The sequence below is a fragment of the Pseudomonas sp. REST10 genome (assembly GCF_029542605.1).
Classification (GTDB): domain Bacteria; phylum Pseudomonadota; class Gammaproteobacteria; order Pseudomonadales; family Pseudomonadaceae; genus Aquipseudomonas; species Aquipseudomonas khazarica.
This window is the reverse complement of record NZ_CP035677.1, coordinates 2,630,545-2,686,756: the sequence shown is the minus strand read 5'-3', so window position 1 is coordinate 2,686,756 and position 56,212 is coordinate 2,630,545. Positions and strand designations below refer to the sequence as shown.

General features: G+C 62.8%; 54 protein-coding genes and 4 tRNA genes (1 of these 58 cut by a window edge). 26 read left to right on the top strand and 32 right to left on the bottom strand.

Annotated features, from left to right (window positions below; translation table 11 throughout):
• The 7 genes from tssG to EWH21_RS12660 form a co-directional block, all read left to right on the top strand.
• Window positions 1–699 carry the 3' portion of a type VI secretion system baseplate subunit TssG gene (gene tssG, locus EWH21_RS12690; RefSeq protein WP_277698470.1) on the top strand. The gene continues 321 nt to the left of window position 1, outside the view, so 699 of the gene's 1,020 nt are visible here — the last part of the coding sequence; its start codon lies beyond the left edge, outside the window; its stop codon occupies window positions 697–699.
• Complete coding sequence (gene tssH / locus EWH21_RS12685; protein ID WP_277698469.1) at window positions 699–3,245, top strand: type VI secretion system ATPase TssH; 2,547 nt, start codon at window positions 699–701, stop codon at window positions 3,243–3,245. Before tssG ends, tssH begins: the two co-directional genes overlap by 1 nt.
• Window positions 3,246–3,308: 63 nt before the next feature.
• A complete protein-coding gene (locus EWH21_RS12680) occupies window positions 3,309–4,259 on the top strand; it encodes a hypothetical protein (protein ID WP_206596673.1) in 951 nt (316 codons plus the stop codon).
• 149 nt (window positions 4,260–4,408) lie between these two features.
• A complete protein-coding gene (locus EWH21_RS12675) occupies window positions 4,409–5,014 on the top strand; it encodes a hypothetical protein (RefSeq protein WP_277698468.1) in 606 nt (201 codons plus the stop codon).
• Window positions 5,015–5,331: 317 nt separating this feature from the next.
• On the top strand, window positions 5,332–5,856 hold the full coding sequence (locus tag EWH21_RS12670) for a hypothetical protein (protein ID WP_277698467.1): 525 nt from the start codon (window positions 5,332–5,334) through the stop codon (window positions 5,854–5,856).
• 11 nt (window positions 5,857–5,867) lie between these two features.
• Window positions 5,868–7,874, top strand: coding sequence for a type VI secretion system tip protein VgrG (gene tssI / locus EWH21_RS12665; RefSeq protein WP_277698466.1), 2,007 nt, complete (start codon window positions 5,868–5,870; stop codon window positions 7,872–7,874).
• A gap of 7 nt (window positions 7,875–7,881) precedes the next feature.
• Window positions 7,882–8,427 (top strand): toxin-antitoxin system YwqK family antitoxin, encoded by a 546-nt coding sequence (locus EWH21_RS12660; protein WP_277698465.1) that lies wholly within the window; start codon window positions 7,882–7,884, stop codon window positions 8,425–8,427.
• A 150-nt stretch (window positions 8,428–8,577) separates the two neighbouring features.
• Here the strand turns inward: EWH21_RS12660 and EWH21_RS12655 are convergent, their stop codons facing one another.
• The 3 genes from EWH21_RS12655 to EWH21_RS12645 form a co-directional block, all read right to left on the bottom strand.
• On the bottom strand, window positions 8,578–8,970 hold the full coding sequence (locus EWH21_RS12655; protein ID WP_081876531.1) for a DUF4280 domain-containing protein: 393 nt from the start codon (window positions 8,968–8,970) through the stop codon (window positions 8,578–8,580).
• Between the two features lie 78 nt (window positions 8,971–9,048).
• On the bottom strand, window positions 9,049–10,371 hold the full coding sequence (locus EWH21_RS12650; RefSeq protein WP_206596592.1) for an ATP-binding protein: 1,323 nt from the start codon (window positions 10,369–10,371) through the stop codon (window positions 9,049–9,051).
• A complete protein-coding gene (locus EWH21_RS12645) occupies window positions 10,368–11,039 on the bottom strand; it encodes a response regulator (protein WP_152488704.1) in 672 nt (223 codons plus the stop codon). The genes EWH21_RS12650 and EWH21_RS12645 overlap by 4 nt, the downstream gene beginning before the upstream one ends.
• 160 nt (window positions 11,040–11,199) lie before the next feature.
• On the opposite strand from EWH21_RS12645, the gene EWH21_RS12640 reads away from it, so the two are divergent.
• Complete coding sequence (locus tag EWH21_RS12640) at window positions 11,200–11,574, top strand: hypothetical protein (protein WP_277698464.1); 375 nt, start codon at window positions 11,200–11,202, stop codon at window positions 11,572–11,574.
• A 117-nt stretch (window positions 11,575–11,691) separates the two neighbouring features.
• On the opposite strand, the gene dmpG is transcribed toward EWH21_RS12640, so the two are convergent.
• From dmpG to EWH21_RS12620, 4 genes are read right to left on the bottom strand one after another with little or no spacing between them, the layout of a single operon-like run.
• Complete coding sequence (dmpG, locus tag EWH21_RS12635; RefSeq protein ID WP_277698463.1) at window positions 11,692–12,726, bottom strand: 4-hydroxy-2-oxovalerate aldolase; 1,035 nt, start codon at window positions 12,724–12,726, stop codon at window positions 11,692–11,694.
• 13 nt (window positions 12,727–12,739) lie between these two features.
• Window positions 12,740–13,648, bottom strand: a complete 909-nt coding sequence (locus EWH21_RS12630; RefSeq protein WP_277698462.1) for an acetaldehyde dehydrogenase (acetylating) — start codon at window positions 13,646–13,648, stop codon at window positions 12,740–12,742.
• 8 nt (window positions 13,649–13,656) lie between these two features.
• Window positions 13,657–14,448 carry a fumarylacetoacetate hydrolase family protein gene (locus EWH21_RS12625; RefSeq protein WP_152488701.1) on the bottom strand — a complete coding sequence of 264 codons (792 nt, stop codon included), beginning with the start codon at window positions 14,446–14,448 and terminating at the stop codon, window positions 13,657–13,659.
• Complete coding sequence (locus EWH21_RS12620; RefSeq protein WP_277698461.1) at window positions 14,445–15,269, bottom strand: alpha/beta fold hydrolase; 825 nt, start codon at window positions 15,267–15,269, stop codon at window positions 14,445–14,447. The genes EWH21_RS12625 and EWH21_RS12620 overlap by 4 nt, the downstream gene beginning before the upstream one ends.
• 319 nt (window positions 15,270–15,588) lie before the next feature.
• On the opposite strand from EWH21_RS12620, the gene EWH21_RS12615 reads away from it, so the two are divergent.
• Complete coding sequence (locus EWH21_RS12615; protein ID WP_277698460.1) at window positions 15,589–16,062, top strand: SRPBCC family protein; 474 nt, start codon at window positions 15,589–15,591, stop codon at window positions 16,060–16,062.
• A gap of 65 nt (window positions 16,063–16,127) precedes the next feature.
• Here EWH21_RS12615 and EWH21_RS12610 read toward each other — a convergent pair whose 3' ends face one another.
• Window positions 16,128–16,508 (bottom strand): steroid Delta-isomerase, encoded by a 381-nt coding sequence (locus EWH21_RS12610; protein ID WP_152488698.1) that lies wholly within the window; start codon window positions 16,506–16,508, stop codon window positions 16,128–16,130.
• A gap of 146 nt (window positions 16,509–16,654) precedes the next feature.
• Entirely contained in the window at window positions 16,655–17,791 is a 1,137-nt protein-coding gene (locus EWH21_RS12605; protein ID WP_277698459.1) for an LLM class flavin-dependent oxidoreductase, read from the bottom strand.
• Between the two features lie 297 nt (window positions 17,792–18,088).
• Between EWH21_RS12605 and EWH21_RS12600 the strand changes: the two genes are divergently transcribed.
• The 5 genes from EWH21_RS12600 to EWH21_RS12580 all read left to right on the top strand — a co-directional run bounded on the left by EWH21_RS12600 (window position 18,089) and on the right by EWH21_RS12580 (window position 24,443).
• A complete protein-coding gene (locus EWH21_RS12600; RefSeq protein ID WP_206596352.1) occupies window positions 18,089–18,598 on the top strand; it encodes a flavin reductase family protein in 510 nt (169 codons plus the stop codon).
• 8 nt (window positions 18,599–18,606) lie between these two features.
• A complete protein-coding gene (locus tag EWH21_RS12595) occupies window positions 18,607–20,280 on the top strand; it encodes an FAD-binding protein (protein WP_277698458.1) in 1,674 nt (557 codons plus the stop codon).
• A complete protein-coding gene (locus tag EWH21_RS12590; RefSeq protein WP_152488694.1) occupies window positions 20,277–21,032 on the top strand; it encodes a glucose 1-dehydrogenase in 756 nt (251 codons plus the stop codon). The genes EWH21_RS12595 and EWH21_RS12590 overlap by 4 nt, the downstream gene beginning before the upstream one ends.
• A 460-nt stretch (window positions 21,033–21,492) precedes the next feature.
• The gene (locus tag EWH21_RS12585; protein ID WP_277698457.1) at window positions 21,493–23,046 is read left to right on the top strand and encodes a DUF1302 domain-containing protein; all 1,554 of its coding nucleotides are present in this window, start codon (window positions 21,493–21,495) and stop codon (window positions 23,044–23,046) included.
• Between the two features lie 20 nt (window positions 23,047–23,066).
• Window positions 23,067–24,443 carry a DUF1329 domain-containing protein gene (locus EWH21_RS12580; RefSeq protein WP_277698456.1) on the top strand — a complete coding sequence of 459 codons (1,377 nt, stop codon included), beginning with the start codon at window positions 23,067–23,069 and terminating at the stop codon, window positions 24,441–24,443.
• 688 nt (window positions 24,444–25,131) lie between these two features.
• On the opposite strand, the gene EWH21_RS12575 is transcribed toward EWH21_RS12580, so the two are convergent.
• Genes EWH21_RS12575 through EWH21_RS12565 form a run of 3 tightly spaced genes read right to left on the bottom strand, consistent with a single transcriptional unit; the run spans window position 25,132 to window position 27,978 of the window.
• A complete protein-coding gene (locus EWH21_RS12575) occupies window positions 25,132–26,232 on the bottom strand; it encodes a 3,4-dihydroxy-2-butanone-4-phosphate synthase (RefSeq protein ID WP_277698455.1) in 1,101 nt (366 codons plus the stop codon).
• An 11-nt stretch (window positions 26,233–26,243) separates the two neighbouring features.
• Window positions 26,244–27,158, bottom strand: a complete 915-nt coding sequence (locus EWH21_RS12570; RefSeq protein ID WP_277698454.1) for an alpha/beta hydrolase — start codon at window positions 27,156–27,158, stop codon at window positions 26,244–26,246.
• A gap of 4 nt (window positions 27,159–27,162) precedes the next feature.
• Window positions 27,163–27,978 (bottom strand): SDR family NAD(P)-dependent oxidoreductase, encoded by an 816-nt coding sequence (locus tag EWH21_RS12565; RefSeq protein ID WP_152488689.1) that lies wholly within the window; start codon window positions 27,976–27,978, stop codon window positions 27,163–27,165.
• Between the two features lie 163 nt (window positions 27,979–28,141).
• Here EWH21_RS12565 and EWH21_RS12560 point away from each other — a divergent pair, with 163 nt between their 5' ends.
• A complete protein-coding gene (locus EWH21_RS12560) occupies window positions 28,142–29,173 on the top strand; it encodes a Rieske 2Fe-2S domain-containing protein (RefSeq protein WP_277698453.1) in 1,032 nt (343 codons plus the stop codon).
• 515 nt (window positions 29,174–29,688) lie between these two features.
• Here the strand turns inward: EWH21_RS12560 and galU (EWH21_RS12555) are convergent.
• The 4 genes from galU (EWH21_RS12555) to gorA form a co-directional block, all read right to left on the bottom strand.
• A complete protein-coding gene (gene galU, locus EWH21_RS12555; RefSeq protein ID WP_047592928.1) occupies window positions 29,689–30,561 on the bottom strand; it encodes a UTP--glucose-1-phosphate uridylyltransferase GalU in 873 nt (290 codons plus the stop codon).
• A 101-nt stretch (window positions 30,562–30,662) separates the two neighbouring features.
• Window positions 30,663–31,049, bottom strand: coding sequence for a VOC family protein (locus EWH21_RS12550; protein ID WP_037056652.1), 387 nt, complete (start codon window positions 31,047–31,049; stop codon window positions 30,663–30,665).
• Window positions 31,050–31,051: 2 nt separating this feature from the next.
• Complete coding sequence (locus tag EWH21_RS12545; RefSeq protein ID WP_037056654.1) at window positions 31,052–31,675, bottom strand: trimeric intracellular cation channel family protein; 624 nt, start codon at window positions 31,673–31,675, stop codon at window positions 31,052–31,054.
• Between the two features lie 7 nt (window positions 31,676–31,682).
• Window positions 31,683–33,041 (bottom strand): glutathione-disulfide reductase, encoded by a 1,359-nt coding sequence (gorA, locus tag EWH21_RS12540; protein WP_277698452.1) that lies wholly within the window; start codon window positions 33,039–33,041, stop codon window positions 31,683–31,685.
• A gap of 72 nt (window positions 33,042–33,113) precedes the next feature.
• Here gorA and EWH21_RS12535 point away from each other — a divergent pair, with 72 nt between their 5' ends.
• Entirely contained in the window at window positions 33,114–33,536 is a 423-nt protein-coding gene (locus tag EWH21_RS12535) for a VOC family protein (protein ID WP_037056658.1), read from the top strand.
• Window positions 33,537–33,583: 47 nt separating this feature from the next.
• Here the strand turns inward: EWH21_RS12535 and galU (EWH21_RS12530) are convergent, their stop codons facing one another.
• The 10 genes from galU (EWH21_RS12530) to EWH21_RS12485 form a co-directional block, all read right to left on the bottom strand.
• On the bottom strand, window positions 33,584–34,423 hold the full coding sequence (galU, locus tag EWH21_RS12530) for a UTP--glucose-1-phosphate uridylyltransferase GalU (RefSeq protein ID WP_037056659.1): 840 nt from the start codon (window positions 34,421–34,423) through the stop codon (window positions 33,584–33,586).
• Window positions 34,424–34,462: 39 nt separating this feature from the next.
• On the bottom strand, window positions 34,463–35,824 hold the full coding sequence (locus EWH21_RS12525; protein ID WP_277698451.1) for a UDP-glucose/GDP-mannose dehydrogenase family protein: 1,362 nt from the start codon (window positions 35,822–35,824) through the stop codon (window positions 34,463–34,465).
• A gap of 144 nt (window positions 35,825–35,968) precedes the next feature.
• On the bottom strand, window positions 35,969–37,123 hold the full coding sequence (locus EWH21_RS12520) for a Fic family protein (protein WP_277700612.1): 1,155 nt from the start codon (window positions 37,121–37,123) through the stop codon (window positions 35,969–35,971).
• A gap of 445 nt (window positions 37,124–37,568) precedes the next feature.
• A tRNA-Leu gene (locus tag EWH21_RS12515) sits at window positions 37,569–37,655 on the bottom strand.
• Between the two features lie 120 nt (window positions 37,656–37,775).
• Window positions 37,776–37,849, bottom strand: a tRNA-Cys gene (locus EWH21_RS12510).
• 38 nt (window positions 37,850–37,887) lie between these two features.
• A tRNA-Gly gene (locus EWH21_RS12505) sits at window positions 37,888–37,963 on the bottom strand.
• Window positions 37,964–38,030: 67 nt separating this feature from the next.
• Window positions 38,031–38,591 carry a CDP-diacylglycerol--glycerol-3-phosphate 3-phosphatidyltransferase gene (pgsA, locus tag EWH21_RS12500; protein ID WP_037056661.1) on the bottom strand — a complete coding sequence of 187 codons (561 nt, stop codon included), beginning with the start codon at window positions 38,589–38,591 and terminating at the stop codon, window positions 38,031–38,033.
• A 33-nt stretch (window positions 38,592–38,624) separates the two neighbouring features.
• A complete protein-coding gene (gene uvrC, locus EWH21_RS12495; protein ID WP_037056667.1) occupies window positions 38,625–40,448 on the bottom strand; it encodes an excinuclease ABC subunit UvrC in 1,824 nt (607 codons plus the stop codon).
• A gap of 3 nt (window positions 40,449–40,451) precedes the next feature.
• Window positions 40,452–41,096, bottom strand: coding sequence for a UvrY/SirA/GacA family response regulator transcription factor (gene uvrY / locus EWH21_RS12490; RefSeq protein ID WP_037056669.1), 645 nt, complete (start codon window positions 41,094–41,096; stop codon window positions 40,452–40,454).
• A gap of 163 nt (window positions 41,097–41,259) precedes the next feature.
• A tRNA-Ser gene (locus tag EWH21_RS12485) sits at window positions 41,260–41,347 on the bottom strand.
• Between the two features lie 173 nt (window positions 41,348–41,520).
• Here EWH21_RS12485 and EWH21_RS12480 point away from each other — a divergent pair.
• From EWH21_RS12480 to EWH21_RS12450, 7 genes are all read left to right on the top strand, one after another.
• A complete protein-coding gene (locus EWH21_RS12480; protein WP_037056676.1) occupies window positions 41,521–42,189 on the top strand; it encodes a Bax inhibitor-1/YccA family protein in 669 nt (222 codons plus the stop codon).
• Window positions 42,190–42,310: 121 nt separating this feature from the next.
• The gene (gene tusD / locus EWH21_RS12475; RefSeq protein WP_047589210.1) at window positions 42,311–42,703 is read left to right on the top strand and encodes a sulfurtransferase complex subunit TusD; all 393 of its coding nucleotides are present in this window, start codon (window positions 42,311–42,313) and stop codon (window positions 42,701–42,703) included.
• Window positions 42,704–43,063, top strand: coding sequence for a sulfurtransferase complex subunit TusC (gene tusC / locus EWH21_RS12470; RefSeq protein ID WP_277698450.1), 360 nt, complete (start codon window positions 42,704–42,706; stop codon window positions 43,061–43,063).
• Entirely contained in the window at window positions 43,063–43,362 is a 300-nt protein-coding gene (gene tusB / locus EWH21_RS12465) for a sulfurtransferase complex subunit TusB (protein ID WP_277698449.1), read from the top strand. Before tusC ends, tusB begins: the two co-directional genes overlap by 1 nt.
• Entirely contained in the window at window positions 43,359–43,694 is a 336-nt protein-coding gene (locus tag EWH21_RS12460; protein WP_277698448.1) for a TusE/DsrC/DsvC family sulfur relay protein, read from the top strand. The genes tusB and EWH21_RS12460 overlap by 4 nt, the downstream gene beginning before the upstream one ends.
• Window positions 43,691–44,686 (top strand): glycosyl transferase family protein, encoded by a 996-nt coding sequence (locus EWH21_RS12455; RefSeq protein WP_277698447.1) that lies wholly within the window; start codon window positions 43,691–43,693, stop codon window positions 44,684–44,686. Before EWH21_RS12460 ends, EWH21_RS12455 begins: the two co-directional genes overlap by 4 nt.
• A 73-nt stretch (window positions 44,687–44,759) precedes the next feature.
• Window positions 44,760–45,767, top strand: coding sequence for a glutathione S-transferase family protein (locus tag EWH21_RS12450; RefSeq protein WP_277698446.1), 1,008 nt, complete (start codon window positions 44,760–44,762; stop codon window positions 45,765–45,767).
• Between the two features lie 78 nt (window positions 45,768–45,845).
• On the opposite strand, the gene cysG is transcribed toward EWH21_RS12450, so the two are convergent.
• The 6 genes from cysG to ftsK form a co-directional block, all read right to left on the bottom strand.
• Window positions 45,846–47,234: a siroheme synthase CysG gene (cysG, locus tag EWH21_RS12445; protein ID WP_037055933.1), complete on the bottom strand. Its 1,389-nt coding sequence runs from the start codon at window positions 47,232–47,234 to the stop codon at window positions 45,846–45,848.
• Window positions 47,235–47,342: 108 nt separating this feature from the next.
• Window positions 47,343–48,623, bottom strand: coding sequence for a serine--tRNA ligase (gene serS / locus EWH21_RS12440; protein WP_047589197.1), 1,281 nt, complete (start codon window positions 48,621–48,623; stop codon window positions 47,343–47,345).
• Window positions 48,624–48,702: 79 nt separating this feature from the next.
• Window positions 48,703–49,083, bottom strand: coding sequence for a fluoride efflux transporter CrcB (gene crcB, locus EWH21_RS12435; RefSeq protein WP_037055922.1), 381 nt, complete (start codon window positions 49,081–49,083; stop codon window positions 48,703–48,705).
• Complete coding sequence (locus tag EWH21_RS12430; RefSeq protein ID WP_277698445.1) at window positions 49,080–50,405, bottom strand: replication-associated recombination protein A; 1,326 nt, start codon at window positions 50,403–50,405, stop codon at window positions 49,080–49,082. Before EWH21_RS12430 ends, crcB begins: the two co-directional genes overlap by 4 nt.
• Window positions 50,406–50,408: 3 nt before the next feature.
• Window positions 50,409–51,035 (bottom strand): outer membrane lipoprotein chaperone LolA, encoded by a 627-nt coding sequence (gene lolA, locus EWH21_RS12425; RefSeq protein ID WP_037055916.1) that lies wholly within the window; start codon window positions 51,033–51,035, stop codon window positions 50,409–50,411.
• Window positions 51,036–51,159: 124 nt separating this feature from the next.
• Window positions 51,160–53,592, bottom strand: coding sequence for a DNA translocase FtsK (ftsK, locus tag EWH21_RS12420; RefSeq protein WP_081876519.1), 2,433 nt, complete (start codon window positions 53,590–53,592; stop codon window positions 51,160–51,162).
• A 170-nt stretch (window positions 53,593–53,762) separates the two neighbouring features.
• On the opposite strand from ftsK, the gene trxB reads away from it, so the two are divergent.
• The 3 genes from trxB to EWH21_RS12405 are packed head-to-tail and all read left to right on the top strand — an operon-like array spanning window position 53,763 to window position 56,210.
• A complete protein-coding gene (gene trxB / locus EWH21_RS12415; RefSeq protein WP_037055914.1) occupies window positions 53,763–54,713 on the top strand; it encodes a thioredoxin-disulfide reductase in 951 nt (316 codons plus the stop codon).
• Window positions 54,714–54,767: 54 nt separating this feature from the next.
• Window positions 54,768–55,448, top strand: a complete 681-nt coding sequence (gene aat / locus EWH21_RS12410) for a leucyl/phenylalanyl-tRNA--protein transferase (RefSeq protein ID WP_277698444.1) — start codon at window positions 54,768–54,770, stop codon at window positions 55,446–55,448.
• A gap of 54 nt (window positions 55,449–55,502) precedes the next feature.
• Window positions 55,503–56,210 (top strand): arginyltransferase, encoded by a 708-nt coding sequence (locus EWH21_RS12405; RefSeq protein WP_152488674.1) that lies wholly within the window; start codon window positions 55,503–55,505, stop codon window positions 56,208–56,210.
• The last annotated feature ends 2 nt before the right edge of the window (window positions 56,211–56,212 follow it).

Genomic DNA, 56,212 nt, shown 5'->3' with positions numbered 1-56,212 from the left:
CGCCTCAAGGATCATGCTCCCGCGGACTTTCTCGACCTGTTCCACAATCGCCTGCTCGCCCAGCTCTACCGGGTGCTCGGCCGCCACCGTCTGGCGCTGGGCTTTCAGCACCCGCAACAGGCACCTGCACAACGACTGCTACTGGCTCTCAGCGGCCTGTTGCCACGCAGCCTGCAAAATCGCATGGCACTGCCGGATGCCGCCATAACCGCCCGCGCCGCGTCATTCAACGGCCCGCGCCGTTCTCTGGCTGGCTTCGCCGTATTGGTGCGTCAGCAGTTCGGCGTCGCCGTGGACTACGACGCGTACCAGGGGGCCTGGCGCAAGATTCCCCCGGCCAGCCGCAGCCGCCTGCAACGCGGAGGGCGCAACCTCGGCCTGGGGCGCGATGCAATCGCCGGAACCTGGGTGTGGGACGAGCACGCCGGCATTCGCCTCACCCTAGGGCCGCTCACAGCCGAGCAGGCACCGGCCTATCTGCCTGGCGGGGAACACCACATCCGCCTCGCGGATATGGCCAGCCTCTATCTCGGCCCGGATACCGAATGCCACCTGCGCCTGCTGGTACGCCCTGGCAATCCCTTGCGCCTGGACCGGCAGCAACCGCCGCGCCTGCGCTGGAGTAGCAACCTGCAGTGCGCCGGGGCGACCACCCTGCAGCGTATCGACACCCGCCTGCGGCACAAGGAGACGGCCTGATGGAACTCGCCGCGCTGATCGGTCGCCTCAACGCAGACAGCCGCCGTGCCCTGGAACGCGCCGCTCAGCGTTGCCTGCAGCGCACGCATCATTACGTGGAAATCGAGCACCTGCTGCTGGAACTACTGGACATAGAAGGCGGCGATCTCGCCTGGTTGCTGCCGCGCTTCGGTCTGGAGCGCGACAGCGTGGCCACCGAGATCAATCGCGCCCTGGAGCTGTTCAAGGCCGGCAGTACACGTACACCCGCTCTCTCCGGCCAGACCATCGGCCTGCTCGAAGACGCGGTGGTTCAGGCCAGCGTGACGGGGCAGCAGAGCATCCGCTCGGGTCTGCTGCTGCTTGCGCTGCTCGATCGCGACGAGCGCCGCAGCCTGCTGCTCAACAGCGCCGCCTCGCTGCTGCGCATCCCGCGTGAAGCCCTGCGCGCCAATCTGTTGGAGTGGACGCAGGCGTCCCGCGAGCACAGCGGCGGCGGCCCTGCAGGCAAAGCCCGTCCCGCCCCGGAAAGCGCTCAGGACAGCGTGCTCGACCAGTACACCCAGGACCTCACCGCCGACGCCCGCGCCGGGCGCATCGACCCCATCGTCGGGCGTGATGGCGAGATCCGCCAGAGCATCGACATCCTCCTGCGCCGCCGACAGAACAACCCGATCCTGGTCGGCGCCCCCGGTATCGGCAAGACCGCCGTGGTCGAAGGCCTGGCCCTGCGCATCGCTGCCGGCGACGTGCCGCCGCCCTTGCAGAACGTCATCCTGCGCGTGCTCGATCTCGGCCTGCTGCAGGCCGGTGCCGGGGTAAAGGGCGAGTTCGAGCAGCGCCTCAAGGGCGTGATCGACGCCGTGCGCGGCAGCGAACAGCCGATCATCCTGTTCATCGACGAGGCGCACACCCTGATCGGCGCCGGCGGCAGCGAGGGTGGCAGCGATGCCGCCAACCTGCTCAAGCCGGCCCTCGCGCGAGGTGAGCTGCGCACCCTGGCCGCCACCACCTGGCTGGAATACAAGAAGTACTTCGAGAAGGACCCGGCCCTGGCCCGCCGCTTCCAGCTGGTGCAGGTGGAGGAACCCGACGAGGCCACCGCCGTGGAGATGCTGCGCGGCGTCGCTGCCAAACTGGAGCAACATCACGGTGTCCAGGTGCTCGACAGCGCCATCCAGGACGCGGTCAAGCTCTCCCACCGCTACATCTCCGGTCGCCAGCTGCCGGACAAGGCCATCAGCGTGCTCGACACCGCCTGCGCCCGGGTCTCCCTCGGCCAGCACGACGTGCCGCCACCGCTGGAAAGCCTGCGCCATCGTGAGGTGGCGGTGAGCGAAGAACTGCAACGCCTGCGCCGCGAGCAGGCCACCGGCCTCGATCACCGCGAACGCATCACCACCCTGGAACAGGAGTCCGCCAGCAACCAGGCTGCCATCCGCGAGCTGGACACCCGCTGGGGCGAAGAGCGCGAAGCCGTGCGCGAACTGCTGGACGCCCGCCGCGAACTGCTGGCCCTGAGCGAAAGTGTCGATGCCAGCCAACCCGATGAAACCCTGGACGAGCGCATCGACCATCTCGCCGCCGAACTCACCCGCCTGGAGGCCGGCCTCGACGCCATCCGCCAGGACGACCCGCTGGTGCCCGAACAGGTGGATTCGCGCACCGTGGCCGCCGTGATCGCCGGCTGGACCGGCATCCCCATCGGCAAGATGCTCGCCGACGAAGCCTATGCCGTGCGAACCCTCGGCCAACGCCTGGGCCAGCGGGTCATGGGCCAGGACAGCGCCCTGGGCACCATCGCCCAGCGCATCCAGGCCTACCGCGCCGGCCTCACCGACCCGGCCAAGCCGGTGGGTGTGTTCCTGCTGGTCGGCCCCACCGGCGTCGGCAAGACCGAGACCGCCTATGCCCTGGCCGACGCCCTCTACGGCGGCGAACGCAACCTCATCAGCATCAACCTCTCCGAGTACCAGGAGGCCCACACCGTCAGCCAGCTCAAGGGCGCCCCGCCCGGCTACGTCGGCTACGGCACCGGTGGCGTGCTCACCGAAGCGGTGCGCCGCCGCCCCTACTCCGTGGTGCTGCTGGACGAAATCGAAAAAGCCCATCCCGACGTGCTGGAAGCCTTCTACAACGTCTTCGACAAGGGCGTGATGGAAGACGGTACCGGCCTGGTGGTGGACTTCAAGAACACTGTGATGCTCGCCACCAGCAACGTCGGCGCCGAACTGGTGCTTGACACCCCTACGCACCAGCTCGGCAGCGACGCCTTCAACGAACGCCTGCGCAAGGTGCTGCTACAGGCCTTCCGCCCCGCCTTCCTCGCCCGCATGACCGTGGTGCCCTACCGCCCGCTGCTTGAGGCCACGCTGGAAGGCATCGTCCTGGCCAAGCTGGAAAAACTGCGCGAACGCTACAAGGCTGCCACCGGTAAACAGTTCGACTTCGACCCCGCCATCGTCAAGGCCGTACTCGCCAAGTGCAGCGCGGCAGGCGCGCGGGATATCGAGAATGTGTTGATGGCGCAGGTGACGGGGAAGTTGGCGGAGTGGGTGTTGGAGTGAGTTCATCCGGACAAGCAGGATGAATGTTGGCGAATCGGACTATCTGTGAGGAAAAACAAATAAATGGCGACCTATTCATTCAAAGTTCAGCTCCCCCCCAGAAGGAGTGGTGGCACGCCTGACTGCGATAAGTGGACGTTCCATCATATTCTTCCTTGGAAGTACTTCTACTGTCTGTCGGCTATTCTGGGTTACTACTACTATGGAACAGTGGCTTCGTTCGTCAGAGGCCATCCAACGTTAAATACACCAGAGAATCGTGCTGGTTTGTTGGACACCGCTACGGTGTTCGCCCCAATTGTTGTCTGCAATACCAGTATCGTGCAATCCGAGGGTGTATCCATGATGTCTCTCGTGGAAATGGAGCGACTGATCAATGGCCTGGCCCGAACCGGCGGCAGCATTGTCGACAAGATTTCACAAAATGCTGTGAGGTTGCATGACCACTTTGTCGAATGTACCAGTCCGGTATTTGGTGGATTTCCAGGAATGGATGGCAACCAGAGGTCCGACGACCCCAAGTCCAGTATGGAGTTAACTAGGCCGTCCAACGGTGACGCTAGCTGGTGGAGCGCAGTGACCGACATCGGCAAGCTCTTGGAGCGTGCAAGCCTATTTGAGCGATCTTCGGAACGAGAAGGGTGTAAAGATCTCAAATCTTCAGTCTACGGCGACAGAGTCAAGTTCAAGCTAACCAATAATGACCTGGACAACATTCTGCTCGCAAACCTTAGAACAGTTGTTACGCCTCGTTTTAACTCTTCTGTATTGGCGTTCGATGAGAAGTCTTGGCTTTTTCACTACAATGGCTCGCAATGGTCATTCGTCATCGCCGATGACATTTATCACTATCCGTCCTACCGGCCGGATAAATCCGCCTTCAAGTTTTCGGTATCCACAACAAACACCCACACCAATAGAAGCAAGCACCTGCCGATGACAAGGTGCCCTGGTATTGATAACGAAAAAAACATACTTAGGCCTACGGTGGACGCCGCAAAACTCATAAAGTGAGTCGACCGGATATGCAATCATAGCCATGACAGGGCAGAACAATGAGAGTGCAGCTTCACTCGCACACTTGCCTGCCAACGTTCAAGCCCACCACAAAAGAGGACGGAGTTCATTAGAAAACACACGCACGCCTACCGAGGCTTAAACTCATGATAAGATATTTTCAGCGATTCAATGCAGGTGCCAATTATTTAAACCATACCACCCGCCGCCACTATCAAACCAAGAAAAATCTCATTGTCAGCCAGGAAAGAGGATCTAATGATTGCACCAGGGCCTCCATTGCCACGATTTTAAATCACACAAAAAATCAGGCATTTGCCGATATAGGCTTGGTCAACAAATACCTTTTGGAGCGGTGCGAGACTTATAGGCTAGATGGCATCGACGGGCTTCAGCCAGCCTTGGAATCAAAAGCAGCTTACGATCTATTCTTGCATTACAAATTATACGCAAGGAAATTGAGATACAATCATAATATGCTACTGGCATATAGCGCAGCTAGCGAATTGGAGGCCGCGCTTAAAGGCGGAATGATACTAGCAACCTGCCAACCTCCAGGAAATTCAGTATTGATCAGTCACTCAGTGGTCATTACTGATGTTTTCGTTGACCCGATAACGAAGCAAATTTCATACAATGTCTTTGACCCTTACCCAAGGCCAGATAGAGACTTATATGGCATCAGGAGACTAAGCAGTCATGATGTTGCCAAGGAAAAGCTGGCCGCAGATATATTTGTCTCCTCAAACTGATGCCGCTCCGTAAAATGGATCACAGCAATACAGATGGACTTGTTTTTGGCAAGCGAACCTGCTCGAAAAGGGGCGAAGTTATTTATTGGTACACTTACATTCAATTGCCAAAAATGAATTCGACACCTTTTCCTACGTGGGGAATTCCGTGGTGATGTACACCTACACTTATGGGGGCGAGAGCGAGATGGACATGTGGGTCAGCGACAACCAGGCCTCGACCCACGAGAAAGGCGGGAAGTTTAAATGATAGGCCGCTGACTGATACCCCCTTGTCCCCCCGCCAAAGCGAATACCGACTCTCAAAGGAATGACTCATGTTTTTCTACTGTGTGGAGCCGCAACATCAGAATATTGGCACCGACTACTACGACTGGACGTTCACCATCCGACAGGGACTCGGCCATCACGTGATCTTTCCCCATGTGGACTCGTGCCTGGGTGTCATCTGCCAATTGCCGGGCAACCGTATCTTCGCCGGCCATATCAATGGCTTTTACCAGAACGACTATTCCGCCAACTCTCACCAGAATGCGTTCCAGAACCTGATTCAGCAATTGAACGGTGCTGTGGCTACCCGCGCTGCAATCTTCGGCAACATAGGCGACGGCGCCATGGAAATGGGTTGGCTGGATCACATTGCCTTTCCCTGGGCGAATCGCGTCGAATTCTTGTCCCTGAGCTGTGCCCAAGGTGTGGATGTCATGTTTGATGTCGACGGAGGGAACCTGACCGTGATGCGCTACCAGGCCAATCGAGACTATCGGCAGCGCCCCCAGCAACAGGTCGTGGCCAACACGAATCTCTATACGATCGTCGGACGAACCGTGATTAACTGCTGAGTGGCCTCAAGATGCCCCGCCCCACCGACACCAATACCAGCCTCTCCCTCAGCGCCTCGGCCCTGACGGATCTTTACCCCCAGACGCTTTCCGGGGAAGAGGCGTTGAACGCCCTGGGCAGCCTGACGCTCAATGGCGACAGCGCCACCGCGCTGACCTTGAGCAGTGCCGTGGCCACGCATATCACCGCTACCCTGCACAACGACGCCAACCAGCGCCCCCTCGATGCCTTGGTCGCGGAGATCCGCCAGCTCCCCGCCGATGCCACGGCCGACCGCTATCAGGTAGTGCTACGTCCCTGGCTCTGGTGGCTGACGCTGGCCAGCCATAACCGGGTGTTCCAGAACCTCGCCACCAGCGACATCGTTACCACCATTTTCAAGGCCCATGGCTTTACCGACTTCAAACTGTCGCTCTCCGGCAGCTACGAGCCGCGCGAGTATTGCGTGCAGTACGGGGAGACGGATTTCGCCTTCGTTTCGCGGCTGTTGGAGGAAGAAGGCATCTTCTGGTTCTTCACCCACGAGGCCGGCAAGCACACCCTGGTGCTGGGCGACAGCAGCGATGCCTTCGTGCAGATTCCCAATGGGCCGAAGGTGCCCTATCTGGGCCAGGGCATGGGCCAGCGTGAGCTGCATGGCATCCGCTCGGCGCAGTACAGCGTGCAGGCGGTGAGCGGGGTGTACAGCGCCACGGACTATGCCTTCACCACCCCCACCACCTCGCTCTACAGCAATGCCGAGGCGGTAGCCGGGCCGCTGTCGATGTACGAGCATCCGGGCGGCTATATCGCCAAGGCGCGCGGCGATGCCCTGACCAAGCAGCGCGTGGACGGGCTGCGCAGCCAGGAAAAGCGCCTGATCGGCGAGAGCGACTGCCGCTGGCTGGTGCCCGGCCACTGGTTCACCCTCACCGGGCATGACGACGCCAGCCTCAATATCGACTGGGTGGTCACCGCCGTCACCCATGACGCCAGCCACGAGCACTACCGCAACCGCTTCGAGGCCATCCCCAAGGCCACTGCCTACCGCCCGCCCCGGCTCACGCCCAAGCCGCGCATGCACACCCAGACCGCGCAGGTGGTGGGCAAATCCGGCGAGGAAATCTGGACCGACCAGTACGGCCGCATCAAGATCCAGTTCCCCTGGGACCGCGACGGCAAGAACGACGAAACCTCGTCCTGCTGGGTGCGCGTGGTGCTGCCCTGGAGCGGCAAAGGCTTCGGCATGCAGTTCATCCCGCGCATCGGCCAGGAGGTGATCGTCACCTTCATCGACGGCGACCCGGATCGCCCGCTGGTCACCGGCTGCGTCTACAACGGCGACAACACCCTGCCCTACGCCCTGCCGGACAACCAGACCCAGTCCGGCATCAAGACCAACTCCTCCAAGGGCGGCGGCGGCTTCAACGAACTGCGCTTCGAAGACAAGAAGGACGCCGAGGAAGTCTTCCTCCAGGCGCAAAAGGACATGAAGGTCAACGTGCTCAACGACAGCACCGCCACCATCGGCCACGACGAAACCCTCACGGTGCAGAACGCCCGCACCCGCACGGTGAAGGAAGGCGACGAGAGCATCACCCTGGAGAAGGGCAAGCGTACGGTGACCATCCAGACCGGCAGCGACAGCCTCGACGTGAAGGACAGCCGCACCGTGAGCGTCGGCGCCGACCAGACCCACAGCACCGGCGGCAACTACAGCCACAAGGTGAGTGGCAACTACGAGCTGACCGTGGACGGCAACCTCACCATCAAGGTGACCGGCACCCTTACCTTGCAGAGCAGCGGCGACTTCACCGCCAAGAGCGACAAGAACCTCACCACCCAGGCCGGCATGGCGCTCACCGACAAGGCCGGTACCTCGCTCACCAACCAGGCGGGTACCTCCCTGGACAACAAGGCCGGCACCACCCTGACCAACGACGCCGGCGTCAGCCTCACCAACAAGGCCGCCGCGGAACAGACCGTGGATGGCGGCGGCATGCTGACCATCAAGGGCGGCATGGTGAAGGTCAACTGAGGCGCCCATGGCTAATAACGGCAACCTCGACCTCACCCGTGGCGACAGCCGCCTGCAGGGCAAGCTGCAGGCCGGCGCCCTCGATGGCCCGGTATCCATCCAGGAAGCCGGCCGCCCGCAGGCCCGGCTCGGCTATGCCAACGGCGTGCTGCACGGTCCCAGCGTCCTCTACCACCCCAACGGCCAGGTATCGGCACACCTGCCCTACGCCGACGGGCGCCTGCATGGTGTGGCTCAGTACTTTGCCGCCGAAGGCTGGCTGCAGCGCAAGGTCGCCTACCGCCAGGGCCTGATGCATGGCGAAGCCAGCAGCTACTACCCGGACGGCAGCCTGGCCGAGCTGGAGCTGTACCGCGATGGCGTGCGTGACGGCCTCTATCAGCGCTTCCACGGCAACGGCCAGGTGTCACACCGCAGCCGCTACCTCAACGGCAAGCCACTGGACGATGGCCAGGGCTTCGCCGAAGACGGCCGCCCACTGGACGCCGAGGGAAAACCCATCTCACGGCTGCGCTGGTGGTGGAGACGATGGAACGAATCGGCCGAGGCCTAGCAGATTATTGAAAAGCGCAGGCGCGGCAGCCAGCGCAAATACCGATGGCGGCCCCACAAGAACAGGTGAAGAGCTCACGAGCTGCAAACGAGCATTTTGAGCCTGTTCTTGACGCTGCAATGGCATCGCAGGTCGTCTTCCAGCGGCCTGTCAGGGAATCAGCATCTGCACCTGGCCCGGCACTACTACCTTGATCACCCCCGCCCAGGTGCACATCAACGTGCAGTTGGAATCCAGTGAGGGCATATTGCCCAGCAGCATGGTCGGCGCACCGGGAATCCAGGGCGAGGCTGTGGCGGGAATGCAAGGCATGGGCGTCAACACCCCCAATGCCGCCGCAGTGGCCGCCGCCACTGTCGGGTTGGCCATGCTCATGCACATGCCGAAGGGCATGATATTCACCAGCGGGATGTAATCCATGATATTCGCCGCCGGCATGCCCCCTGTCAGCGTGCGGTTCGTCGGCAATACGTTCAATGCGCTCGGCGCGGCGCCAAAGCTGCATTGCAACGTCGCACCACTGCATACCTGCGGACAACCCATCACCTTCTCCAAACCGCGCCCTGATGGAGGGGAAGCTTAGTAGAAAGTCGTTGAGTGGTGCTTTCGGCGAGCGACACTTCATGGCACGAGCGGAAGGCTCATCACGGCCTCGAGCCCTTCAGCGGAATTGCGCAACTTCAACTCACCGTTGAACCTGGCAACGATCGCCTCGACAATCGCCAGGCCAAGCCCCGTTCCACCTGCGCGGCCCTGATGCCAGAAGCGCCGTGTCACATCATTCAGTTGCAGCTCAGGAATTCCCCCGCCTTTGTCCTGCACGCAGAAAAGAACCATCGAACCTTCGACAGAGACTGAAAGCCCGACCTCGGTGCCGGGTGCGGTATGCCGTAGCGCATTGTCGATGAGATTGCGCAGCGCAGCCGTTGCAAGCGCTGACGGCACCGCGAGTGGATAGCGGTCTGCATCCTGGTGGAGCTTGATCTTCACGATATTGCTCCGTTCGGAGTCCTCCAGCGCCTGCATGATGATTTCGGACGGGAACGCCTGAACGCCATCGTCGAACGACAAGCGCCCCTCCACTCTGGCAAGCAGGAGAAGCTGTTCCAGAATGCAGTGCAAGCGGTCGGCGCCTTTTTCCGCCTTGCCGAGCGCGACTCGGGAGACGTCCCCATCCGTTAACCGTGCGACCTGGATATGGGTCTTTATGGCCGTGAGCGGGCTACGCAGTTCATGCGCGGCATCTCCGGTGAATCGGCGCTCTCTCTCTATCGCGCGTGAGAGTCGAAGCAGCAATTCATTCTGCGATGCAGCAAGCGGACGCAGCTCCACGGGAAGCTCGTCGACGTTGAGTGGATCCAGGTGTTCTGCATTCCTTGAAAGGAGCGCTCTGGACATCCTTGCGAGGGGTCCCAGCCCCTTACCCACGCAGATCCAGAGAACGACAAGGCCGCCAATCAGCGCAACGAGAACAGGCACTGCTGCAGCCTCCAGAATGGCGTACTTCAGGCGTGCGCGTTGTTCGATTCGATCTGCCGTGCTGATTCTCACGCCATCGGCCTCCAGCGTGAAGGTTCGCCACTCGACGCCATCTGCAACCTGGGTGTGATATCCCTCGCCCATGCGCCCTATTCGCTCGCTTGGCGAGTTGTGACTCCTCACGAGAATCTCGCCTTTCAGGGACGACACCTGGCAGGCCATACCTGCCGTCAGGTTGACATCCTCGTCAGGCAAAAGGCCCGACGACCTCATTCCATCGTCCACAGCTGACAGTGATGACGCGCCAAGCATGCTCACGACTAGCTTTGCAGAGGCGGCCAGTCGTTCATCCAGCGTTCTGTCGATGTTCTTCTGCAAGTCGCTGAACATCCACGCCGCTGACACCAGCCAGAGAACGAGAAAACTGCCCCCGAGGCGGTACATCAAGCCACGCCGAATACTCACGACTCGCGCTCCCCGAGATGGCCGAGTCGGTAGCCGATGCCCCGTACCGTCTGAACAATGCTCGCGCCCAGTTTCTTGCGCAGGTTGTGAATATGGACATTGAGTGCATTGCTCTCCACGTCAACGGAAAAGCCATATACCGCATCCTTGAGTGCGTCGACGCTGACGATCCCTTTGGTATTCAGAAGCGCACAAAGCACCGCCTGCTCTTTCTTCGACAGGTCGACGGGATCGCCACTCACGAGAAACTCGCGGGTGGACGGATTGACTGAAAGTTCGCCATGCTGGATCACGTTGCTACTGCGCCCCAGAAAACGTCGATGCAGGGTGTGCAACCGGGCCACCAACTCACGGAGGTCGAAGGGTTTGAGCAAATAGTCATCCGCGCCCGACTGCAAGCCAGCGACCCGATCGTTGATCGAGTCTCTTGCCGTCAGCACCAGCACCGGTATGTGGAAGTTGCGACTTCTCAACCGCCGCAACAGCATGAGCCCGTCCTGGTCAGGCAACCCCAGGTCCAGAATCAACAGATCGAACTCTGCAGCCGCTAATGCAGACTCGGTAGCGGATGCGGTGGTGACATGACTGACAGTGAAACCTTGAACGGACAGGCCGGCAGACACGCCTTCGGCGATAAGACTGTCGTCTTCGGTTAACAGTATGCGCATGATCCCTTCCCCCCGTTGTCACGGCGAAGCATACATTGCCAACATTAAGATCGAATTAAGATTTCGAGCGTTATCTCGCCGTTTATTGTCAATGTCTTAATCGTGGATTAACTCGCTGGCGCGATGATGATTCCACCCTGAATCAACATGGACATTACCAATGAAACTCCTCTTCCTCGCTGCAATGTCGGCACTGTTGTCTGCCTGTGCGACCCAGATACCGTCGGCCAATGACTCCACGGCAATCATCACGTTTCAGAACAGCGCCGGTGATCTTCTGATGGCAAACAAAGTCAATGGCGTCAGCGTCGACAATGGACGCTACTTCAGTGTTTCACCAGGAAACAACAAACTGGAGGTATTGATTACATCGGGAACGGGGCAAGAAAGCAGTTACGCTATGTTCGCAACTCTCGAGTATTCTGATTTTGCTGCGGACAATACATACGAAATGAGGATAATGGACAAAGGCTTCCAAAAGAGCCTGCAACTGATCGACCGTACCGGTTCGCTATTGAGTGAACGCGCGCTGTAAGAAATAGCGGCATCGTTTTAGACATTGACCGCCATAAGGCGGTCAATGTGTCTCTTGCATTCATACCCGGCAAAAACGCTGCGTAATACTGCCACGCAGCGACGCGTCAAGAACCGCTCAAGTCGGCAATACACCGCGCTGACGTGACAGCGTCAGCGCCAGGTCCTCGATCATGTCTTCCTGTCCACCGACGGTGCCACGCTTACCCAGCTCGACCAGCAGCTCACGGGCCTGGATGCCGTACTTCTGCTCGGCGCGCTTGGCAAACAGCAGGAAGGAGCTGTAGACGCCCGCGTAACCCAGTGTCAGCGCATCGCGGTCGACACGGATCGGCTGGTCCATCATCGGCACCACCAGGTCCTCGGCCACGTCCATGATCCGGTACAGGTCGATGCCGCTGTTGACGCCCATGCGCTCGAGTACCGCAACGAAAACTTCCAGCGGTGTGTTGCCGGCGCCAGCACCGAGCCCGGCCACTGACCCATCGATGCGCCCTGCCCCGGCTTCGATGGCGGCCAGTGAGTTGGCAATAGCCATGCCCATGTTGTGGTGGCCGTGAAAACCGATCTCCACGTCGGCATCCAGGCCGGCACGCAGCACCGAGATCTTCTCCGTCACTTCATCCGGCAGCATGTAGCCGGCCGAGTCGGTGCAGTAGATGCAGTTGGCACCGTAACCCTGCATCAGCCTGGCCTGCTCGAGCAGTTTTCCCGCGCTGAGCATGTGCGCCATCATCAGGAAACCGACGGTATCCAGGCCCATGCTGGCGGCCATGCAGATATGCTGCTCGGACACATCAGCCTCGGTACAGTGGGTGGCGACGCGGATGGTGGAAACGCCACAGCCGTGCGCCATCTTCAGGTGGTCGACGGTGCCGATACCCGGCAGCAACAGCGCCGAAACCCTGGCTTGCCTGAGCTTGGGAATCACCGCGTCGAAATACTGCTCGTCACTGTGTGCCGGGAAACCGTAGTTCAGCGAGCTGCCGCCCAGGCCGTCGCCGTGAGTGATTTCGATCAGCGGCACGCCCGCAGCATCCAGGCCGGTGGCCACCGCCACCATCTGTTCCAGGCTGATCTGGTGGCGCTTGGCATGCATGCCGTCACGCAGGCTCATGTCGTGCAGGCGCACGCTCTTACCTTGCAGGTTCATGTCGTTTCTCCACTCAGCGGGCTGGCAATTGCAGGGCGCCCCTATGGGCTTCTTCAGCGAACATCTCGGCGGTGCGCAGGCCTGCAGCTGTCATGATGTCCAGGTTGCCGGCGGACCTCGGCAGGAAGTCGCCGAGCCCTTCCACCTCGACGAAGATCGACACCTTGCGGCCGTCGAACACCGGCCCGTTGATCAGCTTGTAGCCAGGCACGTAGCGTTGCACTTCCCTGACCATGTGCAGCACCGAGGAACGTATCTCGGCCTGGTTCGGCTCGGACTCCGTCAGGCAGTGGATGGTGTCGCGCATCATCAGCGGCGGCTCGGCCGGGTTGATGACGATGATCGCCTTGCCGCGTTGTGCTCCGCCGATCTTCTCCACCGCGCCAGCCGTGGTGCGGGTGAACTCGTCGATGTTCTGCCGGGTGCCAGGGCCAACCGAACGCGATGAAACCGTCGCGACGATTTCACCGTACGTCACCGTTTGTACGCGTGAGACCGCCGCAACCATGGGGATGGTGGCCTGGCCGCCGCAGGTGACCATGTTGACGTTCATCGCCAGACTCTCGGCGTGCTGCTTGAGGCTGACCGGGGGCACGCAATAAGGGCCGATGGCCGCCGGGGTGAGGTCGATCATGATCACCCCGAGCTCATTGAGTTTGCGGCTGTTCTCCGCGTGCACGTAGGCCGAGGTGGCGTCGAAGGCGATGCGGATGTCGTCGTCCAGGACGTGTGGCAGCAGGCCATCGACACCTTCGGCAGTGGTCTTGATGCCGAATTCGGCGGCGCGCTTGAGGCCCTCCGAAGTGGGATCGACGCCGACCATCCATACCGGTTCGATCCATTCCGAGCGACGCATCTTGATCAGCAGGTCCGTGCCGATGTTGCCGGGGCCGATGATGGCCGCCCTGAGTTTCTTGCTCATGGGAGCTCCTATGCGCAAAAGGACACCTGGGCACTGCCCAGGCCATCGATGGTCAGTTCGAAACGGTCGCCGACATGCGCCGGCTCCAGTGGAACCAGGGACCCGGAGAGAATGATTTCGCCGGCCTTGAAGGGAATGCCGAAGCCACCCAGGGTGTTGGCCAGCCAGGCCACCGCTGTCAGCGGGTTGCCCTGTACCGCCGAACCCAGACCCTCGCTGATCAAGCTACCGTTCTTGAACACGCGCATGCGCAGATTGGGCAGATCCAACTGGCGTGGGTCGACCTGCTCGGTACCGAGCACGAATACGCCGCAGGAGGCGTTGTCGGCGACCGTATCCTGGATGCGGATGTTCCAGTTCTGGATACGCGAGTCGACGATCTCGAAGCAGGCCATCACGCATTCGGTGGCCTCCAGCACATCCTGCTCGGTGACACCTGGGCCAATCAGGTCGCGCTTGAGCTTGAAGGCGATCTCGCCTTCGGCGCGCGGCTGGATCAGGCGGCTATCGCGCAGGGAAATCACCTCGCCGTTGGCGAACCACATGTCCTGCGTGAGAAAACCGAAATCGGGCTGGTGCACGCCGAGCATTTGCTGCACCACATCTGAGGTGACACCGATCTTCTTGCCAACGATGGCCTGGCCGTCGGCGACACGTCGTTCCACGAGGCGTCGCGAGATATGGTAGGCGTCCTCGATGGAAATGGCCGGCCAGCGCCTGGTCAGCGGCGTCAGGGTGTATCCCTCGCGACGCGCGTGATAGAGCGCCTCGGCGTGCAGGTCGCGCAGTTGCTCGTTCATGTGCGGCCCTCCGCAATGAAGGCCAGGCATTCGCGGTTGAACAGCTCGGCGTATTCGACCATGGCCCAGTGCCCGCACTCGCTGAGCAGCACGAAGCGGATACGACTGCAGGCATGCATCATGGTCTGTGCGCCGGCTACCGGGCAGAACTTGTCGTTCATGCCCCAGAAGCCGAGGATCGGGCACTGCAGCTCACCCAGGCGTGCGCTCATGTTCGGTACCTGCATGGTCGACAGCACGCACAGCGGCTGCTGATTGACCACGGCCACACGCTCTTCGACCGTTTCGGCACTGAGCAGGTTGGCGTCGAACAGCTGCAGGCCGAGCAGTTTGCGCATGCCGTCGGCGTCCTTCAGCTGGCCGGCGGCAAAGGCCGCGCCCATCTTCTGGATGCCTTCCATCTGCAGGTAGTACTGTTCCTTTTCCATCAGCCCACCGGGGGCCATCAACACCAGTCGACTGACGCGCTGCGGCTCGTCCAGGGCCAGCTTGAGGGCGATGGCACCGCCCAGGGAGTTGCCGACCAGCACGCAGCGCTCGATGTCGAGCTGGTCGAGCAGGCCGCTCAGGGCGGCAACGAAGAAATCCAGGGTGTATTGAGTCTCGGGCTTGTCCGAAGCACCGTACCCGGGCAGGTCGGGCACGATCACGCGGTAGCCGGCTGCGGCGAGCTGTGGGTAGTTCTGCTTGAAGTTGCTATGCCCGCTGGCACCCGGCCCGCTGCCGTGGATGAATACCACCGGCTGCCCTGCTCCCTGCTCCAGGTAATGCAGGCGCAGGCCATCCTGCAGAGTGATGTACTGTCCATTCGACGCGACCATCGGCGACTTCCTCGGCTCGTGGTAGTGCCGGGATTATTTCGATGCTGCGGCGCAGCAACATCGTCCGAGAGGACTACTCGGCATGAGTCGAGTGAGGTTGCCTCCTGGCCCTCACCCTCATCGGAAAAACGCATCGTCCGCTCGGACGTAGTCCGCCTGCTTACGCTCCCCTAGTCTCGCCAGCAAGCAATTGTCTGACGACGCGACGTTGAAGGGGCGCAATGAACATCCGCAGCCTGGAACCGATGGGGGCGAGGCATGCCTGTAGGCCGCGCTTCCTCGACGTCGCGCACAGCGTCATAAGTTGAAGGAGCCCTTCATGTCCACCCATGCCAGTCATACCATTCACCTCAACCTCTCGCTGGAAAGCGCCTGGAAGTTCCTCAGCGATCTCAGCCTGGCGCCCTACTACGTACCCGGACTGACCGGTTGCTGGTTCCACCCTGGCCCGCAGAGTGGTCGCGGCGCCAGTCGCCGGGTGCAACGCCGCTATGGTCAATGGCTGGATGAAACGGTAGTCGACTGGCAGGAGGGTTCGGGTTTCGTCCTGCATCTGCACAAGGCCAACCGGGGAGCGCCCTTCCCCTTTCGCGAGGCCCGCTTCAGCTATGCCCTGGAAGCGCACGGCAGCGGCAGCCGCATGACCTTGTGCCTGGACTATCGCCTGCGCGGCGGCCGTCTTGTGGAGCGCCTGCTGGCCAATACCTTCGACAGGACGGTGCGGCAGATCGGCGAAAACCTCACGGCCTACTACGAGACGGGCGAGACACAGAATCGAGACTTCATTGACTGAACGCGGAGGAGCTGGCCGGCGAATGCTGTGCTGTATCGCCGTCGGCTCATCGCCCTGGAACGCGTTCAGCGAAGCTCCAGATTGTCCACGCCCCAATACGCCTTCATCGACTGGAAACGACCGTCCTCGTTGAACTCCATCACGTCGATCACCATGATGGTGCAGGGCTGACCACCCCACTCCAGCTCGATACGAAACGGCATCGCTGCACAGTTGCCAGCCACCCGCACCGGCCCGGTGAGACGTGCATGGACTTTGTTGCGGCCCAGTCCCTTGTGGTAGAAGCGTTCGATCGCTGTGCGTCCGATCAGGGGCGGCGTACCCACTGGGTCCTCGACGCGCGCATCGTCGGCATAGAGCGCAAGGATGCCTTCGACGTCGCCAGCATCCACCAGTTCGACATAACGTTGCATCGCCGTCCGCATTGCTTCGGTCGTGGTCGTCATTTCCGCTCACCTACGATCAGGCGACAGCCCCCGGACCGTCGCCGATAGACACGCTCACCGCCAGCCAGAAAATGGCTGCGGCGCCTCACGCTGAATGCTCGCCCGCAAGCCAGTAATGGACCCGAGGGCCAACCGCCATGCCCCGCTCAGCGGTCCTGCTGTTGCCTGCTGCGGAAGTACGGAATGACTTTTTCGCCAATGTTCTTCAGCGTTTCCAGCTGCGCCCAGTTCGGTACCGTGCCCATCTGGCAGATGAACAGGATCTCGTCGGCCCCCGCATCGATCAGGCGCTGCACATAACCGATGCAGTCCTCGACCGTGCCATAGGCGTGGTTCGGGTTGAGCATGCTCATGGCCGGATCGGAGAAATCCACCGTGACGGTCTCCGAGGCGAAGTTGGATTTGATGATGTCCTGGCCGCTGCCGTCGTGTACGACGTCTTCCGTCCATTGCGCCGGGTTCGGACGAGCGCCGCCGCCATACCAGTAGCCGAGCGACTCCATGAAGTAGCGCTGCCCGCGGATACCGATCTTGCGCGCCGTCGCGTTGTCGTCGAGAACGATGGCCGGGCACAGTGCGGCGATATGGCGATTGGGGCGAAAGCCCACCTGGTCCTTCTCTTCCCGCTGGTCCCAGGCCTCGTGATACACGGCGACCTTCTTGGCGATCTCCTCGGGGCCGCCGAAACCCAGCACCAGCGCTCCCATGCCCCGGCCACCCGCACGTTTCAGGCTCTCGGTATTGGTGCAGGCCAGGTACATCGGTGGGTGCGGATCCTGATAGGGCTTGGGATGAATCGGCCGCCTGGGTATCTGCACGAAGTCACCGTGATGCTCGATTTCGTCGCGCACGAACATCTTCGGAATCAGGTACATCGCTTCGTCGATCTGCGGCTGCAGGCTGGCCAGGTCGTAGCCGAAGGTGCCCGCCTCCTGCTCCGTGCCACCCTTGCCCACGCCGAAGTGCACGCGGCCCTTGGATAGCAGGTCGAGGGTGGCGATGCGCTCGGCGACCTTCACCGGGTGATTCATGGCCGGAGGCAGGCACACCACACCGTGACCGATGCCGATACGCTCGGTCTTGCCTGCGACGAACGCCAGCACGGTTTCAGGAGCGGACATGTGCGAGTAGTTGGTCAGCGCGGTGTGCTCCACGCACCAGAAGGTATCGAAACCGAGCTTGTCAGCCAGCACGGCATGCTCGACGGTTTCGTCGAATATGCGGCGATCACCTTCGCGGCTGGCGTCAACCGTCTGGGCCTCATAGATCAGGGAGAATTTCATGGCGGTTCCTTGTACTTGTAGGTCTCAGGGAGCTGTCGGCGACCGCTTCGCGTGCCGTGTGCGCATGGTCGGAGATCACCCGCGCAGCTGAATCCCACAAACGGACTATTGGCGCCCATCGCTGCCGCCGGAGAGAGAAAAAGGAGCACATAGCCGCCATGTGCTTGGCGACAGAGCGTGGCCCCCGCGAGAGGCGCCAGCAGGCTGCAAGGCGACACCTAGTCCCCTCGGACGATGCTGCCGCTGAGGCCCTGGGCAAGAATCGATCGCACTGCCAAGTACCCGGAGGCCCGTGCGATGAACGACACCCCACTGAAGGACGACATGCTCCAGGCCATGCGCCGCCTGGCCAAGTCAGTGACCATCATCACCACCAGCAACGGCCAGCAGCGCTTCGCGATGTCGGCCACTGCAGTGGATTCGCTGTCCACCGAGCCGCCATCGCTGCTGATTTGCGTAAACAAGACCGCCTCGCTGCACGCGGTGCTGGATGCCGGCGCGGACTTCTGCGTGAACATCCTTGGCCTGCAGCAGGAAGAGCTGTCGCACCTGTGCAGTGGCCCGATCAAGGGTGAAGCCCGCTTCCAGCGCGGTGACTGGCGGCAGGACGAGGACGGCATCCCATACCTGGCCGACGCCCAGTCGGCGATCCTCTGCCAGCAGGACGGCAAATTCAGCTATGGCACTCACAGCATCTTCATCGGGCGTATCCGCCAGATTCGCAACAGCGAGGAGATCACCCCGCTGGTCTACCTGAATGGCGCCTATACCACGACCGCAGCAACGCCGCTGGCGGCGGCCAGCTGAAGCACGGTATGGAGAATGTCCAGGCTTCGTCGGCACTGCGCGTGAGCAGCGCCGCCCAAATCGACTGGAGCGAACGCTGTGGGCTGCTGGTGGTCGGTTTTGGCGCAGCAGGCGCCAGCGCGGCCATCGAGGCAGCCGAGCGCGGCCTGCGGGTTCTGGCCCTCGACCGCTACGCAGGGGGCGGCGCCAGCGCACTGAGTGGCGGTGTGGTGTACGCCGGGGGTGGTACGCCCTACCAGCAGCAAGCGGGCTATCAGGACAGTCCCGAGGCGATGTTCGCCTACCTGCGCCAGGAAGTCGGCGACGCGGTGAGCGAGGCGACCCTGCGCGACTTCTGTCAGCGCAGCTGCGAACAGTTGGCCTGGCTGGAGCGCCAGGGCGTAGCCTTCGAGGCCAGCGTGCCGCCACACAAGACCTCCTACCCCAGCGACCAGTACTACCTCTATTACTCGGGCAACGAAACCGTGGCCGACTATGCTCGCCATGCCTCACCAGCACCGCGCGGGCATCGGGCCAAGGGCAGGGGCATGTCTGGCGCCGTGCTCTATGCCGCGCTGGCAGCCAGCGCACAGCGCGCCGGTGTACGCCTGTACAGCCAGTGCCAGGCACGCCGCCTGATACTGGATGCGAACGACCGGGTCATTGGTGTCGAGGCCTGGCAGCTGGCCGCCGGCAGCGCGGCGGCGCATCGCCACGCGCGGCTGTCTCGCTGGGCCCAGGCCCTGCACATGTATGCCCCGGCGTTGGCCGAGCGCCTGCGCACGCGGGCGAGGAAGATCGAACAGGCACACGCCGAACGCCGTCTGATCCGTGCGGAACGCGGGGTCCTGCTCAGTGCGGGTGGTTTCGTGCTCAATCGCGAGATGGTCCAGCGACACGCACCCGCCTACCTGGCCGGGTTGCCGCTGGGCAGCGCAGGCTGCGACGGCAGTGGCATCTGCCTGGGGCTTAGCGCTGGAGGCTCGGCCGCGCGCATGGACAGGATCAGCGCCTGGCGTTTCATCAATCCGCCGCAGGCCTGGGCGCGGGGCCTGGTCGTCAACGCGTTTGGCCAGCGCTGCTGCAACGAAGAGGTGTATGGCGCCAAGCTCGGGCATGCCATGGTCGAGGAGCACGGCGGGCGCGCCTTTCTCATCCTCAACCGCGACCTTGTCTGCAAAGCCCTGCGCCAGGTTGGCCCAGGGCGTGTCTGGCAGTTCCAGCGCCTGCCGGTGCTGCTCAACCTGCTGTGCAACAGCAAGCGTGCCGGCACGCTCGAACGCCTGGCGGCGCGCTGTGGCCTCCCCGAGCGCGAACTCAGGGCCAGCCTGGAGGCTTACAACGCCGCTGCCCGGGGTGAACGTGTCGATGCGTTCGGCAAGTCGCCAGCCATGCTTTCTGACCTGAGCAAAGGCCCATGGTACGCACTGGATCTTTCCTTCGCCTGCCGTCTGTTCCCCTGCCCAACCATCAGCCTGGGTGGCTTGCGGGTATGCGAGACCAGTGGCCATGTCCTGGACGACAACGGGGTGGCCATTGCCGGCCTGTATAGCGCCGGCCGCAACGCGGTTGGCGTCGCCTCCAATCTTTATGTCTCCGGCCTCTCGTTGGCCGACTGCATCTATTCCGGGCGTCGCGCCGCCGTACACATGGCGACCACGACTACCCGTCCAGCGCAGCAAACCAAAAGGAGAACAACATGAGTCGAGTCCAAGGCAAAGTCTGCCTGATCACGGGTGCCGCCAGCGGGGTGGGTCGTGAAGATGCCCTGCTGCTGGCCAGCCAGGGTGCCAGGGTGGTGCTCACCGACCTCAATGAGGAGGCCGGGCGCTCGGTTGCCGCCGAGATCGGCGACAACGCGCTGTTCGTGCGCCAGGACATCGCCAGCGAGGCCGACTGGCAGCACGTCATCAAGTGCACCCTGGAGCGCTTCGGGCGCCTCGACGTATTGGTCAACAATGCCGCCATCCTCCTGCTGGGCAACATCGAGGAGACCAGCCTGGAACAATGGCAGCGGGTGCAGAAGATCAACAGCGATGGCTACTTCCTCGGCTGCAAGTACGCGATCTCCGCAATGAAGGAGACCGGGGGTGGTTCCATCGTCAACATGTCCTCGGTCGCGGCGCTGGGTGCCCTGCCCATGTTCTGTGCCTACTCGGCGTCGAAGGGCGCAGTGGCGGCGATGACCCGTGCCATTGCCCTGCACTGCAAGCAGCAGGGCTATCGCATCCGCGTCAACAGCGTGCATCCGGACGGGATCAATACACCGATGACCCAGGCGCTCACGGGTGGCCAGCCGATTCCTCAGGACGTGCTGGACGCGGACCCGATGAACCGCATGGCCGCGCCGCGCGATATCGCCAACGTGGTGCTGTTCCTCGCCAGCGACGAATCGCGCTTCATCAACGGCGCCGAGATCCGTGTCGACAACGGGCAACTGATCAGCGGCCTGTAACGGACGCCAAGACGACCCGCCTGCACTGGCCCGAGCCACTGCAGGCTGTCCTCAGCAACGCAGCCAGCGGTTGCCTGCTCAGTTGCCGGACGGCGGCTCGATCTTCATCGCCGCACGGTGCAACCATCGCGGCCGGCCAAGCAATCTGTATCTCAAATCCGTCCGGCGAGGCCAGGTCGTGCTTTCTGAAGACCCGGCCAACCTGCGCGACACCCTGTTGCAGCCGCTGCCGCAGTGTCCGGGTGTGAACCTCCGTCATTCACGTGCTGAAGCGCGTTGCCAACCCTGTGATGGCTGCCGGCAGCGGCCGTAGGCCGCGCATTCAGGTTAGTCTGCTTGGACGATGTTGCCCCCGATGCGCGATTCCATAGTGGCACCTGGCTGTATCCCCTTCACCCGAGATGCTGGTCGGGGTCAACCGACCGCCAACGAGGACAAGATGATAAAAACAACAAACGCCTTGCGACCACTACATCTATCCATCCATGTGGCCACCCTGGCACTGGCGAGTCAGGCTCATGCCCTGACGTTCCAGCCCAGCGAAGACCTGAGTATTGATCTGGACACCACCCTGTCCTACAGCCTGGCCTGGCGTGTCGAGGACCGCGACGACAAACTGCTGGCGGATGCCAACGGCAATGACGGCAACAACGCCTTCGACAAAGGCAGCCTGATCAACAACCGGATCAGCTTTGTCACCGACGCCAACTTCAACTGGCGCCAGGACTACGGCGTGTTCCTGCGTGCGACGGGCTTCTACGACAACGTCTACGACCAGAGCAACGACAACGGCACGGGCACCTCCAACTGTTTCGCGGGTGGCCGCTGCTCCCGCCCGAACCGTTTCTCCGACGATACCGTCGACCAGCATCGTGAAGATCTGCGCATGCTCGATGCCTACGTCTACGGCAACTGGCGCGTCGCCGGCCACAACCTCAACCTGCGCGTCGGCGATCAGGTCGTGAGCTGGGGCGAGAGCATGTTCTACCCAGGAATTTCCGGTGCTCAGAGCCCGGTCGATGCGACCAAGGCCACCACCCCCGGGGTGGAGGTCAAGGAGATTCTCCTGCCGGTAGGCCAGGTGTTCGGCCAGATCAGCCTGACCGATTCGCTCAGCCTGCAGGCGTACTACCAGTACAAGTGGGAAAAGACCGAACTGTTCGGCGTCGGCAGCTACTTCTCCACTACCGACTACATCGACGAAGGCGGATTCAACGACGCCACGGGCTTCCTCACTCGCCTCGACGACGAGGAGCCGAGCGACAGCGGTCAGTACGGCGTGGCGTTGACCTATACCGCCGAGTCGCTGAACAACACTGAGTTCGGCCTTTACTACGTGCGCTTCCACGACAAGCAACCATCGCTGGACTTCCGTCCCTCGCTCAGCGGCCACTACCAGATGCGCTACTTCGACGACATCGACCTGTACGGCGTGAGCTTCGCCACCAATATCGGCGACGCCAGCATTGCGGGAGAGATCAGCTATCGCGATGGCCAGGCGGTGATGGTCGACGATCTGTTCTCCACGCCAGTAAGGGGCAAGACGCTGCAGAGCCAGCTGTCGACCGTGTATGTGTTCGGGCCGACCCGCTTCGCCGACAACCTCACCCTGGCAGGTGAAGTGGTGCATATCCATGTGCTGGATAACGACACCTCGGAACCGATCGAACTGTTTCCGGGCTTCATCCTGCCCGGCTCCAGCTCCGACAGCCTGGCCCTGGACCGAGACGCCTGGGGTTATACCGTGCAGGTGACGCTCGACTACAACAACGTCTTCAACGGCTGGGACATGTCCGTGCCGATCATCTTCAGCAGCGCAGCCAATGGCGACAGCGCAATCACCGGCGCTATCAACAGTGGTGCCAACGACAACCGTTTCAGTATCGGCTCCTCCTGGCGCTACCTCGACAACTTCACCGTAGAAGCGCGCTACAACGCCTATCTGGGCAACCCCAACAACACCGGCCTGGCCGACCGCGACAACGTCGCCCTGAACGTCAAGTACCGCTTCTGAGCCGGACGGAGGAGAACCCCATGAATACCCCAAGCATGATCAACGCGGCCCTGGCCGCTACCCTGCTGTGCAGCTGTCTGAGCGTCCAGGCCAAGGTCAGCGAGGCCGAAGCCGCACGCCTCGGCCAGGATCTCACCCCTACCGGTGCGGAGAAGGCCGGCAATGCCGACGGCAGCATCCCGGCCTGGACCGGAAAGTGGCTGGGAGTCCCGCCACACGTGAAATTTGCCGGACCAGGTACCCCCTACCCCGATCCCTACGCGGGTGAGAAACCACTGTTCGTCATTACCTCGGCCAACATGGCGCGGTACGCCGAGCACCTCAGTGACGGCCAGAAGGCCCTGTTCCAGCGTTATCCGCAAAGCTTCCGCATGCCGATTTACCCTAGCCACCGCGACTTTCGCACTGACTCCCTCCTAGAGAAGCTCATCAAGACAAATGCGTTGAACGCCGAAGTGGCAGACAACGGCAACGAAACCGTCAATGCCTGGGGAGCTTCACCGTTTCCCATCCCTCAGAGCGGCGTCGAATTGCTGTTCAACCACACCATGCGCGGTGGCGCCTCCACCGAGGAAGCCAACTACCTTCAGGTAGTGCGTTATTCCGACGGTAACCGCGTCACGGACAAGCTCACCTACAAGATCCAGTCAATATGGTCAGACCCCAACTACTCGCTGGAAAATGCCAATGGCGCATTCGTCAATTTCTTTACGGAAAGCCTGGCTCCGGTGCGCAAGAAAGGTGAGATCATCGTCGGCCACGAGTTCATCGACAGCTACAGTCAACAGCGTCAGGCCTGGCAATACACGCCCGGCCAGCGCCGCGTACGTCGGGCACCTACGGTCGGCTACGACACTCCGAACGGGGCTGGCGGTTTTCGCACTTTCGACGAGGATCGTCTGTTCAACGGCTCGCCGGATCGCTACGAATGGAAGATAGTCGGCAAGCGAGAGCTGTTCATCCCCTACCATAACTACCGCATCGATGCACCCGAGGTGACCATCGATCAGATTCTCTCCGTCAACGGTCATGTCGATCCCAAACTCATGCGCTACGAGAAGCATCGCGTCTGGGTGCTGGAGGGTACCCTCAAGGCCGGGGCACGGCATATCTATGCCAAGCGCGTGATGTACCTCGACGAGGATAGCTGGGCCGCCATCATGGCCGACAACTACGATGGCCGCGGCCTGCTCTGGCGCACCAACATGCAGGCCACAATCTACGCCTACGATATCCAGCGGCTTCATGCACGTCTGGGTATCTATCATGATCTGATTGCGGGCTCTTACCTGGTTGATCGCCTGCTCGATGAGCAGAAGCCAGCCTTGCTCAACGTTAGCCAGTTCCCCGCAGAAGAATTTACCCCCTCCTACCTGCGCAAGCTGGGTACCCGCTGAGACACCTCCTCAAACCGTGCTGACAGGGCATGGTTTGTCCTTCAAAGGCCTGGCCGCAGTGCGTCCGGGCCTTGCTCGTCAGAACGGCTGGTACCCCTCGCGCGCCCCTGTCAATCGCTCGGCAAGGCCTTGCCATCTCCCCTGGATGGTTTCGCTCGGCTCCCGGATGCGGTCGACCTCGACGCCCTGCTCACGCACATCTCCCTGACCTGCTGGTATTCCGCAGCGACCAGCATCGCCACTCAAGGTCGAGGGGCACATGCAGCCGATCACAGGGTGGAACAAGGAGCTGTAGCGGCCCTTCGACGAGACCTCGGTCGTCTTCGCCAGCTGGATGATCGACAAACGCCTACCCAGGCATCGCCATGCGCGAGTCGCCCACAGAGAACGGACATCGCGGAAACAGGTGCAATGCGGCATGTGCTCGGTCTGCCGGTCAGCAACGGGGTCAACAGCAACGATTCGATGCGGGAAAGAACGCAATGAAATCAGCGCAGCGCCACGCCTCTACTGGGCTCGACGTGGTGACACCCCCATCGTCCTCTACCGATGCTCGATGCCGACAATCCGTACGCACCGCTGCCCATGGAGCGGTACGGCCTGGCGCCCCACTCGCTGAGCCAGGGACTGCGCAGGAAGCGATACGACTGCATCGGTTGGCTTGGGTTGCGTCAGGCGGGCGCCTGGACTAGCAAGTGAACGGTACGAACTCGACCACTTCCAGCTCGAAGCCTGAAACGGCCTTGTAGGGCACCTCAGTGCTCATCAATTGCATGCGCCGCACACCGACATCGCGGAGGATCTGCGCGCCTATGCCCAGGGTGCGCTGCGGAAACTGCGGCGCACGTGCCTGGCCGGCGCCGTGCAGCCGCAACTGTTCGAGAGTGGCCTCGGGACTCTCGTGCTGGGCCAGCAGCACCAGCACGCCGGTGCCAACGGCGGCGATATGGGCCAGCGAGCGCTCGAGGTTCCATTGCAGTGGCGTGCCCTCGCTGTCACAGCCAAGGGCATCTCGCAGTGTCTCGATCGCTTGCACCCTGACCAGGGTCGGTCGCTCGCGGTCGATCTCACCGCGCACGATTGCCAGGTGCAGTTGCCCCTGGTACGTATCCTGGAAGCTCATCACGCTGAACTCGCCGTGCCGGGTGGTCAGTGAGTACTGTCCGCTGCGGCGGATCGTACCCTCATGGAGAATTCGGTAATGGATCAGTTCGGCGATGCTGCAAATCGGCAGCCCATGGCGTTGGGCAAAGGTCTGTAGCTCGTCGCCACGGGCCAGCTCGCCGTTTTCGTCGAGGATAGCGACCAGCGTCGCAGCTGGCTGAAAACCAGCCAGCCGCGCCAGGTCGCACGCCGCTTCGGCATGGCCGGCGCGCTGCATCACCCCGCCGGACAGCGCCTGCACGGGGAACACATGCCCAGGCTGGACGATATCGACTGCGACGCTGCTCGGGTCAACCGCTACCTGGATGGAGTGCGCGCGGTCGGCGACCGAGATACCAGTGGTCACACCTTCACGCGCCTCGATCGAGCAGGTAAAACCTACGCCATGCGTGGCCCGCGAATGGGGCACCATCAGGCTCAGCCCCAGACGCTTGCAATGCGCCTCGCTCAGCCCCAGGCAGATCAACCCACGGGCATGCATGGCCATGAAGTTGACTGCTTCAGCGTCGGTGCGTTCGGCGGCCATCAGCAGAGAGCCTTCGCCATCCTGCTCGTCATCGGTGATGACCACCATACCGCCGCTGCGCAGCATCTTCAGCAGGTGCTGCACGCTGTCGAACCGCATCAGCGGGTGCCTCAGCTCAGGGCCTGACGCAGTTCTGCAGCAAACTCCTCCAGCTCGGCAGCTGCACGGTCCGAGAGGGGGGCCATGCTGGCGAACCCGTGGATCATGCCCTCGCAGCATTTGCTGCGTATCTTTACCCCGGCCTCGCTCAATCGCACGGCAAAGGCTTCAGCTTCATCGCGCAGAAGATCGTACTCTGCAATCCACAACGAGGTTGGCGGCAGCCGATGCAGATCCTCAGCCAACAACGGAGAAGCCAGCGGATCGGTTGCCTGTGCGGGTGTCTGCAGGTAGTGCTGCCAGAACCAGACCAGGTGCTCACCTGAAAGGAAGTAGCCCTCGGGCAGATCCGGGCCAGAAGCGTTGACCCAGTGGCCATCAGTCGCCGGATACAGCAGGCCTATGGCGGCAATCTGCGGGTGGCCGGCGGCAGCGGCCTGGCGTGCGACTGCAATGGACATGTTCCCGCCAGCACTGTCGCCAGCCAACGCGAGGCGCGAAGCATCCACGGCCAGCTCAGTGGCGCGCTTACACAGATCGCAGGTGGCGTGATAGCAGTCCAGTGGAGCGGCCGGGAACTTGTTCTCTGGAGCCAACCGGTAGGCTACCGAGACCACTACCGCCCCCGTCAGCAGGGCGAGGCTGCGGCACAGGTAGTCATGGGTGTCCAGGCTGCCGATAACGAAGCCACCGCCATGGAAGTACACCAGCAGCGGCAGACCATCCTCTGCCTTCGGTCGATACAGCCGCGCATCCAGCGGACCGGCCGCACCCGCCACGTGCATATCGCGCACCTCGGGCAGCTCGGGAGCGGGGAATGGCGGTATCAAACAGTTGGCGGCCTCGCGATAGGAGACCACATCGGTTAGTGCAGGCAGGCTGCTGAACTGAGAAAGAATGGCTTCAATCTGGGGATCAAGGGGCATCGTATTACTCCTGTGCTTTCTGCAAGACCGGATTGGTCTCGTCGAGAATGCTTTGCAGGCGTCGCTGCAGAGCGGGCTTGAAGAACTTGTGTGGAAAGATCCAGAAGCGCTGCTCGTCGATGGCAGCGAATACCTGTTGCGCCAGCTGCAAGGGCCTCATGCCTTTGCGGACACGGCTACCCAGCAGCGTGTCGAGCTGTGCATCCGCATCACCGATGCGACTGTTGGATTCCATGATCGAGCTGGCTACCGGCCCCGGGCAGAGCACCGAAACGATGATCGGCGCATCGAGCATCGCCAGCTCGTAATGCAGGGTCTCGGAGATCGCGACCACCGCCTGCTTGGTGACGTTGTAAGGCCCCAGCAGTGGGCTGTTGATCAGGCCCGCCAGAGACGCGGTATTGATCACATGGGCCGGGCGCTTCTGCTGCAGCAGCAGCGGCATGAAGCTGCGAATACCGTTGAGCACACCATTCAGATTGACGTCGAGCATGCGCTGCCACATGGCCGCATCGACCTCCCAGCACAGCCCGGTCTGCATGATCCCGGCATTGTTGAACAGCAGGTCGACGCCGCCGAAACGCTGTACGGCGAGATCGCGCAGAGTCTCCAGGTGCTGCGGCTGGCTGACGTCTGTCAGTTGCCAGGCGACTTCAGCCCCGCGCTCACTCAGCATCTCGGCTACGGTGGCCAGACAGGCCGCATCTATATCTCCCAGAACCAGCCTGAGGCCCTGGCTGGCTGCGTATTCAGCCAGCCCGCGGCCGATGCCGCTGGCAGCCCCGGTGATGACGGCTACGCGAGCGCCAGTGTCACTCATCCGGACCTCCACTCCTTGTTCTCGTGGTGTCAGTAGAGCCGGGGCGGCGACCGCAGGCATCGTCCATTCAGACGATGCCTTGCGCAATTCAGGCCGCAGAATCCAGAACGTGCCCAACCTTCCCATGCGCAGCGTGCCCATGCACGCCAACGGAGAACACAAGATGCCTGCACTGCACCGAATCGAAGTGAAACAGCTCCCCGAGCGTTACGCCCGTGGCTGGCACTGCCTGGGCCTGGCCAACGACTACCGCGACGGCCGGGCGCATCGTATCGATGCCTTTGGTACCCGCCTGGTCGCATTCCAGGGTGAGGACGGCCAGCTGCATATCCTCGATGGATATTGCCCGCATATGGGGGCGGATCTCAGCGAAGGTTGCGTCGAGGGTAACTCGCTACGTTGCCCCTTCCACGAATGGCGCTGGGGTGCCGATGGCGTATGCGACGACATCCCGTACGCCAAGCGCATCCCACCACGGGCCAGGATCAAGGCCTGGCCCGTTCTGGAGCAGAACCATCTGCTGTTCGTCTGGCACGACCCGGAGGGCAATCCTCCACGTGCCGAGCAAGCCATCCCACGTATCGATGCCTGTTACGACGAAGCCTGGGCCAGCTGGGCCATCGCCGAGATGACCATCGCGACCAATTGCCGTGAGCTGGTGGACAACGTGGCAGACATGGCGCACTTCGGCAGCGTGCATGGCGCGCCACTGCACTACTTCAGCAACACCTTCGAGGGGCATGTCGCCGAGCAGAGCATGCGCGGCACCAGCGCGCGCCTGTCCGGCGATGCCGAACTGGTCACGGTGGCCACCTACTATGGCCCTGCCTACCAGATCACCAACATGACCGGTTCGATGGCCGGGCAGGCCATTCATTCGATCTTGCTCAACTGCCATGTGCCGATCGACCAGCACAGCTTCACCCTGCGTTACGGTGTGCTGGTGAAGAAAATCCCCGGCCTCAGCGAGGAGCAGAACCGCGCCATGGCCATGGCCTACGTCGAGCAGGCGCGCGCCGCCTTCTACGAGGATGTGGCGATCTGGCAGAGCAAGACCAGAGTCGATAATCCGCTGCTGTGTGACGGCGATGGCCCGGTCTATCAGCTACGCAAGTGGTACGAGCAGTTCTATGTCGATGCCGCCGAAGTCCCGCGCGAAAACGCCGAACGCCATGAATATGTGGTGAAAGGCTGAAGACGGAGCCCGTTGGCGCAGGTTGCTCGAGAAGCTCCGAAAGCTCGGCTGCGCGTGATGGCCAGGCTCTCGGAGCTTCTGGCCCCTGCCTCCCTCGTACTCGAACAGCAACCTTGTTCCGCGCCGAGCGCTGGAGCACCGCTGCATTCGCGCGCTGCAAGCAGCAAGTGCCTGCGCGGATCTAGTTCACTCGGACGAGGACGGTATTTTCGACACACCCTAAGGTGAAGGCACAACAACAACCGCGCCGGCCTGCCCCGCAGGTGAAGCGCCCAGCCTGAGGTGCGCCATGAAGACCTCCACCTGCTGTGCTCTGCTCGTCGTTACCGCGATTGCCGGTCTGGCCGGCACATTGATCATGTCGCGTCCACAACCCCAGACGACCTTGCTCGTCTGTCCTGCGCCCCAGGGCGGATGCTACCTGCCACCGCCGAGCATCGGGCGCTTGATCCCATGACTGGCAGCGCGCCGAGCAGCACGACGCGCTTTCGTCCGCTGGAGACGCAACCGCTCGCTTAGGCCGATACGGCCTTCAGGCGTGCGTTCGGCGCACTCACCGGATGCGTCCTGTGGCGGTTCTCGAAACAGAAGTTGGTCGCCTGCACGTAGCCCTCGGCCGAACCGCAGTCGAAACGCTGGCCCTTGAACTTGTATGCCAGGACGCAGCCTTGTTGCGCCTGTTTCATCAAGGCGTCGGTGATCTGGATCTCGCCGCTCTTGCCGGGCTCGGTCTGCTCGATCAGCGAGAAGATATCCGGCGTCAGGATGTAGCGCCCGATGATCGCCAGGTTCGACGGCGCGTCTTCCGGCCGAGGCTTCTCCACCATGCGCTCGATGCGGAAGATATCGTCACGCAGCGCCTCGCCGGCGATCACACCGTAGCGCGACACGTCCTCCATCGGCACTTCCTGGATGGCCACGATCGAGCAGCGGAACTGTTCGTAGAGTTTGACCATCTGGCTCAGTACGCCATCGCCTTCCAGGTTCAGGCACAAGTCATCGGCCAGCACCACGGCGAACGCTTCGTCACCGATCAGCGGGCGGCCAGTGAGGATGGCATGCCCCAGGCCTTTCATCTCCACCTGGCGGGTGTAGGAAAAGGTGCATTCATCGATCAGCTGGCGAACACCGCTCAAGGACTTCTCCTTGCCGGTGTTGGAGATTTCGTGTTCCAGCTCGTAGCTGATGTCGAAGTGATCTTCCAGCGCGCGCTTGCCACGGCCCGTGACGATGGCGATTTCCGACAGACCGGCCTCGAGCGCTTCTTCGACGCCGTACTGGATCAGCGGCGTGTCGACCACCGGCAGCATTTCCTTGGGCATCGACTTGGTCGCGGGAAGAAAGCGTGTGCCGTAGCCGGCCGCGGGAAACAGACATTTCTTGATCATGGATTCCATACCAAATTAACAGACTAGGTACAGAACCTGACCAGCCTGGCAGCCGATCGGTTCAAGAAATTTCATCAGCGCCTGCGAAGGTGGCGTCGGTTTCAGCCGTTGTCGGGATAGCGACTGACTTCGATCAGGTTGCTGTCCGGATCGCGGAAATACACCGACTCGATAGGCCCGACGGCGCCCGTGCGCGCAACGGGGCCCTCCTCCACGGACACCCCCTGCCCGGCCAGGTGTTCCAGCACCTGCGCCATCGACCACTGGGTGATCAGGCAAAGGTCGATGGCACCCGGCGTCGGCCTGGCCGCCTTGGGCTCGAACTCGCGCCCTGCCTGGTGCAGGTTAAATTTCTGCCGGCCGAAGACCAGTGCGCTGCGCCCGGCGCCGAAACGCTCGTGGCGCATGCCCAGGACGCGCTCGTAGAAGTCGACGGTGACGTCGATATCCGCCACCGTCAGTACCAGGTGATCCAGTCGTTCGATCATGCTCAATGCCTGTCCAGTAGATGAAAGCGCGGCAACCCGAGGTGCCAGTGAATTGCAGCCAGACGCGAGGCCAGCACGACCAGCATCGCTGCGGCCGTGTCCACCCAGTGCGGCGTACCCAGCATGCGCAGGGCGATGAAGGTCAGCGCGCCGGCGATGCAGGCGGTCGCGTAGATTTCCTTCTGGAAAATCAGCGGAATCTCGTTGCACAGGACGTCACGAATGACGCCTCCGACCACCCCGGTCATCACGCCCATGATCACCGCCGTGCTGATTGGCGTGCCGTGCTGCAACGCCAGCTCGGTACCGTACACGGTAAACACCGCGAGGCCGAAGGCGTCGGCGATCAGCAGGCCCTTCTCGTGAATCGGTCGCGTCATGCGTACCCAGGCGACCGTGCCCAGAGCCGCCAGCGATGCGACCAGGATGTAGGTGTCGTCACGAATCCAGCTGACCGGATGGTTGTCCAGGATCAGGTCACGCAAGGTGCCACCGCCCAGCGCAGTGACGATGGCCATCACCAGCACGCCGAACAGGTCCATGGACTTGCGCCCGGCCATCAGCGCGCCGGTGATGGCGAATACCGCTACGCCGAACAGGTCGGCGATGTAGAAAAGTCGCTCCATGCTGCGCTCAGCGGCTGACCGGCGTGCGCAGGGTGACGAACTCCTCGGCCGAGCTCGGGTGCACCCCGATGGTCTCGTCGAATATCTGCTTGGTTGCACCGGCCTTCAGCGCGATGGCCAGCCCCTGGACGATCTCGCCCGCCTCCGGGCCGACCATGTGGCAGCCGAGCACGCGATCGCTGTCGGCGTCGACCACCAGTTTCATCAGGGTGCGCTCCGGGTTGTCGGTCAGGGTCAGCTTCATCGGCCGGAAGCGGCTCTCGAAGATCTTCACCTTGTGCCCGTCCTCGATGGCCTGTTCCTCGCTGAGCCCGACGGTGCCGATATTCGGCAGGCTGAACACGGCGGTCGGAATCATGCGGTAATCCAGCGGGCGGTATTCCTCGGGCTTGAACAGGCGACGGGCGACCGCCATGCCCTCGGCCAGCGCCACGGGGGTCAGCTGGACACGACCGATGACGTCGCCCAGGGCGAGGATCGAGGGCGTGGATGTCTGGAACTGCTCGTCCACGGCGATGTAGCCACGCTCGTCCAGCTTCACCTCGACATTCTCCAGGCCGAGGTTGTCCAGCATCGGCCGGCGACCGGTGGCGTAGAACACACAGTCGGTGTCCAGCACGCGACCATCCTTGAGCGTCGCCGCCAGGCTGCCATCGGCCTTGCGTTCGATGCTGGCGATATCGGCGTTGAACTGCAGGTCCAGCCCCTTCTTGTTCAGCTCCTCTTTCAGGTGCTCACGTACTGCGCCGTCGAAGCCGCGCAGGAACAGGTCGCCGCGATACAGCAGCGAGGTCTGTGCGCCTAGGCCGTGGAAGATGGAGGCGAACTCGACCGCGATATAACCACCGCCCACCACCAGCACACGCTTGGGCAGCGTTTTCAGGAAGAAGGCTTCGTTGGAGCTGATGGCGTGCTCGCGGCCGGGAATGTCCGGAATCTTCGGCCAGCCACCGGTGGCGATGAGAATGCGCTCGGCACTGTGGCGCTCGCCGTCGACTTCGACGGTGTGTGCGTCGACGATGCGCGCATGGCCCTCGAACAGGCTGACCCCGCTGTTGACCAGCAGGTTGCGGTAGATCCCGTTGAGGCGCTCGATCTCGCGGTTCTTGTTGGCGATCAGCGTTGCCCAGTCGAAGTTCGCGGCGCCCAGCGACCAGCCGAAGCCCTCGGCCTGCTCGAAGTCCTCGGCGAAGTGCGCGCCGAAGACCAGCAACTTCTTCGGCACGCAGCCGACGTTCACGCAGGTGCCGCCCAGGTAGCGGCTTTCGGCAACGGCCACGCGCGCCCCGAAGCCAGCGGCGAAACGCGCCGCACGTACACCGCCGGACCCGGCACCGATAACGAAGAGATCGAAGTCGTAACTCATTGCGGCCTCCTTGAACAGGTCGCCAGCATACCCGAAAGCCAGCGGCTAAGCTGAGTCCAGGAGGTTTACGCCATGCGCCCTGCCCTGACCCACATCGCCCTCCATGTACCGGACCTGGACGCCTGCATCGATTTCTATCGCCGCTACTGCGGCATGCAGGTGATCCACCAGCGTCCGGGCAAGGGCACGCGCATCGTCTGGATGGCCGAGCCCGGCAAGGAACACCAGTTCATCTTCGTCATCATGCCCGGTGGCCAGGACAGGCATCTGGCCGCAGACGACTACAGCCACTTCGGTTTCGCGCTGGAAAGCCGCGCCGACGTCGAGCGCATTGCCGCCATGGCCGCCGCCGACGGCTGCCTGATCTGGCCGCCGCGCGACGAGCCCTACCCGGTCGGCTTCTACTGCGGCCTGCGCGATCCCGCAGGCAACTACGTGGAGTTCAGCTACGGCCAGCCTCTGGGGCCGGGCTCGGAGCAGATGCCGATCCCCTGAAAGCACGACGCCACCCGAAGGTGGCGTCGTGGCGATCAGCCTGCGTATCAGAACGCCTTGCCGGTCTTGTACAGATTCTCGAAGCAGAAGTTGGTCGCCTCGATGTAGCCCTCGGCACTGCCGCAATCGAAACGCTGGCCCTTGAACTTGTAAGCCATCACGCAGCCCTGCTGGGCCTGGCGCATCAGTGCATCGGTAATCTGGATTTCACCGCCCTTGCCAGGCGGGGTGCTGCGAATCAGGTCGAAGATGTCCGGCGTGAGGATGTAGCGGCCGATGATCGCCAGGTTCGACGGCGCGTCTTCCGGCTTGGGCTTCTCCACCATGTTGCTGACGCGGTAGATGTCGTCACGGATCATCTCGCCGTCGATCACGCCGTACTTGTAGGTTTCGTCCCGCGGGACTTCCTGGATCGCGACGATGGAGCAGCGGAACTGGTTGTACAGCTTGACCATCTGCGCCAGCACGCTGTCGCCTTCCAGGTTCAGGCACAGGTCGTCGGCCAGGACCACGGCGAACGGCTCGTCGCCGATCAGCGGCTGGCCGCACAGAATGGCGTGGCCCAGGCCTTTCATCTCGACCTGGCGGGTGTAGGAAAAGCTGCACTCGTCGATCAGGCGGCGAATGCCGACCAGGTATTTTTCCTTGTCGGTGCCCTTGATCTGGTGCTCGAGCTCGTAGCTGACGTCGAAATGGTCTTCCAGAGCGCGCTTGCCGCGACCGGTAACGATGGAGATCTGGCTGAGGCCAGCCTCGAGTGCCTCTTCGACCCCATACTGAATCAGTGGCTTGTTCACCACCGGCAACATTTCTTTCGGCATGGCCTTGGTGGCGGGCAGAAAGCGGGTACCGTAACCGGCGGCGGGGAACAGGCATTTCTTGATCATGGGACTCCCTGATGGAGGATGAATGGCGCGCCCAGTCTATCAAGCCGCGCTGGCCTTACAACTGCCGACTGCGGGCCGACCAATGCCGCGGTACAAAAATCCCTGCTCGGCCAGCTGAGCCGCGTCGTAGATGTTGCGCCCATCGAACAGCACCGGCATGCGCATCGCCCCGCGTATGCGTGGAAAGTCCGGCTGACGGAACTGCTTCCACTCGGTCACCAGCACCAGCGCGTCGGCGCCCTGGGTCGCCGCATAGGGCGAATCGCTCAGCAGCAACTGCCCCGACCCGACCGCTGCGGCGTAGCGCGCAGCCACGCTGGCAGTGGCTACCGGGTCGCAGGCCTGGACCCGCGCACCCGCCGTGAGCAACGCCTCCAGCAGTACCAGGCTCGGCGCTTCGCGCAGGTCGTCGGTGCCAGGCTTGAACGCCAGGCCCCAGAGCGCGATGACCCGCCCCTGGAAATGACCGTTGAAGTGCTCGCGCAAGGCCTGGAACAGCAGGGTCTTCTGCAGCGCGTTGCGCGCTTCGACCGCGCGCAGGATGCCCGGCTCGATGCCTTCATGCTCGGCGGTGCGGATCAGCGCCTTCACGTCCTTGGGAAAGCACGAGCCGCCGTAACCGCAGCCGGCGTAGATGAAGTGCGTGCCGATGCGCCGGTCGCTGCCGATACCGCGGCGGACCTCCTCGACATCCACGCCCAGGCGCGCACAGATGCCGGCCATCTCGTTGATGAAGGAGATCTTGGTGGCGAGAAAGGCATTGGCCGCGTACTTGCTGAACTCGGCGGCACGCACGCCCATGCAGAGCAGGCGATCGTGGTTGCGCAGGAACGGCGCGTACAGCCGGCGCAACAGCTCGCGGCCACGTTCGTCGTCACAGCCCACGATGACCCGGTCCGGGCGCATGAAGTCCTCGACGGCAGAGCCCTCCTTGAGGAACTCGGGATTGCTTGCCACCACCACGCGTGCACGCAGCCCACGCCGCACCAGCCCCGCGTTGACACGCTGCTCCACCCGGCCAGCGGTGCCGACCGGCACGGTAGACTTGTCCACGACCAGGCAGTTGTGATCGAGCTCTTCCCCCAGTTCGTCGGCAACCGCCAGCACGTGCGTCAGGTCCGCCGAGCCATCCTCGCCGCTCGGCGTGCCCACGGCGATGAACACCACCTCGGCCCGCCGGATGCCGGCGCGCAGCTGGGAGGTGAAGCTGAGCTGGCCGCTGGCGAGCTGCGCCTTGAGCATCGCCTCAAGCCCCGGTTCGTAGATCGGCACCTCACCTCGGGAGAGCATCGCGACCCGCTGCGGATCACGCTCGACGCAGATCACCCGGTTGCCCATCTCGGCAAAGCAGGTCGCCGTCACCAAGCCCACGTAGCCTGCTCCAATCACGCCTATCTGCATCGCAGCATCCTCCAGAGGTTTGCTGCGATTGCAACCAATCGCGGTGGCAGCGATGTGACGGAGCGGAGAAGGAAAGATGACAATGGCCGCACTCGGGCAACGCTCTCAAGCATGACGCCTGACGGTCACGGGGCTTGGCGAAGGTCAGACGCCTACGACGGGCTCCGGGATGAAGCCTTCGTCCCGTAGTGCCTTGACGACGCCACGGATCAGGTAGTTGTTGGAGAAACCGATCGTGTACTGCCTGGAACCCTCGGCGACCGGGCGAAGCATGCCCTGGTCGACCAGCTTCTTCAGCTGGTAGGTCCGCTGATTGGCGGTCAATCCAGGCAGCGCGGGCGCAAGGTCCGCAGACTTCACCACGCCTTTCCTGATGGCAAGCTTGAGCACGCCCTCCTCGGTCGCCGTGATCAGGCTGCGATTGCGCGCTATATCCACGGCGGGATTGAGGATATGCCGGGTCAGGTACTCGAAATCCGTCAGGCGATCCACCTTGTCCAGCTCGTCGCGCACACCCTCCAGAACATAGATACACCAGTTTTCCAGCCCCTCCGCTGTGCCGCTGTCCGCGCCGGAAAGCATGGCGTAGTAACGCTCACGGTCATTGCAGAAGACCACCGTAGGATTCAGCAACCGGCCACCGACGTTCACGTTGAAACCGTACTTGATCAGCAACGCGTAGGTCAGAAGCCTCTCCACGCGCCCGTTGCCGTTACCGAACGGGTGGATCCAGCCAAAGCGGTGATGAGCCAGCGCCACCTTCATCAGGTCGTACTTGGATGGATCAGGCCGGTTCACGAAATCGACCAGTTCGCTCATGTAACCGGGGACGGAAACCGCATCCGGTGGAACATGGGGCGACTGGGCAATACGGACGCCCCCCGACCGATAGGCTCCGGGTGTGCGGTCACCCTCTCTTTCCAGATCGTCGACAGCAAGCTGATGCAGCTCGCGGATGAAATGCTCGGACAGCGCATCTCCGGGGCTCATCGAGCTCTCGATGTACTCCATCGCCCGTTCGATGTTCGCGACCTCCCGCAACTGGTCGCTTTCCTGCTGCCGCCCCTCGACCTTGCTTTCGACGTAATCCGCCAGTGTCGTGTGGTTACCCTCGATCCGAGCCGAGCCCAGGCTCTCCAGCATGTGGAAGATGCCTTTCAACTGGTAGAACACCGGCAACGGCGTACTGCCCTGAAGCTGCAAGCGCCGCAGGTGCTCGAGCTCGTTGAGCACATCCACCAGAGGCGAAGCGAAGGAAGGGTTCAGAAGCTGGAGTTCATGATGAGCAAATGGCGGCATACGCAGGATTATCTCAAAAAACAATCTCGACTATCTTGAAAAAAGACCATGAAAGCCTTGATTACAGAGGGCTCCGTGACCAATCACTCATGAAGCTATCTTGAATCAGTGGCCGTATCAAATGAAAAATGACCCTGCGCGGAACTGGAAAGGCAGCCAGTACGGCATCTGACACGAACCTGCCGTGCAGCACCTGAGCAGGCATGGAACGTCACCTGTCTGTGATGGCGCAAGGACTGTGAGACCGCTGGTGCGTGAGCGCGGAGGTCAGGTCGGTTCTGGAGCAGGAAAGCCATGGAGATTCGAGAGGCTGGCGCGTCACTCGCTATCCTGAGCGAGGCACAAGATAGCTGTTTGGATAGTCGGCTGCCCGCCTCTGCGGCGATGGCGGGAGAAGAGACCCCAGGAGTGCCTTGGGGATCGCCAGAGATCGTGTTTCGCTAGATGGTGCCCGAAGCCGGACTCGAACCGGCACGCCATTACTGGCGAGAGATTTTAAGTCTCCTGCGTCTACCTATTTCGCCATTCGGGCGGTAGCGCTGTGCGAAGGGCTGGACTATATACAGCCCTCCACGTCCTCGCAAGGCACGCAAAAGGTGCCATGGAGAATGAAAAAGGCCTCGTAAATCGTTGATCTACGAGGCCTTTGGATTGGAGGCTGAGGTCGGAATCGAACCGGCGTTCACGGATTTGCAATCCGGTGCATAACCACTCTGCAACTCAGCCTTAAATCAAACGAGCCGCCTTGGCGACTCGTGTAAAACTGGAGCGGGAAACGAGACTCGAACTCGCGACCCCGACCTTGGCAAGGTCGTGCTCTACCAACTGAGCTATTCCCGCTTGTCTTGTCGACGGGCGCCATTCTATAGAATCGAATCGCGACGTCAACCCTTTGATTCAAAAAAACTTATTTCTTTTCCGAGGTGGTGCTGAGGTGCGGCCAGGCGGCCAACAGATACTGCAGCATCGACCACAGAGTCAGCACGGCAGCAATGACCAGCAGCACGTAACCGACGATGACCCAGAAGGTGAACTGTGGCGGGTTGCCGAGCAGGATGACCAACGCCAGCATCTGCGCCGCCGTCTTCCACTTGCCCAGGTTGGACACCGCCACCTGGGCACGGGCGCCCAGCTCGGCCATCCATTCACGCAAGGCGGAGACCACGATCTCGCGGCCGATGATGATCGCCGCAGCGAGCGTCAGCCAGAGATTGGAGTGCTCGGCCGCAAGCAGCACCAGCGCGACAGCCACCATCAGCTTGTCCGCGACCGGATCGAGGAAGGCACCGAATGGCGTGCCCTGCTCCCAGCGCCGTGCCAGGTAGCCATCGAGCCAGTCGGTCGCTGCGGCAATCGCGAAAACGCCGCTGGCGGCCCAGTAGCTCCAGGAGAACGGCAAATAGAACAGCAGGATGAAAACCGGGATCAGCGCGACCCGGAGCACGGTAAGCAAGTTGGGGATGTTCATCGGCACAACTAGGCTGCGAGGTGAGCGAGTATTCTACTCGCTGTGCAGGGTCGCATAAATCAACTCAGCGAGCTTTTTACTGATTCCGGGTGCTTTGGCGATTTCTTCGGCGCTGGCGCGCGAGAGCTCCTGCAGACCGCCGAAATGATTGAGCAACTCACGTCGCCGCTTGGGTCCGATACCCGCAACCTCCTCAAGGGTGGAGGTACGCCGTGCCTTGCCGCGGCGCGCACGATGCCCGGTGATGGCGAAGCGGTGGGATTCGTCGCGGATCTGCTGGATCAGGTGCAACGCCGGCGAATTGCCGGGCAAGGTGAACTCATGTGCCGCGTCGTTCAGGTACAGCACTTCGAGGCCAGGCTTGCGCGTGGTGCCCTTGGCCACGCCCAGCAGGATCAGGTCGGGCACGGCCAGTTCCTGCAACACCTCACGGGCCATGGCCAGCTGGCCCTTGCCGCCGTCCACCAGCAGCACGTCGGGCAGCTTGCCTTCGCCATCCTTGATCTTGCTGAAGCGCCGGGTCAGCGCCTGGTGCATCGCCGCGTAGTCGTCGCCTGCGGTGACGCCTTCGATATTGAAGCGCCGATAGTCGGACTTCAGCGGGCCCTCGGGGCCGAACACCACGCAGGAGGCGACCGTCGCCTCACCGCTGGAGTGGCTGATGTCGAAGCACTCCATGCGCTGCGGCGGCTCATCCATCTCCAGCACCGTCGCCAGGGCCTCGAAACGCTCGGTCATGTGCTCGCGATTGGCCAGGCGTGCAGCCAGCGCCTGCTCGGCATTGGTAACGGCCAGCTGCTGCCAGCGTGCCCGGGTCGCCCGCACCCGATGACTGATCGTCAGGCTGCGTCCCCGCAGCGACTCTATCGCCTCGACGAGCGTGGCGAAATCCTCATGCTGCACGTTGACGATCAGCTCGCTCGGCAGGTCGCGTTCCGCATTACCCAGGTAGTACTGGGCGAGGAAGGCCATCAGCACATCGCCGCCCTCCTCCTCGATGGCTACCTGAGGGAAGAAGTTCTTGCTGCCCAGCACCCGGCCACCGCGAACGCTGATCAGATGCACGCATGCGCCGCCCGGATTGAGCATGACCGCGACCACGTCGACATCCCCGGTGCCGCCCTCCATGCTCTGCTGATCCTGCACGCGCCGGAGCATGGCGATCTGGTCACGCAATTCGGCCGCGCGCTCGAACTCAAGGGCCATGGAGGCCTTTTCCATGCTGACGGACAGCTCCTCGCTCAGGGCATTGCTGCGCCCATCGAGAAACATCACCGAGTGGCGCACGTCCTCTGCGTATTCCTCGGGGCTTACCAGGCCCACGCAGGGCCCCTTGCAGCGCTTGATCTGGTACTGCAGGCAGGGACGCGTGCGGTTCTTGTAGTAGCTGTCCTCGCATTGGCGGACGAGAAAGGTCTTCTGCAGCAGGCTGAGACTTTCACGGATGGCCAGCGCACTGGGATAGGGGCCGAAGTAGCGCCCCTTGGCCTTCTTCGCGCCGCGATGGATGCCCAGCCGCGGGAAGTCGCCATCGGACAGGAATACGTAGGGATAGGACTTATCGTCGCGCAGCAGGATGTTGTAGGGCGGCCGCCATTCCTTGATCAGCGTCTGCTCGAGCAGCAGCGCCTCGGTTTCGTTGGCAGTGATGGTGGTTTCGATCTGCGCGATGCGTGCGACCAGCGCGGCGGTCTTCGGCGCCTGGCCGGTCTTGCGAAAGTAGCTGGCGAGGCGTTTCTTGAGATTCTTCGCCTTGCCCACGTACAGCAGGCGGGCCTCGCCATCGAACATGCGATAGACGCCAGGGCGACCGCTACAGGTCGCGAGGAAGGCACTCGAATCGAACGGAGCGGACATCGGCTAGTTGGCGGCGTCGACCATGCCGTGGCGCACCGCCAGCAGTGCCAACTCGACATCGCTGGTGATGGAGAGCTTCTCGAAGATGCGATACCGATAGGTATTGACGGTCTTCGGCGACAGGCAGAGCTTGTCCGAGATGTTCTGCACCTTGTGGCAATTGGCGATCATCAGGGCGATCTGGATCTCGCGCTCGGACAACAGGTCGAACGGAGAGCCATTGCTCTGCGGCTGGAAGGACTTCAGCGCCATTTGCTGGGCGATCTGCGGGTCGATGTAGCGCTGCCCGGCGAACACCAGGCGGATGGCCTGAACCATCTCGTCGAGCGCTGCACCCTTGGTCAGGTAGCCGGCGGCGCCAGCCTGCAGCAGGCGGGTCGGGAACGGATCGTCTTCGCAGACGGTAACGGCGACCACCTTGATGTCGGGGTGGCTGCGCATCAGTTTGCGTGTGGCTTCCAGGCCGCCGATGCCAGGCATCTTGACGTCCATCAGCACCACGTCCGGTTTGAGTTCACGAACCTTGAGCAAGGCTTCCTCACCGGTGCAGGCTTCACCGACGACCTGCAAGCCGTCGATGTCAGCAAGCATGCGCGTGATACCCGTGCGAACCAGATCGTGATCGTCGACCACCAGCACCTTAATCAATCGCCACCTCGTTGCACCTTGTCAGCCACCGTGCAGCGACGGTGAGGTTGAACTTGCCGGCCACCTTAGCAAAAAAGCCAGGGACTGACCTAGCTTGACGCACGGAAGTCAAAAAGCAAGCGTCAGATTAAGATCGGGAATTGCTCAGGGCAATACAGGGAAATGGCGGAAGCGGTGAGATTCGAACTCACGGATAGTTGCCCATCGACGGTTTTCAAGACCGTTGCCTTAAACCACTCGGCCACGCTTCCAGATTCTTTCTACGGAGGGCTCGAGACCGCTGTCTCGAAGCTCCGCCTCAGTGCGGGCGGCAATCTTACCGGAACGCAACACACTGTCAAACTCTCTGTCTTGGCACAGGGATCGGCTCTGCTATGATCCGGGCATTCGAGTAACGGAATCCTTGTGCCACAGGAGCGTCGCCATGCAAGAGCAAGACTACGTCATCAATCATTCGCAGGCTGAGCAACAGGAAGTCAGCAAGGTGTTGCGCAACACCTACGGCCTGCTGGCCATCACCCTGGCGTTCAGCGGCCTGGTGGCATTCTTCAGCCAGCGCGCCAACCTGCCTTACCCGAGCTTCTTCGTGGTGCTGATCGGCTTCTACGGCCTGTTCTTCCTCACCTACAAGCTGCGTGATTCCGCCTGGGGCCTGGTTTCCACCCTCGCCCTGACCGGTTTCATGGGCTACACCCTCGGCCCGATTCTCAACCGTTACCTGGGCATGGCCAACGGCGCGGAACTGATCAGCTCGGCGTTCTCCATGACCGCCCTGGTGTTCTGCGGCCTGTCCGCCTACGTGCTGACCACCCGCAAGGACATGAGCTTCCTCAGCGGTTTCATCACCGCTGGCGTGTTCGTCCTGCTCGGCGCCATGGTGGCCGGCTTCTTCTTCCAGATCAGCGGCCTGCAGCTGGCGATCAGCGCCGGTTTCGTGCTGTTCTCTTCGGCCTGCATCCTGTACCAGACCAGCGCCATCATCCACGGTGGCGAGCGTAACTACATCATGGCCACCATCAGCCTGTACGTATCGATCTACAACCTGTTCGTCAGCCTGCTGCAGATCTTCGGCATCATGGGCGGCGACGACTGATAGGCTTTCGTCCCCCTTCGAGCCCGCTTCGGCGGGCTTTTCTTTTTTATCCACTCGACTTTGTGCGCCGCAGGCCCCTGGCCTTATCATTGCGACTGTTTTTCGCTTCGCCGGACGCCCCATGAAGTTTGCCATCGCCCTGTTCGCCGCCCCTCACCTGCCTGCCTCGCGGCGCGCACTGCGCTTTGCCCAGGCAGCGCTGGCTGGCGGCCATGAAATCGTCCGCCTGTTCTTCTATCAGGACGGCGTACACAGCGCCGCCAGCAATGTCGTCACCCCGCAGGATGAGCTGGACCTGCCCGGGGAGTGGCGTGAGTTCGTCACCGGCAACGGCCTGGACGCTGTGGTGTGCATCGCCGCAGCACTGCGCCGTGGTGTGCTCAACGACGAGGAAGCCCAGCGCTATTCGCGCCCTGCGGCCAACCTGGAGGCGCCGTGGGAGCTGTCCGGACTCGGCCAGTTGCATGAAGCCGCACAACAGGCCGATCGACTGATCTGCTTCGGAGGCCAGTGAATGAGCAAATCGCTGCTGATCATCAGCCGCCAGGCGCCCTGGAGCGGCCCAGGTGCCCGTGAGGCGCTGGACATCGCCCTGGCCGGCGGCGCGTTCGACCTGCCGATTGGCATGCTGTTTCTCGACGATGGCGTGTTTCAGCTGAGCCAGGGCCAGCAGCCCGGCGCACTGCAGCAGAAAGACCTCGGCGCCAACCTGCAGGCACTGCCGATGTTCGGCGTAGAGGACCTGTACGCCAGCGAGCGCAGCCTCGCCGAACGCGGCCTCGCCGGCAACGAACTGAATCTGGCGGCGCAGCGGCTCGACGACAGCGCGCTGACCGCCCTTCTCGACCGTTACGACCAGGTGATCACAGTCTGATGGCCACCCTGCACATTCTTTCTCATTCGCCATTCGCCGACAGCCGCCTGGCCAGTTGCCTGCGCCTGCTCGGCGCCCAGGACGCCCTGCTGCTCTGTGGCGATGCGGTCTACGCCTTGCAGCCCGCAACCGCCAACCTGCAGGCGCTGCAGTTGATGCCCGCCAGCGTCGCGCTCTACGCCCTGGACGAAGACCTCGCCGCGCGCCACCTGCAAGCCGCCGAACGCGTACAGGCCGTGGACTATCCGGGCTTCGTCGAACTCTGCACCCGCTACGCCAAGGTCAACAGCTGGCTATGAACACGCTGAACGTCGCTGGACAGCATATCGCCCTGGACAAGGACGGCTACCTGGCCGACCTGCAGGATTGGTCGGGCCCGGTGGCCGAGGCCCTGGCGGAGGCCGAGGAGCTGCAACTGAGTGCCGAGCACTGGGAAATCCTCCAGCTGCTGCGCGCCTTCTACGACGAGTTCCAGCTGTCGCCGGCCAATCGCCCGCTGATCAAGTACGTGGCCCTGAAGCTGGGCCCGGAGAAAGGCAACAGCCTGCACCTCAATCGCCTGTTCAAGGGCACGCCTGCCAAGCTGGCGGCCAAGCTGGCCGGCCTGCCCAAACCGACCAATTGCCTATGAACCTGATCACTCCCGCCGAACACCCTTTCGCCCAGTTCGTGCGCATCCTCGGCAAGGGCAAGCGTGGCGCTCGCGGCCTGACCCGCGAAGAAGCACGCGAGGCCATGGGCCTGCTGCTCGATGACAAGGTCGAGGACACCCAGCTCGGCGCCTTCCTGATGCTGTTGCGGCACAAGGAAGAAAGCGCCGAGGAGCTCGCCGGCTTCACCGAGGCGATTCGTCCGCGACTGGCTGCCCCGGCTATCCAGGTCGATCTGGACTGGCCCAGCTACGCCGGCAAGAAACGCCACCTGCCCTGGTACCTGCTGGCAGCCAAAGCCCTGGCGAACAGCGGCGTGCGCATCTTCATGCACGGCGGCGGTGCCCACACCGCCGGACGCCTGTATACCGAGCAGCTCCTGGCCCTCCTGGAGATACCCCGCTGCCATGACTGGCAGTCCGTGCAGCAGGCGCTGGACCAGCAGCACCTGGCCTACGGCTACCTGGGCGACTGGATGCCAGCGCTGCAGCGCATGATCGACCTGCGCAACACGCTGGGCCTGCGCTCGCCGATCCACTCCCTGGCCCGCGTGATCAACCCACTCGGCGCACGCTGCGGCCTGCAAAGCATCTTCCATCCCGGCTACCAGGCCGTGCATCGCGAAGCCAGTCGACTGCTGGGGGATTGCGCCATCGTGATCAAGGGCGAAGGGGGCGAGATCGAGGCCAACCCGGATTCGGCCTGTCACCTCTATGGCACCGCCAATGGCGAGAACTGGGATGAGGAATGGCCAGCGCTCTCGGCGCAGCGCCACGTCAAGCCGGACAGCCTCGACCCGGCACGGCTGCAGGCCTTCTGGCACGGCGAGCAGGAGGATACCTATGGCTATCTGGCGGTCATCGCCACCATGGCCACCGCGCTGCGCGGCCTTGGTCTGGCGCGTGAGGACGCCTTCGCCCAGGCGAAGATGCGCTGGGACGCTCGCCTTCAATCAATCTCTTCGATGGATTGAGCCAGCTTTTTCAACGCTTCAATCGAGCCGGTGACGATAGACTCCAGTTTCATTCAAAACGGAGGCAGGCGTCATGGGCTTGTTGATCGATGGGCGCTGGCACGACCAGTGGTATGACACCGGCAGCGGCGGACGTTTCCAGCGCGAAAGCGCGCAGCGGCGCAACTGGGTGACCGCCGACGGCGGCGCGGGGCCAAGTGGCGATGCCGGTTTCAAGGCCGAGGCCGGCCGCTACCACCTGTACGTTTCGCTGGCCTGCCCCTGGGCGCATCGCACCCTGATCCTGCGCAAGCTCAAAGGGCTCGAATCGCTGATCGATGTGTCGGTAGTCAGCTGGCTGATGCGCGAACAGGGCTGGACCTTCGATCGCGACTTCGGCTCCAGCGGCGATCACCTCGACAACCTCACCTACATGCATCAGCGCTACACGGCGGACGACCGTCATTACAGTGGGCGCGTCACCGTGCCAGTGCTGTGGGACAAGCAAACCGGCGGTATCGTCAGCAACGAGTCGTCGGAAATCATCCGCATGTTCAACGACGCATTCGACGGCCTGAGCTGCAACGACCTGGATTTCTACCCCGAGCCACTGCGCGAGCGCATCGATCAGCTCAACGAGCGCATCTACCCGGCGGTGAACAACGGCGTCTATCGCGCAGGCTTCGCCACTACCCAGGAGGCCTACGAAGAGGCCTTCGACGAGCTGTTCGACATGCTCGATGAGCTTGAAACACTGCTAGACGGGCAACGCTATCTGGCCGGGCACTACCTGACCGAAGCCGACATCCGCCTGTTCACCACGCTGATCCGCTTCGACGCTGTCTACCACGGCCACTTCAAGTGCAACCTGAAGCGCATCGAAGACCACCCGAACCTGTCCAACTGGCTGCGCGAGCTCTACCAGTGGCCCGGCGTCAGCGAGACGGTGGACTTCACCCATATCAAGTCGCACTACTACGCCAGCCACGCCACCATCAACCCGACGGGCGTGGTGCCCAAGGGGCCGCAGCAGGACTTCATGCGCACGCACGATCGTCAGCGCCTGCCGGGCAAGGGCGTGTGGCAAAAAAACGAGCGCTAGGCCGCAGGGTGGATGAGGCTGTTTTCATCCACCGAAACCCAGCCACGGTGGATCGATGAAGCGCGATCCACCCCAGTATCAGACGTGGCCCTGCGCGCCCTCGAACCAGGCCAGCTTGTCACGCAAGGTGACCACCTCGCCGACGATGACCAGGGTCGGTGCATGCACTTCATGCTCGGCCACCAGTTGCGGCAAGCTGTCCAGGGTGCCAGTGAACACCCGCTGATTCTGCGTGGTACCCTGCTGCACCAGAGCCGCCGGCGTTGCGCCCGAACGACCGTGGGCGATCAGTTGCTCGCAGATGGCGGGCAACCCCACCAGGCCCATGTAGAACACCAGCGTCTGCCCCGGGGCCACCAGGTCCTTCCATGGCAGATTGCTGCTGCCATCCTTGAGGTGCCCCGTGACGAAGCGGACCGACTGCGCATGATCGCGGTGGGTCAACGGAATGCCCGCATAGGCGGCGCAACCCGACGCGGCGGTGATGCCTGGCACCACCTGGAAGGGAATGTCCTCCGCGGCCAGTTGCTCGATTTCCTCGCCGCCACGGCCGAAGATGAACGGGTCGCCCCCTTTCAGGCGCAATACGCGCTTGCCCTGCCTGGCCAGGTCGATCAGCAGCTGGTTGATCTGCTCCTGCGGCACCGCATGATCGGCGCGGCGCTTGCCCACGTAGATGCGTTCGGCATCGCGGCGGCACAACTCGATGATGGCTGGCGCCACCAGGCGGTCGTAGAGCACCACATCGGCCTGCTGCATCAGGCGCAGCGCCCGGAAGGTCAGCAGGTCCGGATCGCCGGGACCGGCACCGACCAGATAGACCTCGCCCAGGGCTCGCGGCGCGGCGCCGGCCAGGCGCTCCTGCAGAAGACGCTCGCCCGCCTCCGGTTTGCCAGCGAAGACGCTCTCAGCAATCGGCCCCTGGAAGACATCCTCCCAGAACACCCGGCGCTGCTGCACATCGGGGAACATCTGTTTGACCCGCTCGCGAAAGCGCTTGCCCAGGTTGGCCAGTTGTCCATAGCTGGCAGGAATCCAGGTCTCGATCTTGGCTCGGATCAGTCGCGCCAGTACCGGCGCATCACCACCACTGCTGACGGCAACGATCAGCGGCGAACGATCGACGATCGCCGGGAAGATCACACTGCACAGCGACGGCGCATCGACGACGTTGACCGGAATACCGAGCGCCTGGGCTTCGGCGGACACCTGCGCGTTAAGCGTTTCGTCGTCGGTCGCCGCGATGACCAGGGCCACGCCCTGCAGGTCGCTACTCGCATAGCCGCGCAGGAAGATGCCGGCCGAGCCAGCCAGCTCCTGCAGCTCGCTGCGCACCTCGGGCGCAACGACACGCAAGCGCGCACCGGCATCACTGAGCAGGCGCGCCTTGCGCAGCGCGACCTCACCACCGCCGATCACCAGTACCGGGCGATCCTGCAGCTTGTGGAACAGCGGAAGAAATTGCATCAGGTCAGCCTCAGCGGAGGTCGGTTCACAGAGCGCGTCGTGCACACCCTGCCGCCATTGAAAACGGGGCAGCCGTGCCGCCCCGTTCCATGCATCGCGATGAGCGGCTCAGCCGATCACTTCGATACCACCCATGTAGGGCTTGAGTACCTCGGGCACGCGAATGCTGCCGTCGGCCTGCTGGTAGTTTTCCAGCACCGCGACCAGGGTGCGGCCCACGGCCAGGCCGGATCCATTGAGCGTGTGCAGCAGCTCCGGCTTGCCGGTTTCCGGGTTGCGGTAACGCGCCTGCATGCGGCGCGCCTGGAAGTCGCCACAGTTGGAGCAGGAGGAAATCTCGCGGTACTTGTCCTGGCTCGGCACCCAGACTTCCAGGTCGTAGGTCTTGACCGCAGAGAAACCCATGTCGCCGGTGCACAGTGCCAGCTTGCGATACGGCAGCTCGAGCAGCTGCAGCACGCGCTCGGCATTGGCCGTCATGCCCTCCAGCGCCTCGAAGGAGGTCGACGGCTCCACGACCTGCACCATCTCGACCTTGTCGAACTGGTGCTGGCGAATCATGCCGCGCGTATCGCGGCCGGAGGCCCCTGCCTCGCTGCGGAAGCACGGCGTGTGGGCGACGAACTTCAGCGGCAGCTGCTTGGCGTCGAGGATTTCGCCGGCGACGATGTTGGTCAGCGACACTTCGGCGGTCGGAATCAGGTACAGATCGGCCTGGTCTTCACGGGCGATCTTGAACAGGTCTTCCTCGAACTTCGGCAGCTGGCCGGTGCCCTGCAGCGCCGGTGCCTGCACCAGATACGGGGTGTAGGCCTCTTCGTAGCCGTGCTCGCCGGTGTGCAGGTTGATCATGAACTGCGCCAGGGCACGGTGCAGGCGCGCGATGGGGCCGCGCAGCAGGGCGAAACGGGCACCGGAGAGCTTGGCGGCGGTCTCGAAGTCCAGCCAGCCGTGCTGCTCGCCCAGGGCGACGTGATCCTTGATCTCGAAGTCGAAGCTGCGCGGCGTACCCCAGCGCGCGACCTCGACGTTCTCGTCCTCGTCGGCGCCGACCGGCACGGATTCGTGCGGCAGGTTGGGGATGTTCAGCAGCAGGTTGTCCAGCTCGCTCTGGATCGCGTCCAGCTCGCGCTTGCCGGCTTCCAGGTCGCTGCCCATCTGGTCCACTTCCGCCAGCAGCGGCGCGATGTCTTCACCGCGCGCCTTGGCCTGGCCAATGGACTTGGAACGACTGTTACGCTCGGCCTGCAATTGTTCGGTGCGCACCTGCACCGACTTGCGCTGACTCTCCAGGGCCTCGAAGCGGGCGACGTCGAGTGCGAAGCCACGGGTGGCGAGGCGCTCGGCGATTTCGGTGAGTTGCGTGCGGACGAGTTTGGAGTCGAGCATGTTCGGGTCTCAATACATCGGCGAAATGGTTAATGACCAGCAAGCTGGCGCGGGTTGTGGAGTGTAAAGCCTTAACGGGTCAGGATGCCAATCGGGCCAGACTCAGGCCGGCCCAGGCTGCCAGCAGACCGCCAAGGATGCTGAAGGCCAGATAGCCGAAGGCTTCGGGTGCGCGCCCGCCCTCCATCAGCTTCATGATCTCCAGGCTGAAGGACGAAAACGTGGTGAAGCCACCCAGCACGCCGGTGATCAGCCCGGTGCGCAGCTCCAGTGGCAGATCGGTACGGGTGAGGAACAGGCCGGACAGCAGACCGATCAACAGGCAACCCAGCACGTTGACGGTGAGCGTGGCCAGGTAGAAGTGCCGCGGCCAGTTGCCGGCGACCCAGCTGGCCACCAGAAAGCGCATCAGCGAACCGACAGCCCCCCCTGCCGCCACGGCAAGCGCCACACGAATCATCTCTTTCTCCTTTGTCGGGTACTGCTGGAGTCCAGGCTGCGCAGGTGCTTGAGCTTCTCGCGAATTTTCGACTCCAGGCCTCGCGGCACCGGCTGGTAATACTCGCGCGGCTCCATTTCATCCGGGAAATACACTTCGCCAGCGGCGTAGGCATTGGGCTCATCGTGGGCGTAGCGGTATTCCTCGCCATAACCGAGCTGCTGCATCAGCTTGGTCGGCGCATTGCGCAGGTGCAGTGGCACCTCCAGCGAGCCGAACTCGGCGACATCCTGCTTGGCTGCCTTGATCCCCAGATACACCGCGTTGCTCTTGGCTGCGCAGGCGAGGTAAGTCACCGCCTGCGCCAGCGCCAGGTCGCCCTCGGGACTGCCCAGGCGCTTGACCGCATCCCAGGCGGCCAGACACAACGGCAACGCACGCGGGTCGGCATTGCCGATGTCTTCGCTGGCCATGGCGACAATGCGCCGGCAGATGTAGGCCGGGTCGCAGCCGCCGTCGAGCATGCGCGCCAACCAATACAGCGCGCCATCGGGGCTGGAGCCGCGGACGGACTTGTGCAACGCGCTGATCTGGTCGTAGAAGGCTTCGCCGCCCTTGTCGAAACGCCGGCGGGTATCGCCCAGCAGGTTGTGCAGCGAGGCCACGGCGATCTCGCCACCATCCTCGGCCAGGTCGGCGGCGTTCTCGAGGAAATTGAGCAGGCGCCGGCCATCGCCATCGGCGGCGGCCATGAGCATGGCGAAGCTTTCCTCGGGCAGGCTCAGGTGACGCTCGCCCAGGCCTTTCGGGTCGCTCAGCGCGCGCGCCACCAGCTTGCGCATGGCCGCCTCGTCGAGGCTCTTGAGCACATAGACGCGGGCGCGCGACAGCAGCGCGTTGTTCAGTTCGAACGAAGGGTTCTCGGTGGTGGCGCCGATGAAGATCAGCGTGCCGTCTTCGACGTAGGGCAGGAAGGCATCCTGCTGGCTCTTGTTGAAACGGTGCACCTCGTCGACGAAGAGGATGGTACGACGGCCATATTGCGCGGCATGCTGCTGCGCCACCTCGACCGCCTGGCGAATCTCCTTGACCCCGGAGAGCACCGCCGAGATGGTCTCGAAATGCGCATCGCTGACCTTGGCCAGCAGGCGCGCCAGGGTGGTCTTGCCTACCCCAGGCGGCCCCCAGAAGATCATCGAGTGCAAGGCGCCCTGTTCCAGCGCTTCACGCAGCGGCTTGCCAGGCCCCAGCACATGCTCCTGGCCGACGTATTCATCCAGGCTGGTAGCACGCAAACGCGCAGCCAGGGGCTGCGCGACGGGTTGGCGAGCGAACAGGTCCACCACTTACTCCTGGATGACGTCCGCACCTTGCGGGATGTCGAAGCTGAACAGGCCGTCGTCGACCGGCTCGTTCATCTTCACATTGAGGAACAGGATATTGGTGCGCTGACCAATGCTGTCGATCAGCTGCATGTCGTTGAGCACGCGATTGCGGAACGACAGGCGCAGGCTGTCGAACAGGCTGTCCTTGGCCTTGGGCTTGAGGATGAAGTCGACCACGTTGCCGCCTTCCTTGTAGTCGATATCGAAGTTCTCGCGAATCTGCGACACGTCACCGGAGAGCAGCAGCGCCGGGGTGTGGGTCAGGCGCTGGTCGAGGGTCTGCACGGTCACCTGCTCCAGGTCCGGGTCGTACAGCCAGACCTTCTTGCCGTTGGACACCAGCAGCTGCTCCATCGGCTGGTCGGTATGCCAGCGGAACAGCCCCGGGCGCTTGAGCACCAGTTGCCCGGCGGTTTCCTGCAGCTGGGTGCCGCTGGCATCGAGCGTCAGTTGCGAAAAGCGCGCACTGATGGTCTGCGCCTGGTTGAGCAGCTCGGTCAGGCGCTGGGTGGCCGCCTCTTCGTCAGCCTGGGCAGTCAGCAGGGTAAAACTCAGAACAGCCAGCATCAGCAGGCGAATAACACGCATAGGAACCCCTTTAGTCCGTGTGAGGATGGCGAGGTGACTCCGCACCTCGCATTGCTCGGCCGCATGAACGACCGTGGAATCTTGTAGACCGCGAATCGGGCGGTTTGTCCGTGAGATGTCGAAGTCAGTCGCGCGACGGCCCGGGCGCGATGACCTCGCGTGAACCGTTGGTGTTCATCGAACTGACCACGCCGGCCATCTCCATCGCCTCGATCATCCGCGCGGCGCGGTTGTAGCCGATCTTCAGCTTGCGCTGCACTGCAGAGATGGAAGCACGACGGCTTTCCAGCACGAAGTTGACGGCTTCGTCGTACAGCGGATCTTCCTCGCTGCCCTCGCCGCCTTCGCCACCACCGCCTTCGAAGCCGCTGCCACCGCCCTCCTCGACGCCCGCGAGGATGTCCTCGATGTAGTCGGGCGAGCCGCGCTGCTTCCAGGCCTCGACCACACGGTGCACTTCATCGTCGGAGACGAAGGCGCCATGCACGCGGATCGGCAGGCCGGTGCCGGGCGGCAGATAGAGCATGTCACCATGCCCCAGCAGCTGCTCGGCGCCACCCTGGTCGAGAATGGTGCGCGAGTCGATCTTGCTCGACACCTGGAACGCCATGCGGGTCGGAATGTTGGCCTTGATCAGACCGGTGATCACGTCCACCGAAGGGCGCTGGGTCGCCAGGATCAGGTGAATGCCCGCAGCCCGCGCCTTCTGGGCGATACGCGCGATCAGCTCTTCCACCTTCTTGCCGACGATCATCATCATGTCGGCGAACTCGTCGACCACCACCACGATGGTGGGCAGCGGCTTGAGCAGCGGCGGCTCGTCTTCCATGCTTTCGCGACGGAACAGTGGATCGGTCAGCGGCGTGCCGGCCTCGATGCCGTCCTTGACCTTGCGGTTGAAGCCCGCCAGGTTGCGCACGCCCATCGCCGCCATCAGCTTGTAACGGCGCTCCATCTCGGCCACCGACCAGCGCAGCGCATTGGCGGCCTCCTTCATGTCGGTCACGACCGGGCACAACAGGTGTGGAATGCCTTCGTAGATCGACAGTTCGAGCATCTTCGGGTCGATCATGATCATCCGCGCCTCTTCCGGCGTGGACTTGAACAGGACCGACAGGATCATCGCGTTGACCCCCACCGACTTACCGGAGCCTGTGGTACCGGCCACCAGCAGGTGCGGCATCTTGGCCAGGTCGGCGATCACCGGACGTCCGCCGATGTCGTGCCCGAGGGCCAGGGTGACCGGAGACTTGGCATCGTCGTACTCGCTCGACGACAGCACTTCGGAGAAGCGCACGATCTGCCGGTCTTCGTTGGGTATCTCGATGCCCACGGTGGTCTTGCCGGGAATCACCTCGACCACGCGTACGCTGACCATGGCCATCGAGCGCGCCAGGTCCTTGGCCAGGTTGGAGATGCGGCTGACCTTGACGCCGGCAGCGGGCTGAATTTCGAAACGGGTGATCACCGGGCCCGGATGCACGGACTCCACCACCACCTCGACGCCGAATTCCTTGAGCTTGATTTCCAGCAGGCGCGACATGGCCTCGAGCGACTCGGGCGAATACTGCTTCTGCTTCTTCTCGGCGACATCGAGGATGGAAATCGGCGGCAGACTGCCCTCGATGGCGCTATCGACGAACAGCGGCGCCTGTTTCTCCTTGAGCACGCGCTTGCTCGGCTCCGCCGCCTTGGGCGGCGCAGGCGGCGTGATCACCGGTGCCGGGCGCTTGTCGCGCTCGCTCATGTGCTTGCTCAGCGACTCTTCGCGTTCGAGCAGGCGCTCCTTGACCTTGGCCTGTTCGCGGCGGTCAGCGACCACGGGCGCGGCCACTTCGATGACGCGGTCGTCCAGTTCACGCAGTTGCGCGACCATCTGCTTGCGTTCGCTGCGGGCATTCCACCAGCCGGTGATGGCGCCATGGATCAGCTCGATCAGATCGAGGGTGATCTTGCCGGTCAGGTCCATCACGCGGAACCAGGACAGGTCGGTGAACACGGTCAGGCCGAAGAGGAACAGGGCCAGGAATACCAGGGTGCTGCCTTGTACGTTCAGCGCATGCACGGCCAGATCGCCCAGGCTGGCGCCCAGCATGCCGCCACCGGAGCCCTGCATGCCGGCATCCGCCGCGAAATGGATGTCGCCGAGCGCGGCGCCAGAGAGAATCAGGAACACCAGGCCGATGCTGTGCCAGGAAAACAGCCAGCCATTCCAGTGCCAGGGTTGGTTACGGGTGCGGAACACCTGCCAGGTCTTGGCCGCCAGCAGCAACGGGAAGATGTAGGCGAAATAGCCCAGCGCACCGAACAGCGCGCTGGAGAGCCAGGCGCCGATGCTGCCACCTGCGTTGATGATGCGCTCGACCTGCACGCTGTTGTCCCAGGCCGGATCGGCGGCGTTGTAGGTCAACAGTGCCATCAGCAGGTACAGGCACATAGCGCCCAGGGCGATCAAGGCGCCTTCCTTCAGTCGATACTGAAGTTTCTGGCGCCAATCGATAGTCTGGGTGGTGGAATTCTTCAAAACAGCCATTTCCTGCGCCCTGGGCGCGTCCATCTGATGATTGATCGTGGAAGCGGCCTATTGTAGGGCCTGCCTGGTGCTCAGGCCAATTGCCAAGCTCCCGCACTTGCCCTGCTTCGGTGTAGCATAGCCGCCAGCAGCTTCCATGCGGCTCAATTGGAGCACGCATTCTCTTTTGTGACAAAGGCTTATGGGGTTTTTTTATGAGCGAAGTCAAGCATTCACGCGTGATCATCCTGGGTTCCGGCCCTGCCGGTTATAGCGCCGCCGTGTACGCCGCGCGCGCCAATCTCAAACCCGTGGTCATTACCGGCATCCAGCCTGGCGGTCAGCTCACCACCACCACCGAAGTGGACAACTGGCCGGGTGACGTCGAAGGCCTTACCGGCCCGGCCCTGATGGAGCGCATGCAGAAGCATGCCGAGCGCTTCGACACCGAGATCATCTACGACCATATCCACACCGCAGAGTTGCAGAGCCGCCCCTTCGTCCTCAAGGGCGACAGCGGCACCTATAGTTGCGACGCGCTGATCATCGCCACCGGCGCCAGCGCCCAGTACCTCGGTCTGCCGTCGGAAGAGGCATTCTCCGGCAAGGGCGTTTCCGCCTGCGCGACCTGCGACGGTTTCTTCTACCGCAACCAGGTGGTCGCAGTGATCGGCGGCGGCAACACCGCCGTGGAAGAGGCGTTGTACCTGTCGAACATCGCCAAGGAAGTGCATCTGGTGCACCGTCGCGACAAGCTGCGCTCGGAGAAGATCCTCCAGGATAAGCTGTTCGACAAGGTCGAGAACGGCAACATGCGCCTGCACTGGAACCACACCCTCGACGAAGTGCTGGGCGACCAGACCGGCGTGACCGGCGTACGCCTGAAGAGCACCCAGGACGGCAGCACCCAGGACCTGGCCCTGGCCGGCGTGTTCATCGCCATTGGCCACAAGCCGAACACCGAGCTGTTCGTCGGCCAGCTGGACATGCATGACGGCTACCTGAAGATCAAGGGCGGCAGCGAAGGCAACGCCACTGCCACCAGCATCGAGGGCGTGTTCGCCGCCGGCGACGTGGCCGACCACGTCTACCGCCAGGCCATCACTTCGGCCGGTGCCGGTTGTATGGCCGCGCTGGACGTCGAGAAGTTTCTCGACAGCAACTGATGGCACCAGGGCGAGCACCCCGCTCGCCCTCCCCTGCCCCGCGGACGGACGCGCATGCTGACCTGGCTGCAACGTGATTCCCTGCAGTTCCCGCCACTGGCCAAGGCCATGCGCGAACCGAACGGCCTGCTGGCTGCGGGCGGCGACCTCAGCGCCGACCGTTTGATCAGCGCCTATCGCCACGGCTGCTTTCCCTGGTTCCAGGACGGCCAGCCGATCCTCTGGTGGTCACCGGACCCGCGCACCGTGCTGCTCCCCGACGAGCTGTATGTTTCGCGCAGCCTGGCCAAATTGCTGCGTCAGCAACGCTACCGCGTCAGCTTCGACCAGGATTTCGCCGCAGTGATCAACGCCTGCGCAGGGCCACGCAGCTACGCCGACGGCACCTGGATCACCCAGGGCATGCAGGATGCCTACCTGCAACTGCATCAGCGCGGCATCGCTCACTCGGTCGAGGTCTGGCTCGATGACGAGCTGGTCGGCGGCCTCTATGGCCTGGCCATGGGACAGCTGTTCTTTGGCGAATCCATGTTCAGCCGCGCCGACAACGCCTCGAAAGTCGGTTTCGCCACCCTGGTGGGCAAGTTGCATGAATGGGGCTTCGCGCTCATCGATTGCCAGATGCCCACGCAGCACCTGCACAACTTCGGCGCCAGGGCCATACCGCGCGCCACGTTCGCCGAGTACCTGCAGCGCCACCTCGACCTGCCCAGTGCAGCGGACTGGCTCGCCTAGTCGACTGGCCAACCCTGACATACACTCTTAGTCAGGTTTTCCCGAGACACCGCCATGACCGAGCTGGCCCGCCTGAAGTTCTATGCCACTCAGCCACATCCATGCAGCTACCTGCCGGAAGAACAGGCGACGACCCTGTTTCTCGACCCCAGTCAGCCCATGGACGTGCTCGTCTACGCCGAACTTTCGGAAATGGGCTTTCGCCGCAGCGGCGATCACCTGTACCGCCCACACTGCCAGCAGTGCACCGCCTGCATTCCGGCACGCATCCCGGCAGCGCTGTTCACGCCGAACCGCCAGCAGCGGCGCATCCTCAAGCGCAACGAGGACGTCAGCGTGCGCTCGGTGCGCCCGGCATTCACCGAAGAGTATTACGCGCTCTACGTTCGCTACATCGAGCAGCGCCATGCCGATGGTGACATGTACCCGCCCAGTCGCGACCAGTTCTCGACCTTTCTCGTCCGGGACCTGCCATTTTCTCGTTTCTATGAATTCCGCCTGCGCGGCAAACTGGTCGCCATTGCGGTCACCGACGTGCTGCCGAACGGCCTGTCGGCGGTCTACACCTTCTATGATCCGGATGAGGAGCGCCGCAGCCTCGGGCGCTTCGCCATTCTCTGGCAGATCGGCGAGACCGCGCGTCTGGGCCTCGAAGCCGTCTATCTGGGCTACTGGATCAAGAACTGCCGCAAGATGAACTACAAGACCCAGTACCGCCCGATCGAGCTGTTCGTCAATCAGCGCTGGACACAGCTGACCTAGCG

Bases quoted from the DNA above. Each gene is read 5' to 3' on its own strand.
- tssH (WP_277698469.1), top strand. From the start codon at position 699: ATGGAACTCGCCGCGCTGATCGGTCGCCTCAACGCAGACAGCCGCCGT.
- EWH21_RS12680 (WP_206596673.1), top strand. From the start codon at position 3,309: ATGGCGACCTATTCATTCAAAGTTCAGCTCCCCCCCAGAAGGAGTGGT.
- EWH21_RS12675 (WP_277698468.1), top strand. From the start codon at position 4,409: ATGATAAGATATTTTCAGCGATTCAATGCAGGTGCCAATTATTTAAAC.
- EWH21_RS12670 (WP_277698467.1), top strand. From the start codon at position 5,332: ATGTTTTTCTACTGTGTGGAGCCGCAACATCAGAATATTGGCACCGAC.
- tssI (WP_277698466.1), top strand. From the start codon at position 5,868: ATGCCCCGCCCCACCGACACCAATACCAGCCTCTCCCTCAGCGCCTCG.
- EWH21_RS12660 (WP_277698465.1), top strand. From the start codon at position 7,882: ATGGCTAATAACGGCAACCTCGACCTCACCCGTGGCGACAGCCGCCTG.
- EWH21_RS12655 (WP_081876531.1), bottom strand. From the start codon at position 8,970: ATGGGTTGTCCGCAGGTATGCAGTGGTGCGACGTTGCAATGCAGCTTT.
- EWH21_RS12645 (WP_152488704.1), bottom strand. From the start codon at position 11,039: ATGCGCATACTGTTAACCGAAGACGACAGTCTTATCGCCGAAGGCGTG.
- EWH21_RS12640 (WP_277698464.1), top strand. From the start codon at position 11,200: ATGAAACTCCTCTTCCTCGCTGCAATGTCGGCACTGTTGTCTGCCTGT.
- dmpG (WP_277698463.1), bottom strand. From the start codon at position 12,726: ATGAACCTGCAAGGTAAGAGCGTGCGCCTGCACGACATGAGCCTGCGT.
- EWH21_RS12630 (WP_277698462.1), bottom strand. From the start codon at position 13,648: ATGAGCAAGAAACTCAGGGCGGCCATCATCGGCCCCGGCAACATCGGC.
- EWH21_RS12625 (WP_152488701.1), bottom strand. From the start codon at position 14,448: ATGAACGAGCAACTGCGCGACCTGCACGCCGAGGCGCTCTATCACGCG.
- EWH21_RS12620 (WP_277698461.1), bottom strand. From the start codon at position 15,269: ATGGTCGCGTCGAATGGACAGTACATCACTCTGCAGGATGGCCTGCGC.
- EWH21_RS12615 (WP_277698460.1), top strand. From the start codon at position 15,589: ATGTCCACCCATGCCAGTCATACCATTCACCTCAACCTCTCGCTGGAA.
- EWH21_RS12610 (WP_152488698.1), bottom strand. From the start codon at position 16,508: ATGACGACCACGACCGAAGCAATGCGGACGGCGATGCAACGTTATGTC.
- EWH21_RS12605 (WP_277698459.1), bottom strand. From the start codon at position 17,791: ATGAAATTCTCCCTGATCTATGAGGCCCAGACGGTTGACGCCAGCCGC.
- EWH21_RS12600 (WP_206596352.1), top strand. From the start codon at position 18,089: ATGAACGACACCCCACTGAAGGACGACATGCTCCAGGCCATGCGCCGC.
- EWH21_RS12595 (WP_277698458.1), top strand. From the start codon at position 18,607: ATGGAGAATGTCCAGGCTTCGTCGGCACTGCGCGTGAGCAGCGCCGCC.
- EWH21_RS12590 (WP_152488694.1), top strand. From the start codon at position 20,277: ATGAGTCGAGTCCAAGGCAAAGTCTGCCTGATCACGGGTGCCGCCAGC.
- EWH21_RS12580 (WP_277698456.1), top strand. From the start codon at position 23,067: ATGAATACCCCAAGCATGATCAACGCGGCCCTGGCCGCTACCCTGCTG.
- EWH21_RS12575 (WP_277698455.1), bottom strand. From the start codon at position 26,232: ATGCGGTTCGACAGCGTGCAGCACCTGCTGAAGATGCTGCGCAGCGGC.
- EWH21_RS12570 (WP_277698454.1), bottom strand. From the start codon at position 27,158: ATGCCCCTTGATCCCCAGATTGAAGCCATTCTTTCTCAGTTCAGCAGC.
- EWH21_RS12565 (WP_152488689.1), bottom strand. From the start codon at position 27,978: ATGAGTGACACTGGCGCTCGCGTAGCCGTCATCACCGGGGCTGCCAGC.
- EWH21_RS12560 (WP_277698453.1), top strand. From the start codon at position 28,142: ATGCCTGCACTGCACCGAATCGAAGTGAAACAGCTCCCCGAGCGTTAC.
- galU (WP_047592928.1), bottom strand. From the start codon at position 30,561: ATGATCAAGAAATGTCTGTTTCCCGCGGCCGGCTACGGCACACGCTTT.
- EWH21_RS12550 (WP_037056652.1), bottom strand. From the start codon at position 31,049: ATGATCGAACGACTGGATCACCTGGTACTGACGGTGGCGGATATCGAC.
- EWH21_RS12545 (WP_037056654.1), bottom strand. From the start codon at position 31,675: ATGGAGCGACTTTTCTACATCGCCGACCTGTTCGGCGTAGCGGTATTC.
- gorA (WP_277698452.1), bottom strand. From the start codon at position 33,041: ATGAGTTACGACTTCGATCTCTTCGTTATCGGTGCCGGGTCCGGCGGT.
- EWH21_RS12535 (WP_037056658.1), top strand. From the start codon at position 33,114: ATGCGCCCTGCCCTGACCCACATCGCCCTCCATGTACCGGACCTGGAC.
- galU (WP_037056659.1), bottom strand. From the start codon at position 34,423: ATGATCAAGAAATGCCTGTTCCCCGCCGCCGGTTACGGTACCCGCTTT.
- EWH21_RS12525 (WP_277698451.1), bottom strand. From the start codon at position 35,824: ATGCAGATAGGCGTGATTGGAGCAGGCTACGTGGGCTTGGTGACGGCG.
- EWH21_RS12520 (WP_277700612.1), bottom strand. From the start codon at position 37,123: ATGCCGCCATTTGCTCATCATGAACTCCAGCTTCTGAACCCTTCCTTC.
- pgsA (WP_037056661.1), bottom strand. From the start codon at position 38,591: ATGAACATCCCCAACTTGCTTACCGTGCTCCGGGTCGCGCTGATCCCG.
- uvrC (WP_037056667.1), bottom strand. From the start codon at position 40,448: ATGTCCGCTCCGTTCGATTCGAGTGCCTTCCTCGCGACCTGTAGCGGT.
- EWH21_RS12480 (WP_037056676.1), top strand. From the start codon at position 41,521: ATGCAAGAGCAAGACTACGTCATCAATCATTCGCAGGCTGAGCAACAG.
- tusD (WP_047589210.1), top strand. From the start codon at position 42,311: ATGAAGTTTGCCATCGCCCTGTTCGCCGCCCCTCACCTGCCTGCCTCG.
- tusC (WP_277698450.1), top strand. From the start codon at position 42,704: ATGAGCAAATCGCTGCTGATCATCAGCCGCCAGGCGCCCTGGAGCGGC.
- tusB (WP_277698449.1), top strand. From the start codon at position 43,063: ATGGCCACCCTGCACATTCTTTCTCATTCGCCATTCGCCGACAGCCGC.
- EWH21_RS12460 (WP_277698448.1), top strand. From the start codon at position 43,359: ATGAACACGCTGAACGTCGCTGGACAGCATATCGCCCTGGACAAGGAC.
- EWH21_RS12455 (WP_277698447.1), top strand. From the start codon at position 43,691: ATGAACCTGATCACTCCCGCCGAACACCCTTTCGCCCAGTTCGTGCGC.
- EWH21_RS12450 (WP_277698446.1), top strand. From the start codon at position 44,760: ATGGGCTTGTTGATCGATGGGCGCTGGCACGACCAGTGGTATGACACC.
- cysG (WP_037055933.1), bottom strand. From the start codon at position 47,234: ATGCAATTTCTTCCGCTGTTCCACAAGCTGCAGGATCGCCCGGTACTG.
- serS (WP_047589197.1), bottom strand. From the start codon at position 48,623: ATGCTCGACTCCAAACTCGTCCGCACGCAACTCACCGAAATCGCCGAG.
- crcB (WP_037055922.1), bottom strand. From the start codon at position 49,083: ATGATTCGTGTGGCGCTTGCCGTGGCGGCAGGGGGGGCTGTCGGTTCG.
- lolA (WP_037055916.1), bottom strand. From the start codon at position 51,035: ATGCGTGTTATTCGCCTGCTGATGCTGGCTGTTCTGAGTTTTACCCTG.
- ftsK (WP_081876519.1), bottom strand. From the start codon at position 53,592: ATGGACGCGCCCAGGGCGCAGGAAATGGCTGTTTTGAAGAATTCCACC.
- trxB (WP_037055914.1), top strand. From the start codon at position 53,763: ATGAGCGAAGTCAAGCATTCACGCGTGATCATCCTGGGTTCCGGCCCT.
- aat (WP_277698444.1), top strand. From the start codon at position 54,768: ATGCTGACCTGGCTGCAACGTGATTCCCTGCAGTTCCCGCCACTGGCC.
- EWH21_RS12405 (WP_152488674.1), top strand. From the start codon at position 55,503: ATGACCGAGCTGGCCCGCCTGAAGTTCTATGCCACTCAGCCACATCCA.